Raw genomic sequence first — 55849 nt, forward strand, 5'->3', positions numbered from 1 at the left:
AGCGTGACCCAGCTTTGCCAGTCGCTGAACCTCGAAACCATCGCCGAAATGATCGAGACAGAAGCAGTCGCCGCCCGGTTGAAGGCCCTGGGCGTCACCTACGGCCAGGGCTGGCTGTTCGGCCGCGCCGAAGCCGAACCCCGCACCAGCCTGACCACCGTGTCAGCCGCCCGCCGTCGCGGCGCCGTCGAGGCCTGGGGCTGACCTACAGCGCCACCACGCGTTCTATTCCTATGGCGTCGATGAAGTCCGGGTCGTGGCTGACCACGATCAACGCCCCGTCATAGGCCGCCAGAGCCGCCTCAACCGCCGCCACCGAATCCAGGTCGAGGTGATTGGTCGGTTCGTCCAAAATCAGCAGTTGCGCGGGGGTCCGCCCTGTCATCACGCAGGCCAGCGCCGCGCGCAGCCGTTCTCCGCCTGACAGTTCGCCGACCTTGCGATGCGCCGCCGTGTTGCGGAACAGGAACCGCGCCAGCGCCGCATGAGCGTCATTGGCCGTACCCTCAGGGTTCAGCCGCCGCCACGCCTCGATCAAGGTCTCATCCGGTTTCAGGGTCGCCGCCTCCTGATCCAGCAGCACAGCCGTCACTGGCCGCTCAACCGACCCAACGGTCGGCGACAGATCACCCGCGATCAGATGCAGCAGCGTTGACTTGCCTGCCCCGTTCGGGCCGGTCACCGCGACCCGTTCCGGCCCCACGATCTTGAGACTGATCGGCCCGATGATCCGTCGGCCCTGGGGCGTCGACCACTCAAGATCACGCGCGTCCAACACTGTGCGCCCTGCGGACAGACCAGTCGGCGGCATGGGGATCGACAGCGCCCGCACACGCTCGATGCGCGCCTGCGCCGCTTCCAGCGTCGTCTGAGCCTGTTCAGCCTGACGCGAGGCCAACAGCCGGTCGCGACCGCCGGTGTTCTCGGCCCGCTCGGCCCGCGCGCCCAACAGGATTTTCGGCATGTCCCCCTTGCCCGCCTTGCGCCGTCCGGCGGCGTCGCGTCGCGCCTTGGCCTCGGCGCGGCGTTGGGCGTCGCTGGCGGATCGCGCCGCTCCCTTTTCCGCGTCGGCCAGTTCCCGTTCCGCCGCCTGCCGCGCCTCGGCCTTGCGTTCGGCATAGAGGTCGTAACCGCCGCCGAAGACCTCGACGCCCAGGCTTGAGATTTCGATGATCCGGTCCATGCGGCGCAGCAGTTCGCGGTCATGGCTGACCACCACCACCCCGCTCTGCCACCGCTCCAGCACCTGCGCGACCAGACGACGGGCGTCGGCGTCCAGATGGTTGGTCGGCTCATCTAGCAGCAACAGATCAGGTTGGCTCAGCAACAGCCCCGCCAGTCTCAAGCGCGTCTGTTCGCCGCCGCTGAGCCCGTCCGCCTGCCGTTCCAGCGACAAACCCGCCAGCCCGACCTGATCCAGCACATCGCCAATGCGCGCCTCCAGCGTCCAGTCCGCGACGACCAGATCGTCTTCGCCGCCTTCGCCCGCCAGGATGCGGTCGATAACCGCCAGATCATCCGCCACGCCGAGCAGAGCGGCAGTCGTCTCTCCCGGCGCCGGATCATGCCTCTGGGTCAGGACGCCGATGCTCCCGACACGCGCAACTGCGCCTTCAGCGGGCGCCAGGTCGCCGGACAGCAGGCGCAATAAAGTGCTCTTGCCCGCGCCATTGCGACCGACGACGCCGGTGCGCTCAGGCCCGAACGTCAGGCTCAGATTGTCGAAAAGTATGGAGCCGTCGGGCGTCCTAGCGGCGACCTTGTCGAGTGTCGCGAACGCGGATGGGGACGGGCTTTGGCTTTGGCTTATTGGCATGGAGAATCGCGAGCAGCAGGGCGGAAAGGGCGAAACCGGTTCCCAGGATGCTGATCATGATTGTCGTGCCTCTTACTCAAAAAGCCGTCAGAACAGAGAGGATGGGTGCGAATGCTGCGATGCGCAACCCCGGCTGCGAACACGCCCGCGTGAAGACTGGTTAACAGCGTGGTCCCTCGACCCCGCAGGCGCCGCGCGATAAACGGCGGCCATGCAAGTTCCCTTTCGCATCGAAGACGCCGCGGGCGCCGCCGCCCGTCGCGAAGCCGCCGTGCAGCAACTGCGTGACGAAACCGGCATTGACGAGGCGATGATCGACGCCCTGGTCGAGGGTTTCTACGCCCGCGTCCGAGAAGACGGCCTGATCGGACCGATCTTCGCCGCCCGCATCGCCGACTGGGCGCCGCATCTGGCCCAGATGAAGCTGTTCTGGTCGTCCGTCGCCCTGTCCACCGGCGTCTATCAGGGGCGGCCCATGCCCAAACACCTGCCCCTGCCCATCGACGCCCGCCATTTCGACCGCTGGCTGGAGATCTTCGTCGTCACCGCCAACGAACTGTGCCCGCCTGTCGCCGCCAAACACTTCATCGAACGCGCCCGCCGCATCGCCGAAAGCCTGGAGCTTGGCGTCGCCAACGCCAACAAGGTCCTGCTGGCCAAGGGCGAACGCTATGTCCGGCCCTTCGAAGGCTGGACGCCGGAATAGTCAGTGATCCTCGCGCGTGTGGAAGATGCGGCTTACGATGACAGTCGACCGCTCGATCCGATATCGAATGACATAGCCCGCCTGTCCGAACGGAACGATGAAATCGCGTCCGCCACGACGGTTCGTCGGCGTGCGTTCGGGAAAGTGTCCCAGCGACTGCAGCGCCTGGTCGAGCACGTCCGCCGCGCGCAAAGCCGTATTCGGCGCCACATCCGCCAAAAAGTTCGAAACACGGATCAGATCGTTCCGCGCCGACGGCAGCAGCAGGACGCGGAACCTCACGCCTTTTCGGCCAACCGCTTGGCGAGGTGGGCATGAAAATCGCGCAAGGCGTCCTCAAGCGGCACGGTCTCGCCGGTGCGCTCGTATTCGACCCAGCGTTCCTCGTCTTCCTGAACCCAGTGCGCCGGATACTCTTGCAGGCCGATGGAGCCGCCGGCTTCGATGGCCTCTTCCAACACCTGCACCGCATAAGCCGCCGGATCGACCCCCGCAGCTTCAGCCACGAGCTTCAGCCGTTGCGCCTGTTCCTCGTTGAGGTGAATGTCAAAACCATCGGCCATGGGCCGAACATAACCTCACATGTTCAGCGCCGCAATGTTCCCACATTGTTCTTGCTGAATCACGCAAATTGATCCCCATATAGCGTTGTCGCGTCGGCCCCGTCCGACCCTCCCCCGCGTTCTCGGACTCCATGACTGAAAAGCACAACTTCATCCGCGTTCGCGGCGCCCGTGAGCATAATCTCAAGGGCGTGGACCTGGATATTCCGCGCGAGCAGCTGGTGGTGATGACCGGGCTTTCGGGCTCGGGCAAATCCTCACTGGCGTTCGACACCATCTACGCCGAGGGGCAGCGTCGCTATGTCGAGAGCCTGTCGGCCTATGCGCGTCAGTTCCTGGAGCTGATGGGCAAGCCCGACGTGGACCTGATCGAGGGCTTGTCCCCGGCCATCTCCATCGAACAGAAGACGACGTCCAAGAACCCGCGATCGACCGTCGGCACGGTGACCGAGATTCACGACTACATGCGTCTGCTGTGGGCGCGTGTGGGTGTCCCCTATTCGCCCGCGACGGGCCTGCCGATCGAAAGCCAGACCATCAGCCAGATGGTCGACAAGCTGACCGCCCTGCCTGACGGAGAGCGCATCCTGCTGCTGGCTCCCGTCGTCCGGGGCCGCAAGGGGGAGTACAAGAAAGAGATCGCCGAGTGGCAGCGGCAGGGCTTCCAGCGCCTGAAGATCGACGGCCAGTTCTACCCCATCGACGAAGCCCCGACGCTGGACAAGAAGTTCAAGCACGACATCGATATCGTCGTGGATCGGATCGTCACCAAGCCCGATCAGGAAGGCCGCTACGCCGACAGTCTGCAGACGGCGCTGAGCCTGGCCGACGGCGTCGCCAACGCCGAATGGGCCTCGACGAACGAGGGGGAAACCGCGCCCCGGACCATCCTGTTTTCTGAACGGTTCGCCTGTCCGGTGTCCGGCTTCACGATCTCCGAGATCGAGCCCCGCCTGTTCTCGTTCAACAATCCGTTCGGCGCCTGTCCGGTGTGCGACGGCCTGGGCGTCAAACTGGCCTTTGACGCCGATCTGGTGATCCCGGATCGTGACAAGACCCTGCACAAGGGTGCCGTCTCACCGTGGGCGCGCGGCCCCTCGCCCCTCTATACCCAGACGCTGCAGTCTCTGAGCCAGCACTACGGCTTCTCGATGGATGTGGCGTGGCGCGACCTTCCGGCCCAGGCGCATAAGGCGATCCTGTACGGAACCGGCGCCGAGAAAATCAAATTCACCTACGACGACAACGCTCGCAAATACGAGGTGTCCAAGCCGTTCGAAGGCGTCCTGCCGAACCTTGAACGCCGCTGGCGCGAGACGGACAGCGCCTGGGTGCGTGAAGAACTGGGTCGCTATCAGTCCGAAACCCCGTGCGACGCCTGCCACGGCAAACGCCTGAAGCCCGAGGCCCTGGCGGTCAAGGTCGGCGGCGAGGACATCGCGGACATCTCCATGCTGTCGATCTCCAAGGCCTATCTGTGGTTCTCGACCATCGAAGAAAGTCTGACGGAGAAACAGGCCGAAATCGCCCGCCGCATCCTGAAGGAGATCTGCGACCGGCTGCGGTTCCTGAACAATGTCGGCCTGGACTACCTGAACATGTCCCGCTCCTCCGGCACCCTGTCGGGCGGCGAGAGCCAGCGCATTCGTCTGGCGTCACAGATCGGCTCGGGCCTGACCGGCGTGCTCTACGTGCTGGACGAACCGTCCATAGGCCTGCACCAGCGCGACAACACCCGCCTGCTGGAAAGCCTGAAGGGCCTGCGCGACCTGGGCAACTCCGTCCTGGTGGTCGAACACGACGAAGAAGCCATCCTGACCGCCGACTATGTGATCGACATGGGGCCGGCCGCTGGCGTTCACGGCGGACAGGTCTGCGCCGAGGGCACGCCCGAACAGGTCATGGCCAATCCCAACTCCCTGACCGGCAAATATCTGACCGGCGAACGGGAAATCGAAATCCCGGCTGACGGGCGCCGCCCCATCGACCGCAAGCGGATGCTGAAGATCAGCGGCGCGACCGGCAACAATCTGAAGAATGTCACCGGCGAAATCCCGGTCGGCGTCTTCACCTGCATCACCGGCGTGTCGGGCGGGGGCAAGTCCACCTTCACCATCGAGACCCTGTACAAGGCCGCCGCGCGCCGGCTGAACAATGCGTCCGAGGCCCCCGCCCCCTTCGACCGGATCGAGGGGCTGGAGCAGTTCGACAAGGTCATCGACATCGACCAGTCGCCCATCGGCCGTACGCCGCGTTCCAACCCCGCCACCTACACCGGCGCCTTTGGCCCCATTCGCGACTGGTATGCGGGTCTGCCGGAGTCCAAGGCGCGCGGCTATGGGCCGGGCCGGTTCAGCTTCAACGTCAAGGGCGGCCGCTGCGAGGCCTGTCAGGGCGACGGCGTCATCAAGATCGAGATGCACTTCCTGCCTGACGTCTATGTCACCTGCGACGTCTGCAAGGGCAAACGCTACAACCGCGAGACGCTCGAGATCGTGTTCAAGGGCAAGTCCATCTCGGACGTGCTGGACATGACAGTCGAAGAGGCCGCGACCTTCTTCAAGGCCGTGCCGCCGATCCGCGACAAGATGCTGACGCTGGAGCGCGTGGGCCTGGGCTACGTCAAGGTCGGCCAGCCCGCCACAACCCTGTCAGGCGGCGAGGCCCAGCGGGTCAAACTGTCCAAGGAACTGTCGAAACGCGCCACGGGCCGCACCCTGTACATCCTCGACGAGCCGACCACCGGCCTGCATTTCGAGGATACCCGCAAGCTGCTGGAGGTGCTGCAGGAACTGGTCGAGGCGGGCAACACCATTGTGGTGATCGAGCACAATCTCGATGTCATCAAGGTCGCTGACTACCTGCTGGACTTCGGCCCCGAAGGCGGCGACGGCGGCGGCGAGATCGTGGCGGTCGGCACGCCCGAACAGGTGGCGGACAACAAGGCCAGTTGGACCGGCAAATACCTCAAAGAGGTGCTGGATCGGCACGAGGCGCGCCGCGAGGCCCGCGTCGCGGCTCTGGGTGTTTCGGACGCCAAACCCGCCCGCAAGAAGGCGAAGGCGTCGGCTTAGGCCCAATCGACTTTCAGTACACCGCGCTCTTAATTCGTCATTCCGGGGCTGATCGGAGCGAAGAACCCGGAACCCAGAGAGATAATCTCGTCCCTGAGGGCGTTCGTCGCTGGATGTCCATTTCCTGGCTTCCGGGTTCGTCCTTCGGACGCCCCGGAATGACGGTTCGAGTCTTAACCTAAACCGGCGCCTTCTCTTCAGCGACCACCACGGGCGCCTCACCCACAACGCCGTAATCTTTGCTGCGCCAGCGCAACGCCAAGACGACACAGGCGAGCAGCAGCACAGCCGTCGTGACCACGCTGCCTTCCGGCCCAAAGGCGGCGCCGGTCAGCCACCAGGGCGCGCCTGTGCGGTCGGCAAGATCGATGATCAGCGGCGGCGTCTGGATCACCTGCCCCGACACCTCTAGCCCAAAGCCCAGGCCCAGCAGCCAGTTCCAGGCCGCGTGCCAGCCGCACACGCCCCACAGCGATCCCTCGCGCGCGGCGTAGAAGCCGATCATCACCCCGAACAACACCACATTGGCCACGCCGACCACCAGTTCCGGGGACGGCTTGATATTGCCTGCATGCAGCAACCCGAACAGGGCCGAACTCAACCCGATGCCCCAACCCAGACCGTGGCGTGACGCGATGACCTGCATCAGCCAGCCGCGCGTGACGATCTCTTCCGTCGAGCCCTGAATGATGAAGCCGATCAGCAGCACGACAATGGGAAACAGCGCGCCCAGCACGTTTGGCGTGGTGAAGGCCCCGCCCGCTTCTATGCGATAGCCGCCCAGTGCCGCGATGAGGCCGACAACGGTCAGCAGGAAGGCCAGGCCGATGCCGTATCCGCGCAGGAAACGCTTCAGCCCCTGATCATTGAAGCCGATGGCGCGGATGCTGCGCCGCTCAAACAGGATCACCCAGCCGATGGTGATCAGGGCGATGACCGCGAACCCGGCCAAGGTATAGGCCATGGCGCCCCAACCCTGGCTCTGGCCCTGCATGTCCACCCAGCCCAGCAGGATCGCCGGGATCATGGACAAGGTCTGCCCCAGGATGATGAACACCACCGCCAGGATCAGCGCCACAGCCGTCCACGTTCGGCGATGACGCGGCTCACGCGGTGCGTAGAGTTCAATACCCGCCATGGCCTGTTCTTCCCCGAGAAGACTGTTTCTTGGACTCAGCGGCCGCGAATGCCCAGCCACGCCGCCGAGAAGGGTGCATAGACCACAGCGATCTGCAATGCCGACAAGAAGGCGTTGACCACGGACCAGAGCAGGATGGGCAGCCAGGCCTGGGCCAGAATCTCCACCGATGACTGACCGCTGAACCGGGCCAGGCCTTCGATGCCGCCGCCCGCCAGATTGACAGCCGCACTGATGATGCCGCCCAGAATGCTGACGACCATGCTCATTACGAAGGCCAGGATCGCCATGCCCAGCAGGGGCCAGAAGCGTCCCTTGGTCGCCTTGAAGGATTCCATGACGGCGATCTTGCCCGTGTCCACCGTGATCGGCACAGCAAGGCTGAGGCGCACGGCCAGCCAGATCACGCCGCCGATTGCAGCCAGTCCGGCCAGCAGCCCCGCCAGGGCCAGGATCGGCTGTCCCGACGCGGCCAGGGCGGTGACCAGGGTCAGAGCGACGCCGCTGGCCAAACCAAGGCCAAGGCTGACGATCAGGGTGACGATCAGCACGCGAACCTCATCCATGCCCAGACGCAGATAGCCCCAGCGGGTCTGGTCAGGCCGCAGCACGGAGCGCGCTACAGCGGCGCTGAGAACGGCGCTCAGGATCAAACCCACCGGAATGATCCACGCGATCCCGCCGAACATGGCCGCATAGGCCTCGCCTATGGCTTCCAGTTGCGCCTGAGGCGACCCGGAGCCGCTCTGCAGGCTCTCGGCCGACGCCATGAAGGTCGCCCAGTGTCCGGCCCCAAGGCCGAACATCGCCAGGAACATCGCCAGATAGGCCACACCCCAGAACAGCGCGGCGGCGGGGTGGCGACGAACGACGCGAAAGCCTTCGAAGGCCGCTTCAGTAGCGGAAAAACTCATGTCGCACTCCAGCTCAGATTCGAAATGATCTTAGACCAATGCGGGGACGGCGTCCTCTGGCGCGCCATCCAGCAATTGTCGGGCCGCGGACACAAAGGGCGCCGACAACAGCGTCATCACCGAACCATAGAGGAAGGCGCCCGGCCCCACGGTCAGCAAGGCGACACTCCACATCACGGGCGCCGAAGGGAACAAGTCGCCGAATGTCACCGCGTCTCCGATTGCGGCCATATGGGCGAAGGCTCCGGTGGCGAACAGGATGATGATCACCACAAAGGCGATGATAAAATAGACCACAAGATAGACCAGCCAGGTGCAGACCAGCAGACCCAGCAGCGGCAGGGCTCGCTTCTTGCCCAGGTTCCAGCCTTCCACGAAGGCCAAACGCCCCAGGATCATTGTTGCAGGAGCAATCAGCGACAGTCGCGCCGTCGCCACGGCGACGAAGGCGACCAGCGCCAGAAACAGCACGATGCCGAGGACAAGCGCCACCGCCTGACTAACATGCCACACGATGGCGGTGACCAGCGCACCGATCACCACCATGATCAGCACGGCGAGATAGGCTCCAATGAACAGGGCGATCCCCACCACACCGACACGCAACTCATCCATGCCGACGCGTAGGAAGAACCATTTGTCAGGTCGCCCAATTCGCAGCGTCGCCCGCATGGTCGCCGCCCAGACCGCCACGGTCAGCACAAGCTGAGCGATATTCATCAGCATGGAAATGCCCTGCATCGCCATGATCTGACCCAGGAATTCAGGCGGAGGCTCCGCACCGTCACCCAGCGGAATATTCGCCAATGTCCCGAAGATCATCAGCGCCGCCAACACGGTGAACACAGCGACCACAAACCCCCAGACGAAAACGGCCGCCGGATGACGGCGGATCACGCGCAACGGCGTGGCCATGGCCTCGCTGATGGAAAAGCTCTCAGTCACGTGCGCCTCCTTGCGGCGTGTGGGATTCGACCTGGCGATAGACCGCCCCCAGGTAGGCAAGCGCCAGCGGGCCCTGAACCACATTCAATATGACAGCCCAGACCACCCACCCGACGGCGCCCGTCAGCAGGCCCATCGACCACAGGCCGATCAGCAGAAACTTCGGGACGGCGACGAGGATCAATCCCGCGAACAGGGGCCAGAAGACATCGCGCGTAAGGGCCATGCTGTTCAGCGACACCATATGTCCGCGCCCCACGGTCGCCGCTGCGAACAGCGACAGCCGCACGATCAGGGCCGCCACGGCGAACAGGACTCCAACCGTCAGCACGGCCAGCAAGACCAACTTCCATGCCGGTCCGACCGCCGCCCATTCACGCGCCTGAATGGCGCTGGCGTCCAGTCCCGCCATGCCGAACACCGCCAGCAGCACCAGGGCCACCACGGACACGATCATGGCCATGAAGACGGCGCACAGGGCCGCCGCCCCCGCCAGCCTCAACTCCGGCATCCTGAACTGCAGACCGACCGGACCCAGTCCCAGGCGTCTGGCGTCCGCCTGATCCGCTGAAATTGAAACCCGCGTCAAAGCGCCCGTCAGCATCAACGTCGCCGCCACGGCGGCCAGAGTCCATGCCCAGACCAAGCCATCGGCGACGAACGGCCGCACGCCCCAGACGACAGCCCCAACGACCACCGCGCCCCACGCAGTCCTCCAGCCCCGGATCATCCCCGGAACCGTCGCTGACAAAGCATCGCCCAGTCGCAACTGTCTGTTTTTGCGCGTCATGCCGCCCCCTCTGAACGCGCGATATAGCAGGGGATCGTGACGCGCGGCCAGACGACGGCTATTAGGCCGCCATGACTGCTTCCACCACCTCTCCTTCACCCGTCCACGTCATCGGTGGCGGCCTCGCCGGATCCGAAGCCGCCTGGCAGATCGCCCAGGCCGGCGTGCCCGTCATTCTGCACGAAATGCGCGGCGTTCCGGGCATCAAGACCGACGCCCACCAGACGGACGGGCTGGCCGAACTGGTCTGCTCCAACTCGTTCCGGTCGGATGACTGGCAGTTCAATGCGGTCGGCCTGCTGCACGCGGAAATGCGCGCGTTGGATTCGGTGATCATGGCCTGCGGCGACATCAATCAGGTGCCCGCAGGCGGCGCCCTGGCCGTTGACCGCGACGCCTTCTCCCAGGCTGTCACCGCCAAGCTGGAAGCCCACCCGCTGGTGACCATCGTGCGCGAGGAGATCGCGGGCCTGCCGCCCGAAGAATGGGACAATGTCATCGTCGCCACCGGCCCGCTGACCTCCCCGGCGCTGGCCGAGGCCGTGCTGAAGGCGACCGATCAGGAAAGCCTGTCCTTCTTCGACGCAATCGCGCCGATCATCCACGCCGACAGCATCGACTTCGACATCGCCTGGCGCCAGTCGCGCTATGACAAGGAAGGTCCGGGAGGCGACGCCGCCGCCTACGTCAACTGCCCCATGAACAAGGAGCAGTACGAGGCCTTCATCGACGCCCTGCTGAACGGGCCCAAGGCCGAGTTCAAGGAGTGGGAGAACGTCCCCTATTTCGACGGCTGCCTGCCCATCGAGGTCATGGCCGAGCGCGGTCGCGAAACCCTGCGCCACGGCCCGATGAAGCCCGTCGGCCTGACCAATCCGCGCGATCCGTTGGTCAAGTCCTACGCCATCGTCCAACTGCGTCAGGACAATGCGCTGGGCACCCTGTTCAACATGGTCGGCTTCCAGACCAAGCTGAAGCACGGCGTGCAGGCCGAGACCTTCCGCATGATCCCCGGGCTGCAGAACGCCCAGTTCGCTCGTCTGGGCGGCCTGCACCGTAACACCTATCTGAACAGCCCGGAACTTCTGGACAAGCAACTGCGGTTGAAGGCCATCCCCCGCCTGCGCTTCGCCGGTCAGGTCACCGGCGTCGAGGGTTATGTCGAAAGCGCCGCCATGGGCCTGTTGACCGGGCGTCTGGCGGCGGCTCAGGCCCTGGGTCGCGACCTGTCGGCCCCGCCGCCCGAAACGGCGATGGGCGCCCTGGTCGAACATATCACCGGCGGCCATCTGGCCGGCTCGAAGTTCCAGCCGATGAACATCAACTACGGCCTGCTGCCCCCGCTGGAAGCGCCCAAGGTCGATGAAGAGGGCAAGAAGATCCCCCTCAAGGAACGCGGCCGCGCCAAGAAACGCCTGATGAGCATCCGCGCACTCGACAGCCTGAAGGCCTGGCGCGACGCGGGCTGAACCCCATCGGCCGGGTCGTCTCAATGCAGTTTGGGAAGACCCGGCCGGAAGCCTAGGGTGACCACGGCCAGGATCAGAATCCCGACGCCCATGGCGACCCACGCCTGGGTCAGATCGGCGACATGATCTCGCAGCAGACCGGCGGCCAGGGGTGACAGGCTGGCGATGATGTAACCGCCGCCCTGAACGAAGGCGAGCAGATCGCCTGAACGCGCCGGATCATCAATCTGGTCCATCGACAGGATCAGCGTCAGGGGGAAGATGGCGCCGATCCCCAGGCCCATGACCAGCACGACCGGAACCGCCAGGCTGACGGGCGCGACGACCAGCCCCGCCAGACCGACCAGCGCCAGAACCAGGGCGGTCAGGATCGGTCCGCGACGATCCGGGAAACGCCCGATCAAAACCGACACCAGCAGCCCCGCCGCCACCTCTGCACCCGTCATGGCGCTGAGTAGATAGCCCGCCGTCGCGCGCGGCTGCCCGAGGTCGACGTAGAAGGGCGGCAACCAGGCCAGAACCAACGTATAGGCTGACGTCCCCAGCCCCAGAACCAGGATCAGGCTCCACGCCCGTCCCTGTCTCCAGAAGGGGATTTCCGGGTGCGTCGCTTCGACGACCGCCAGTCGGTTGGGTTCTTCCGCCGCCGGATCACGCGCCGCGCACAGCCACACGACCGCCGCAACAAAGGCCGGCACGCTCCACAAGGCCAAGGCTCCCGCCCAGCCGATAGCCTCGGCCAGACCCGCCGCAGTCGCCGCCGCTATGGCCGCGCCGCCCATGATGCCCGTGGTGTAAAGCGCCATCACTGTGCCGAAACGCGCCGGAAAGGCCCGTTTGATGACGACAGGCGCCAGGGCCTGAATCAGAGCGACGCCGACGCCGACGACCACCGCGCTGGCGATCAGGCTGGCCGTTTCCTGGAACACAACCCGCACCAGACAGGCGACGCCGATCAGCAATGCGCCCAGCAGTATGCCCCGCCGCTCGCCCAAACGCCTTCGCAGCGGGCGGATGGACAAGGCCCCCACGCCGATCATCAACACCGGCAGAGTCGTCAACAGGCTGGCGGCGGTGGAATCCATCCCCGTCGCCGTTTCGATCAGATCCAGCAGAGGCCCAACCGCCGCCATGGCGGGGCGCAGATTCAGCGCCAGAGCCACGATAGCCGCCAACAGCAGCATGGGCGCGCCGCGCGTCAATTCGCCGTTGGACCGTACTGTCATGGCAGAGGACTCCACTCAAAAACTGGGCTAGTATCTCGCCATTAAGTATCTCGATGTCAAGATAACCAATGACCGACAGAGCCTCACGCGCCGCTGCTGAATGGGCCGTCCAACGCCCCGACCTGGACATGCTGCCCATGGAGGTGCTGGGTCGCCTGAACGAGGCATCCCAGTTGATCGTGCGCGAGCGACAGGCGCCGATCTTCTCCGGCTACGGGCTTCAGCCTGGCGAGTTTGATGTTCTGGCGACCCTGCGTCGGGCGGCGCCGCAGACGGGTTTGACGCCCACCGCTCTGTTCGAGGCGACCATGATGTCGTCTGGCGGCATGACCGCACGCATCGATCGGCTGGAGAAAGCCGGTCTGGTCGAGCGAGGTCCCCATCCGAGCGACCGCCGCGCCACACTGGTCAAGCTGACGGTCAAGGGGTTCGATCTGATCGACGGCATGATGTCGATTCATGAACGAACGGCGCAGGAAATCCTGTCGCCCTTGTCACGAGAGGAGCAGACGCTGCTCAATGGCCTGTTGGCCCGACTGGTCAGCGGGTTGAACGCCTAGGTTCAGATGCGCCCGCGCAGAGCGGCCCAGATCAGGCGCAGGCGCTTGAGCGGTTCGGGCGTGTCCTGCCCCGCCAGGGCCGCATGGGCCAAGCCTGGGAAGGCGGCGGGCGGCAGGGATTTCAAGGCGCGATTGGCGGCGGGGCGCAACGCCCTCGCCTCATCCGCCCGCCCGGTCTGCGAAAGCCCCCAGACCCGCCCGGCGTCAGCGACAGCAGACGCATGACCCGGTCCGGCCAGCACATGCACCGCCGTCTGCATCGGACCGACGTAGAAGGCGTCCAGGTCATGCGGTTCACCATGGACGCGACCGATATGCGCCTCGATCAGGGCGTCGAACGGTCCGCGCTCCAGTCCGTGGCGCGTCGCCATGTCGGACAGGGCCTCCAGCACCGGATGCCCCTTGCGCGGCACGCCGGTGAAGACGCCGTCCATCTGCTCGGCCCACCAGGTGTAGCGCATCTCGGCCAGCAGCGGCTGGGTGACGCGTGTGGGTATGGCCAGCAGTTCCGCCTCGAAGGCGTAGAGGGCGATCAGGTCCGCGCGCGCACGGCCGTCCGAAACCAACCGACTGGAAAGCCAGCGGTCGAGGTCGGCGGCGCGGACCTGGGCGTCCAGTTGTTCGGCGGGATCAGCCAAACAGGGTCTGGTACATGGCCATGGCCGTCAGCATCGGCAGCGACAGCAGCAGGTTGGTGCGGCTGCCCAGCATGGCGATGCGAGCGGCGCGGGCCTTCTTGTCGTCGTCGACGGCGACGATGCCCAGTGCACGCTTCTGGTTCGGCCAGATCACGCCCCAGACGTTCAGGAACATGATGATCGCCAGCCAGACGCCCAGCCCCATCAACGCAAACTGCTGGTCACCCTGATGCAGGCCGCCTGCGAAGCCGAAACTCAGCACCTCGGCGGCATAGGCATGGCCGCGCAGGCCCATCACCGCCAGGCCAGCCAACACCGTCACCAGCGCAGACCAGCGGAACCAGAACAGGGCCTCGGGCGCGATGTATTTCGACACGGCGGGTTTCAGATCGCCAGGGATTTCCGGCATTTTTCGGATCTGGACGAAGTTGAAATAGTACAGCAGCCCGATCCACAGAATGCCCGCCACGACGTGCACCCAGCGCAGCGCGGCCTGCCAGAAGATCAGGTCGAATCCGCCCGGCGCGATACGGCCGAAGGCGAAGATCATCACCGCCGCCAGCACGGCGCTGAGCAGGATGGTGTTGCGGAAATTGGCGAGCAGTCCGGACATGGCTTCAGCCCCTCCCCCGAGGCGTATTCGTTGAGATCACAGCTTGACTATAGGCGCAGTTCAGGCGGCGCGCGACACAGCGAAATCGGCCAGGTCTTCCAGCGCTCTGCGCCAGTCGCTGTCGGGCAGGATCGACAGCGCGGACTTGGCCTGATCGGCATAGTCGCCGGCCAGATCCAGCGTCGCATTGATGGCGCCGGAGCCGACCACCAGTTCGCGCGCGCGGGCGAAGTCGTCCGGCGTGCGTTCGCCCTTGGTCACGGTGCGGTCCCAGAAGGCGTCCTCGCGCCCCTTGGTGCGGGCCACCGCCAGCAGCAGCGGCAGGGTGGCCTTGCCTTCGTTGAAGTCGTCGCCGGCGTTCTTGCCCAGCGCCTCGGCGGTCGCGCCGTAATCCAGCGCGTCGTCGGCCAGCTGGAAGGCGATGCCCAGCGCCATGCCGTAGTCGCGCAACGCCTTTACGGCGGCGGCGTCCGCACCCGCGCCGACGGCGCCGGCCTCGGCGGCGGCGGCGAACAGTTCGGCGGTCTTTGCGGCGATGATCTGAAGATAGGTGGCCTGATCCAGGTTCAGGTCGTGGGCGCGCGTCAACTGCAGCACCTCCCCTTCCGAGATCACCCGCGACGCCGAGGCCAGAATGCCCAGCGCCTGCATCGAATCCGTTTCGACCATCAGCTCGAAGGCGCGGGCGAACAGGAAGTCGCCGACCAGCACGCTGGTGGGCGCGCCCCAGATCAGGTGGGCCGCAACCTTGCCGCGACGCAGTTCTGACGCATCAACGATGTCGTCATGCAGCAGGGTGGCCGTGTGGATGAACTCGACCGCAGCCGCCAGCTTCTTGGGCGACAGGATGTCTCCTTGCGCCCCGGCCGCGCGGGCGGCGGCGACCGTCAGCAACGGGCGCAGGCGTTTTCCGCCCGCCGACACCAGATGTTCAGCCAGCAGCGGGATGATCGGCACGTCAGACTGCATCCGATCAATGATCAGGGCGTCGACAGCGGCCATATCGACCTCGGCCAGCCGGACGAGGGCGTTCACGTCCCCCTTCGGGCGGGTAGCGGCGGCGATGGCAACGTCCAAGAGAAACTCTTTCACAGGGGCGCGGCGGACCGCGTCGAAGGATTTTGCAACCAGGCTGACTTGCCCCGGCGCGATGCGGCGCACAATGGTGTTCGCCCCTTTGGGGGTCAAGGAGATTGAGGGTTGGAAACCGCTGAAACAGCACGTCCTGAGGTGGTCGAGAATGGCCTGCTGAACGAACGAGTGCGCCTGCGGCAACCGGCGCGAGGCTATCGTGCAGGCATGGACGCCGCGCTTCTGGCGGCTGCGGCGCCCGTGGCGGCTGGCGAACGGCTGTTCGAGGCCGGATGCGGCGCGGGCGCCGTGCTGATGCAGATCGCGGCTCGACGAACGGAAACATTCTTGACGGGCCTGGAGCGTGACGCGTCCATGGCGACGCTGGCGACGGAAAACGCCGCCCTGAACGGCGTTCAGGACCGCGTGATGATTCGCCAGGGCGATGTGGCGGCAGGCTTTCGTGCGTTGGACCTGCCCCCCTTCGACTGGGCCGTCTCCAACCCGCCTTTCTTCGATGACGCAGGGGCGTTGCGCGCCCCCGCCGAGGGCAAGCGCGGCGCCTGGATGGCCGACGACGGTCTGGCCGCCTGGACCGGTTTCCTGCTGAAGTCAGTCCGCGAGGGCGGGCGCATCGTGGTCATCCACCGCGCCGACCGCCTGGCCGATCTGCTGGCCCTGCTGGGTCAAAAGGCGGGGTCTTTCGCCATCCGGCCCATTCATCCCTTCGCGGATGAACCGGCCAAGCGCGTACTGGTCCACGCCATCAAGACCGGCAGGGCGCCCTTGCGCCTGCTGCCGCCGCTGGTGTTGCACGACCGCACCGGCGGCAAACACACCCCCGAAGCCGAGGCGATCCTGCGGGGAGAGGCCGCGCTGGATTGGTGATCCCCACCTGATCCTTCTCCCATTGGGAGAAGGTGGCCCATAGGGCCGGATGAGGGTCGGACGGCTCACCCTCACCCTTTCGCGCAGAATGATCGCCGACGCTCTCGTGCGCTCAAGCCCTCTGCCGCCGGGAGAGGGAAATGGCTTCACGCCCAGTTCGGCTTGCGCTTGTCCAGGAAGGCGCGGACGCCCTCCTGCCCTTCCGCCGACACCCGTGCGCGCGCGATGCGTTTGGCGGTGTCGTCCAGCAGGCTGTTGTCCAGCTTGTGATGGGCGATGTCGTTCACCAGACGCTTGGCGTCGCCCATCGCGCCGGGCGCATTGCCTGACAGGCTGTCGGTCAACATGGAGATGAACTCGTCCACCGAACCTTCCGGCAGGACCAGATCGATCAGGCCCGCATGGGCGGCATAGTCGGCGTCGAAGCTGTTGCCGGTCAGGAACAGTTGGCGGGCGCGGCGGGCGCCGACGGCCTCTATGACATAAGGGGCGATGGTCGCCGGAATCAGGCCCAGCTTGACCTCGGAGAAGGCGAAGCGCGCGCCGTCGACCGCCACGGCCATGTCGCAGGCGGCGACGATACCCGCGCCGCCCCCCATGGCGTTGCCTTCGACCACAGCCACCGTCAGAGCCGGCACGTCATGCAGCGCCTTCAGCATCCGCGCCAGACCCAGTGCGTCGTCGCGGTTGTCGCTCTCGGACCAGTCGGCGGCGTCGCGCATCCAGTTCAGGTCCGCGCCCGCGCTGAAGTTGCCGCCAGCGCCGCGGATGAAGACCGCCCGCACCCGGTCGGCGCCATGCAGGGTTTCGAACGCCTCATGCAGGGCTGCGATGACGGCGGCGTCAAAGGCGTTCTTCTTGTGCGGGCGGTTGATGGTGACGAAGACCACCCCGTCGACGGTCGAGTCGATCTGCACCAGATCATCGTTCGCATCCGGCGCGGGATCGGCCACCAGCGGGTGCGAGATGCGATTGATCTCCGCCGCCTCGGCGTCGGTGACGTCCAGAGCGTTCAGATCGGCTTCGTTGGGCGTTTCGGCCATGGTCTTATCCTTGCGGGCAGCGAATGACGACCTGGGGTTCGTCGCCATAGTTGAAACTGAGCGTCTGTCGGTCGTTCGACAGCGTCAGGGTGCGTTCCAGACGACGAACATCCCCGTCATTGTCATGATCGACCGTAAGCCTAACGCGCTCAGGTCCGATTTCGTTGACCGAGATCACAGCGTCAGATGTTTCGGAATAGGTGATGTCCCTGGCGTCGATGGCCAGGCTCATCTTTCCGGTGCTCTCCTCGGCCGCGCATTCCGCCAGATCCGTCGCCCATGCGCCGCGAAATGCCTGCGGGATCAAGGCGACGGCGGCGTCGGGCTTGGGCGGCGCGACCACCTCTGCAGGCTCCGACGCAACGGCTTGGGGCGCAGGCTCGCGCCCCTCGCAGGCGGCCAGCGCCAGCACGGACAGGACCGCTGCACCCACGCGGATCGACCTCACCCGGATCAGACCTTGTCGCAACGGTGGGCCAGAACGGTCTCGCCCTTCTGTTCAATCCGCAGGTTGATGCCCGCCACCGGCGACAAGCGCAGCGTCTGGGTCAAGGTCACGTCGCCGTCTGACGACTGATTGTCCAGGACGACGCGGATGGTCAGGTCATCCAGGGCTTCCAGCGCGGTCAGGGTCGAGGTGTCCTCGTAACCCTTGATCTGGTTTTCAGTGATGGCGAACCGCGTGCCGCTTTCATCCTTGGCGCAGCCGTCGTCGCTGTAGTCCCAGTTGCCGCGGAACCCGACCGGGAAGACCGCTCGCGCCGACCGGCCAGCCATGGCGGCCTCTTCCTCCGCCGCCGAAACCGGCGCAGACGCGGGCTGCTGGGCCGCCTGTTCCGCGACCGGCGCGGTGTCCGCAGGCGCAGCAGGCTTGTCCGCAGCGGGCGAATTGCAGGCCGCCAGAGCCAACGAAAAAACCGAAGTCAGGGCGATTGCGGTGACAGTCGTCTTCATGATTCAGGCCTTCCAGCGTTCGATCTTCAGGATCAGAGAGGCCACAGTCTCAGGCCCGGCGTTTCTCTTCAAGCAGATTTTGAACAGTGCATATTTCAACCCGCTCGATTACATCCGGAAAACGCCGAAGGTGGTGTCGGGCACGGGCGCATTCAGGCTGGCGCTGATGGCCAGACCCAGCACGTCGCGCGTCTGGGCCGGGTCGATCACCCCGTCATCCCAAAGGCGGGCGGTGGCGTAATAGGGGTTGCCCTCGTCCTCATATTTCTGGCGGATCGGCGCCTTGAAGGCCTCGGCCTCATCCGGCGTCCAGGTGTCCGCATCGCGGTGAACGGTGGCCAGGACCGACGCCGCCTGCTCGCCGCCCATCACCGAAATCCGGCTGTTCGGCCAAGTGAACAGGAAGCGCGGCGAATAGGCCCGGCCGCACATGCCATAGTTCCCGGCGCCGAAGCTGCCGCCGATCAGGACGGTGAATTTGGGCACCTCTGCGCTGGCCACCGCCGTCACCAGTTTGGCGCCGTCCTTGGCGATGCCGCCCGCTTCATATTTGCCGCCGACCATGAAGCCGGAGATGTTCTGCAGGAAGACCAGCGGGATCTTGCGCTTGCAGGCCAGTTCGATGAAGTGCGCCCCCTTCTGGGCGCTCTCGGAGAACAGCACGCCGTTGTTGGCCAGGATGGCGACCGGATAGCCCCAGATGCGCGCGAAGCCGCAGACCAGGGTGGTTCCGTACAGGGCCTTGAACTCATCAAACTCTGACCCGTCCACCACGCGGGCGATGACCTCACGCACATCATAGGGGGCGCGCACGTCGTCGGGGATCAGGCCGTACAGTTCATCGGCGTCGAACGCGGGCGCCCTGGGCTCGCGCACGTCCAGCGGCATCGGCTTGGTCGTGTTCAGATTGGCGACGATGGAGCGCACGATCTCAAGCGCGTGCTCGTCGTTCTCGGCCACATGGTCGACCACGCCGGACCTGCGTCCGTGGGTTTCGGCCCCGCCCAGCTCCTCGGCCGAGATCACCTCGCCCGTGGCGGCCTTCACCAGCGGCGGCCCGGCCAGGAAGATGGTGCCCTGATTGCGCACGATCACCGTCTCGTCTGACATGGCCGGGACATAGGCGCCGCCCGCCGTGCAGCTTCCCATCACACAGGCGATCTGGGCGATGCCACGCGCGCTCATCCGCGCCTGATTGAAGAAGATGCGGCCGAAGTGGTCACGGTCGGGAAACACCTCGGCCTGATGCGGCAGGTTGGCCCCGCCGGAATCGACCAGATAGACGCAGGGCAGATTGTTCTGCTCGGCGATCTCCTGCGCGCGCAGATGCTTCTTCACCGTCATAGGGAAATAGGCGCCGCCCTTCACCGTCGGGTCGTTGGCGACGACCATGACCTCGCGGCCCGAGACACGGCCAACGCCCGCGATGACGCCCGCACCCGGCGCCTCGTCGCCGTACATGCCGCCCGCCGCCAGCTGCCCGAGCTCAAGGAAGGGCGAGCCGGGATCCAGCAGCCGTTCGACCCGATCACGCGGCAACAGCTTGCCACGCGCCACATGGCGCTCTCGCGACTTGTCGGAACCGCCCCGCGCCGCCTTGGCCACATGGTCGCGCAGTTCTGCGACCAGGGCGCTGTTATGCGCGTGCAGGGACTTGTATTGCGGGCTTTGCGGATCGACCGCGGATGTCAGCTTCGGCATGGACGTAAGGTGTAAGCAGGTCTGGCCGCCGGGAAAAGCCCTTCCTCATCCGCATCCCAAATAGCAGGATGACCGCAGCAGACGGCCACGCGCCGTCCATATATTGCAGCAAAGCTCTTGAACGCGCATTTTCGAGCCGGATCGCATGATTATGTGCGAGGAACCGCCGCCAGACCGGCGCAACCTTGCCTCCCCGCCCCTTTTCGCCTATAGGCCCCGCCTTTCCAGGGCTTCGGTCCTGTCGCGGAACGCCAAAGGGTTGGACAATCGGTCCCGCCGCCGCGCCAGGAGCCATCGTGGGATCGACTTACCCGGTCGTTGCCGCGCCGATGCCCACAAGGGAGACTACCGCATGGCTCTTTACGAGCACACGGTCATGACGCGCCAGGACATCTCGGCGCAACAGGCCGAAGCGCTGAATGACACCATCAAGGATCTGATCGTCGCCGGTGGCGGCTCGGTCGCCAAGATCGAATACTGGGGTCTGCGCAACCTGACGTACCGCGTGAAGAAGAACCGCAAGGCTCACTATTCGCTGCTGGCCGTCGACGCCCCTCCGGCCGCCATGGCCGAAGTCGAGCGTCAGCTGGGCATCAACGAAGACGTGCTGCGTTGGCTGACCGTCCGCGTCGAGGAACTCGACCTGGAACTGTCGCCCCTGCTGGCCCGCCGCGAGCGTGAACGCGAGCGTGAGCGCGAGCGCACGCCGCGCGAAGACGCCGCCGCCGACGCCGAATAAGGAACCCGGAACATGACCGATACAACCGCCCCGACCCCGGGCGCTCCGGCCGGCTCCGGCTCGGCCGGCCGCCGCCCCTTCTATCGTCGCCGCAAGGTCTGCCCGTTCTCGGGCGCCAATGCGCCGAAGATCGACTACAAGGACGTGAAGCTGCTGCAGCGTTACGTTTCCGAACGCGGCAAGATCGTGCCTTCGCGCATCACCGCCGTCTCCCAGAAGAAGCAGCGTGAACTGGCCAAGGCCATCAAACGCGCCCGCTATCTGGCCCTCCTGCCGTACGTGGTGAAGTAAGATGAAGGTCGTTCTGCTGGAACGCGTCGATAACCTCGGCGCCATCGGCGACGTCGTCACTGTCAAGGACGGCTTCGCCCGCAACTTCCTTCTGCCGCGCGACAAGGCCCGCCGGGCCACCGCCGCCAACCTGAAGGCGTTCGAACTCGACCGCGCCGCCATCGAGCAGCGCAACGAGAAGAACAAGTCCGACGCACAGAAGGTCGCCGACAAGATCGACGGCCAGACCTACGTCATGATCCGTCAGGCTGGTGAAACCGGCCAACTGTACGGATCGGTCGCCGGCCGCGACGTCGCCGAAGCCATCCAGGCTGAAGGCGGCAAGGTCGAGCGTTCGCAAGTCGTCCTGAACACGGCGATCAAGACCCTGGGCGTTCACGAAGTGCCGGTTCGCCTGCACGCCGAAGTCCGCGCTGTGGTCAAGATCAACATCGCCCGTTCGGCCGATGAAGCTGAGCGTCAAGCCAAGGGCGAAGACGTGATCCGCAGCCAGTTCGACAATGAGCGCCAGGCCGCCGAGCAATCGGCCCAGGAACTCATCGAAGGCGGCGCCGGTCAACAAGAAGGCTTCGGCGACGAAGCCTGATCCCACCGGATCAGCAAGACATGAGGGGCGCGTTCCGCAAGGGACGCGCCCTTTTTGCTGCGTCACATCCGGGATCCATTAGATTTCCTAAATCCGCCTATAGCAGAAGTCGCCGCCCGCCTGATTGACCCCGCCATGATCGCGCCCTTGATATGGCGATGACCGCGAGCCCCCTCCCCCCTTTCTCGCGGACGGAGACCCCCATGCTAAACGGCCCGCCGAACAAGGCGTGGTCGGCAGTCGGCAGGCGATGTCGCGGCTGAGCCGTCAATCGCACCGTCAAACTGCCGCCTTCAAAACGCCGGACGCCAAAGGCGACGGCGTGCGCCCAACGCGCCAATAACAAAACATCAGGAAATCTCTCCAATGCGCATCCCCCCTGTCCGGAACGCCTCCCCCGTTCTGTTCGCCACCGCCTCAGCCATCGCCCTGCTGACCGCAGCGCCCGCCTTCGCCCAATCCACCGAACAATCCGCCGAGACCGTCAGCGACATCGTCGTCACCGGCACCCGGGCGCCGAACCGTTCGCGCCTCGACACCCTGGCGCCCGTCGACGTGGTGACGGCCCAGAACCTGCAGAAGACCGGCACGACCGAGTTCGCGACGGCTCTGGCCCAGGCCATCCCGTCCCTGACCTTCCAGCGCCCGTCCGCCAATGACGGTACGGACTCGGTTCGCCCCATCACCCTGCGCGGCCTGTCGCCGGATCAGACTCTGGTTCTGGTCAACGGCACGCGGCGTCACGCCTCCGCCCTGGTCAATGTCAACGGCACGGTCGGGCGGGGCTCGGCTGCGGTCGATCTGAACACCATCCCGACAGGCGCTCTGGACCGGGTCGAAGTGCTGCGTGACGGCGCCTCGGCTCAATATGGTTCGGACGCCATCGCCGGGGTCGTGAACCTGCGCCTGAAGGAAGCCTCCAGCGGCGGCGGCGCCAGCGTCACCTACGGCCAGTATCTGACCACCGTGAAGACCGCGCGCGGCGAGCGCGACGAACACGACGGCGCCACCGTGACCGCATCCGCCTGGCAGGGCTTTGCGCTGGGCGACGACGGCTTCCTGACTCTGTCAGCCGAGTATCTGAACCGCGACAGCACCAACCGCGCGGACTATGACCCCCGCCCCGCCGCCAATGGCGGGATCACCGCCCGGTTCGGCGACCCGGATGTCGAGCAATGGACGGTCTTCGCCAATGCGGGCAAGGGTCTGGGCAATGGCTGGAAGGCCTATGGCTGGGCGGGTTATCAAGACCGCGACAGCACCGGCGCCGCCTTCCCGCGCCTGTCCGACAACATCAACAACGTCGCTTCCATCTATCCCAACGGCTTCCTGCCCAAGGTGGCGATCAACTCCAAGGACGCCTCGGTCGCCGGCGGCCTGCGCGGTGAGCTGGCCGGGTGGAACGCCGACATCAGCCTGACCTATGGCCGCAACGCCCTGGACTTCCGCACCAAGGATTCGCTGAACTCGACCTATGGCGCCAACTCGCCGACCGACTTTGATTCCGGCAGCCTGATCTATGACCAACTGGTGCTGGGCGCCGACTTCAGCCGCGCCTTCGATGTGGGCTTGTCCGCCGGTCCGTTGAACTTCGCCTGGGGTCTGGAGCAACGCTGGGAGAGCTATCAGATCAAGGCGGGCCAGCCTGAAAGCTACAACCGCGGCCCTCTGGGCGCGGACACCCGGTTTGCTGGCGGCGCCCAGGGCTTCGTGGGCTTCCAGCCCTCGAATGAAGTCGATGTCGATCGCAACAACTTCGCCGCCTACGCCGACGTGGAAATCCCGCTGACCGACAAGCTGACGGTCGATGGAGCCGTGCGTTTCGAGGACTATTCCGACTTCGGCACGACCCAGACAGGCAAGCTCTCGGCCCGCTATGACTTCAACCATAGCTTCGCCCTGCGCGGCTCGATCTCGACAGGCTTCCGCGCGCCGTCGCTGCAGCAGTCGTATTTCACCTCGACCCAGTCGGTGATCCAGAACGGCGCCGTGGTTGAAACCGGCACCTTCCCGGCGACCAGCGCGGTGGCGTCGGCCCTGGGCGCGCGCCCGCTGAAGGCCGAAACCTCGACCAACTATTCGTTGGGCGGCGTGCTGCGTCTGGGCCGCTTCGACCTGACGGTCGACGCCTACAAGATCGACATCGACAACCAGATCGTTTTGTCGGAACTGATCAACCGCAGCTTCTCACCCCAGGTCGCAGGGCTGCTTGACCCGCTGGGCATCCAGGCTGCGCGCTTCTTCCTGAACGGCGTCTCGACCTCGACCGAAGGCGTGGACATCGTGGGCCGCTATCGCCTGCCGACCGAACGCCTGGGTGATTTCGACTTCACGGTCGCCGCCAACTTCAATGATGTGAAGGTCAACAAGCTGCCGAACTCATCGTCGGTGCTGAACCCGGTCCCGACCCTGTTCGCCCGTCAGCGCATCCTGACCATCGAAGACGGGACGCCCGACACCAAGGTCTCGGCCGCCGCCGACTGGGGCCTGAACAAGTTCGGCGCCACGGTTCGCGCCACCTACTATGGCGACGTGCTGCAGGCAGGTTCGACTCCCGGCGGCGATTATTCGACCGGCGCCAAGACGGTCATTGATCTGGAAGGCCGTTATCAACTGACCGACCGGATCGGCGTCACCGTCGGCGTGGACAATCTGTTCGACGAATATCCGGACTATGTGCCGATCAGCAACGCGGCGTCCGCCCCTGGCACTGACCTGACGTCCAACGGGGTTCTGGGCTTCCCCTACTACTCGCCGTTCGGCTTCAACGGCCGTTACGCCTACGCTCGCCTGAGCGTGAAATGGTGAGCTGACACACAGATCAGGACGACGAAGGGCGCTCTGCGGAGCGCCCTTTTTCTCTGGTGAAGAACGGGTCTGCCCCGCCTGATCTTCATTGAGAAAATTCGGTTCGCCCACAGGGGGGACGATCTGTCCACGGTCTAGTCCGCGTCCCCATCTGACGCAGACGCGCGTCAGGGGTAAAGCGTTAAGACAATGAACGCCTTCGCCCCCATGCCCTATTCGTCCGCCCCGTCGGATTCCGTCAGCGTCAGCTCGATGCCCCACAACCTGGAGGCCGAGCAGGCCCTGCTGGGTTCGCTGATGTTCGACAACGGGGTGTTCGAGCGCCTCAGCGACCGCCTGCGCGGCAGCCATTTCTACGAACCTTTCCACCAGCGCCTGTTCGAAGCGATCGAGGACCACATCCGCCAGGGCATGCTGGCCGAGCCGACCATCCTTATGGAGCGCTTCAAGCAGGACCCGGCGTTTCATGAGTTCGGCGGCCTGCGTTACCTCGCCGACCTGGTGGACCGTGCGCCGCCCGCGGCCAACGCCCCCGACTATGCCCGCGTGGTCTATGACCTGGCGCTGCGCCGCGATCTGATCCGCATTGGCGGCGACATCATCAAGGAGGCGCCCAACCCCGAGACGCCCGCCGACGAACAGATCGAACAGGCCGAACAGACCCTGTATTCGCTGGCCGAAACGGGCAAGCCGTCATCCGGCTTCGTCAGTTTCTCGCACGCCCTGTCCGGCGCCGTGCAGATGGCGGCGGAAGCCTATCAGCGTGAAGGCAAGCTGGCGGGTCTGGCCACGGGCCTGAACGACCTGGACCGCAAGCTGGGGGGCCTGCACCCCTCTGACCTTCTGATCCTGGCGGGACGTCCGTCGATGGGTAAGACCGCACTGGCCACCAACATGGCCTTCAACGTGGCCCGCGCCTATCAGTGGGAGCCGACGCCCGAGGGCCGCAAGACCGTCAACGGCGGGGTCGTGGCCTTCTACTCGCTGGAAATGAGCGCCGAACAGTTGGCCATGCGTATTCTGGCCGATGCGTCGGGCGTGTCATCAGACAAGCTGCGTAAGGGCGAGATCGACGCCTCGGACTTCGGCAAGCTGCGCGATGCGGCGGTCGAGATCGGCGAAAGCCCCCTCTACATCGACGCCACCGGCGGCATCTCCATCTCCAAGCTGTCGGCCCGCGCACGGCGCCTGAAGCGGATGGAGCATGGGCTTGACCTGATCATCGTCGACTACCTTCAGCTGGTGACGACAGGCGAAGGCGGCGGCCAGAAGAACCGCGTGCAGGAAGTGTCCGAAATCACCGGCGGTCTGAAGGCCCTGGCCAAGGAGTTGTCGGTGCCGATCATCGCCCTGTCGCAGCTGTCGCGTCAGGTCGAACAGCGCGACGACAAGCGCCCGCAACTGTCCGACCTGCGGGAATCCGGCTCTATCGAGCAGGACGCCGACTGCGTGATGTTCGTCTATCGCGAAAGCTATTACCTGGGCCGGGCCGAACCGCGCGAAGGCACCGAGGAGCACCTGCAATGGCAGCAGGACATGGACCGCCTGCAGGGCCAGGCCGAGGTCGTCATCGGCAAGCAGCGCCACGGCCCCATCGGCATCGTCAAACTGGCCTTCGACGCCGACACCGTCCGCTTCGGCAACCTGGCGCACGGCTATGAGGAAGTCAGCTACGAATAGGGCGGCGCACGCCGCCCTGTCCGTTCGTCAGGCCGCAGTGACGGTGATCTGAACGTCAATATTGCCGCGCACAGCCTTGGAATAGGGGCAGGTGCGATGGGCCTCTTCGACGATGGATTCGGCGGTCTGTTGGTCGACGCCGGTGATGGTGACCGCCAGCGCCACCGACAAGGCCACGCCGCCGTCATCCTGCTGGTTCAGACCGACCGAGGCGGCGATCGCGACCTGATCGTCTGCAACCTTGTGCTTGCGCCCCGCTACATGGATCACCGCGCTGCCGAAACATCCGGCATAGCCCGCCGCGAACAGTTGTTCCGGGTTGGTCGCATTACCGCGTCCGCCAATGGCCGCCGGTTGCGCCAGTTTCAGATCCAGAAAGCCGTCATCGCTGAGCGCCGCGCCATTACGGCCGCCGACGACGTTCACTGTGGTTGAATAGAGGGTCTTCATCCGCGTCATCTCCCTGCGGAACAAATAGGATGCGCCGAACCGTCCGCCTTTGAACGGTCCGGCGCGGTCTGGGCATCAGGCGGTTATGCCGCCATCGACAGTGATCTCCGCCGCCGTGGTGTAGCTGGCTTCGTCCGAGGCCAGATAGACGATCATATTGGAGACCTCCTGCGGGTCCGCCAGACGCTTGACCGGAATGCGGCTGTTGATTTCGGCGACGCGCTCAGGATCGGGCTCGTCCACCATGGGGGTCTGGATGATGCCGGGCAGGACGGTGTTGACGCGGATATTCTCTTCCGCGAACTCCAGAGCGGCGACGCGGCTGAGGCCGTGAATGGCGATCTTGGCGGCGGTGTAGGCCGAGTTGCCCTTCACCCCGCGATAAACCGCCGCCGACGAGACGTTGACGATGGAGCCGACGCCCGCACGGCGCATCGACGGCAGCACCGTCTTCATGCCCAGAAAGACGCTGTTCTGGTTCACGGCGATGACCTTCGAATATTCCTCGAACGTCAGGTCCGCGATTTCCTTCAGCAGGACGATGCCGGCGTTGTTGACCAGAACACTGACCGGACCGAACGCCGCCTCTGTCTCGGCGACCACGCGCTCCCAGTCCTGGGGGTTCGACACATCGTGCTGGATGAACAGGGCGTTCTCGCCCAGTTCGGCGGCCAGCTCCTGGCCCAGTTCGACCCGAACATCGGTGAAGGCCACCTTGGCGCCTTCCTTGATGAAGGCGCGAACGTGCGAGGCGCCCTGCCCGCGCGACCCGCCCGTCACGATCGCCACCTTGCCTTGAAGTCTTCCGGTCATGGTCTTCTCCTGCCCCTGCGGCCGCGCCGCATCGAGGCCTCTGAAATCAGGTTCACAATCGTCCTTCTGGCGGCGGTGGGGAGCCCGAGCGTCATGTGGACAACGTCAACATGAGAAGCGAAGTTGACGTTGTCAACATGGTCCGGCAGGGTGCGGTCTATGGCTTCATCACGGTTTGACGATCTGTTGGCGGCGGCCGCCGTTCTGCTGGATGGCGCAGGATCGACCGCGGTGACGCTACGCGACGTGGCCGCCGCCGTCGGCGTGTCGCACAACGCGCCATACCGCCATTTCTCCAGCAAGCAGGATATCCTGGAGGCCCTGATCGCGCGCGAGATCGTGGCCATGTGCCAGACTGCCGAACGCGCCGAAACGCCCCTCAGCGTACAGGCCCTGACGCTTGTATTCGCCAACTGGGCGCTAACACACACCGAACGGTTTCGGCTTCTGATCCAGCAATGGCCGCATGGAGAGCGCGAAGACTTGCTTCAGGCGATGGAGCGCTGGGACGTCATCTACACCCGCGCCACGCAGGCCGATCAACAGATCGGCGCCCTGCCCCCTGGCGACCCGCAGCGCCTCAGCTATCTGATCCGCTCAACTACCCTGGGATCAATTCAGCATTATCTGGCGGCAGGACGCACGGACGTGCCTGAACCGGCTCAGATCATCGACGACCTGTTTCATCACCTTGGCCGAAGCGCGCAGGCATAAACCGCTTCCATCATGGGAAACTTGGCGCATAACGGGCGGATGCTGACCCCCGCTGTCCTCTCCGTCGATCTGAACGCTCTGGCGCGCAACTATCATACGCTGGAGGCCCTCACCGGCGTGCCAGTGCATCCGGTGGTCAAGGCGGACGGGTACGGGCTGGGCGCCGCACCCTGTGCAAAACGGTTGATGGCCGAAGGGGCCCGGACCTTCTTTGTGGCGCGCGCCGCCGAGGGGCTGGCGCTCAGGACGTCACTGGGCTCAGAGCCGACCATCTATGTGCTGGACGGCTGCCACGGGGAAATCGCGGGCGCGCTGAAGGCGGCGAACGTGCGCCCCGTCCTGAACCAGCCCGCACAGATGGCGGCCTGGGCGGCGGCGGGCGGCGGCGCCTGCGGATTGCAGATCGACACCGGCATGAACCGCATCGGCTTCCGGCCCGAAGATGCGCCCGAGATGTTCGCGGGGCTGGAGCTGGTTCTGACCCACCTGGCCTGCGCCGACGAACCGGCCAATCCGATGAACCGCCAGCAGCGCGACCTGTTTGCGGTTTCTGTCCAGCGCTATCCGGGTGTGACCCGCTCGTTCGCCAACTCCAGCGGCTGTTTCCTGGGCCGTGACTTCCAGTTCGACACCGCCCGCCCCGGCGTCGCCCTGTTCGGCGGCGGGCCCGAGGGCAAGCCCGACACACGCATCGCCCCGGTGGCGACCCTGCTGGCGGATGTTCTGCAGGTGCGGGACGTGCCTGCGGGCGAAAGCGTCGGCTACGGACGCGGCTTCATCGCCGATCGCCCTGTGCGGGTGGCGACGGTGGCGACAGGTTATGCCGATGGCGTGATGCGGTCCTACAGCCCGCGCGGCGAGGTCTGGATCGCAAACGAGACCCGACCGCTGCTGGGCCGGGTCTCGATGGACGTCTGTGCTGTCGATGTGACCGGACTGGATGTCTCGGTCGGCGACAAGGCCGAGCTATTCGGCCCGAACAGGCCGGTGGATGCGGCAGCGGCGGCGGCCGGGACCATCAGCTATGAGCTTCTGACCTCGATCACCACGCGCGTGCCGCGGGCCTATACTCAGTAACCGCCGGTGCTGAGCGCCGCGACGCTGGCCGTCGAGAGCACGAAGATTGCAGCAACAGCGCCGACGATGGCGCCCAGGATCACGCCCAGCACAATGCCGGCCAGCAGGATCACGACGTAATAGACGACCTTCTTGTCCTCCGGCACCTTCATCAGGATCGGCAGGCCAAAGAACAGCAGGACCAGGCTATAGATCGCGCCGACCAAGGCGATCAAACCGCCAGCAACCGGAATCAGGTTGGCGATGCCCGCGACCCAGGCCGCCGTATAGGCATAGACAGCCAGTTTCTGAGCCTGGACCGGATTGGGCGTGGCGCCGAAGCTGGAGGCCAGAGCGTTGATGATGACGCCCAGAATGAAGACGCCGGCCAGACCCAGCACATAGGACAGGATCGCCAGGATCAGGGCGCCGACGATGCCTTGATGCAGGAAGACCAGGCTGGCGATCAGGGTGGCGATCGGTGCGATCGCCGCCAGGATCATGGCATAGCCCGTATAGAGGCTCTTGGTCGTGGCGAACTCACGATCAATGACCTGCCACTCCAGCTTGGGCTGAAGCAGGATGCCCTTTACGCGGGCGACGAGCGCCGGATTTACGGCGGGTTGCGACGAGTCGGACATAGGTGTGGCAGGCCTTTATGGGGATGCGATGTTGAATATTGACGTTACGTCACATCAAGAAGCAAGCGCTTGTGCGACAAAGTCTCAATACCCACCCAAGGCAAAGGTTGCGTGTACGTCCGAGAGTGGCGTGGATAAACCGCAAACGCCGTCAGACAGGCGGTCCAATCGCCCGGTCTGCTAAGGAAGCTCATGGCTCGCGATTCTGTTCTTTACGTCTGTCAGTCCTGCGGCACGGTTCACGGCAAATGGTCGGGACAATGTTCGTCCTGCGGCCAGTGGAACACCCTGAGCGAAGAGAGCAAATCCGCCCCGCCCGGCGCGATCAAGCCCTCGGCGTCGGCGGCGGCGCGCGGTCGCGGCATCCAGTTCGAGACCCTTCAGTCCGACACGCCGGAACCCCCGCGCATAACAACCGGCGTCGCCGAATTCGATCGCGTCTGCGGCGGCGGCGTGGTGCCGGGATCGGCCATACTGCTCAGCGGCGATCCCGGCGTGGGCAAGTCCACCCTGTTGCTGGAAGTGGCGGCCAAGGCGGCGCTGCGCGGCGCGCGCGTGGCCTATATCTCAGGCGAAGAGGCGGTTGAGCAGATCCGCGCGCGGGCCAAGCGGATGGGTTTGGCGGATGCGCCGGTCAATCTGGCGGCGGCGACGGCCCTGCGCGACATTCTCGGCACCCTGAAACGCGACAAGTTCGACATCGTCATCATCGATTCCGTCCAGACCCTGTGGTCGGACGTCCATGACAGCGGCCCGGGCTCCATCACCCAGGTGCGCGCCTGCGCCAGCGAACTGGTGCGTCTGGCCAAGAATGACGGCCCCGCCATCGTCCTGGTCGGCCACGTCACCAAGGACGGGCAAGTCGCAGGCCCTCGCGTGGTCGAACACCTGGTCGACGCCGTCATGACCTTCGAGGGCGAGCGCGGCTATCCGTTCCGCATCCTGCGCGCGGGCAAGAACCGTTTCGGCGCCACGGACGAGATCGGCGTGTTCGAAATGGGCGACAGCGGTCTGCGCGAAGTGGCCAATCCGTCCGCCCTGTTCCTGGGCGAGGGCAAGGAGCGCGCACCGGGCGCCGCCGTTTTCGCCGGGATCGAGGGCTCCCGCCCCGTGCTGGTCGAAATGCAGGCGCTGGTGTCCAAGTCGGCCTATGGCACGCCGCGCCGGGCGGTCATCGGCTGGGAGACAGGGCGTCTGGCCATGGTGCTGGCCGTGCTGGAGGCGCGCTGCGGCTTCGGCTTCGGCGATCAGGACGTTTATCTGAACGTTGCGGGCGGCTTGCGCATCAATGAACCCGCGGCGGATTTGGCGGCCGCGGCGGCCCTGATCAGTTCGGCGACCGGCGTCTCCCTGCCGCAGGGCTGTGTGGTCTTCGGCGAGATTGGCCTGTCGGGCGAAGTCCGCAGCGTGGGTCGCGCCGAGGCGCGGCTGCGAGAGGCGCAGAAGCTGGGCTTTGATCAGGTGCTCGGCCCCACGCTTCAGGCCAAGACCAAGGGGGTCAAGGTCACGTCCGTAACCCGCCTGAATGATGTGGTCGAACGAATCTCCCAGAACCGCTACTAGCTGTCCTGCAACAACCGCCCAGGCCAACGTGACCGGCTACGACGTCTTCATCATCATCGTCCTGCTGTTCTCGGCCGCCGCCGGGTGGCTGCGCGGGGGCGTGCGCGAAGTCATCACCCTGCTCAGCGCGGCGCTGGCGGCGCTGGTCGCCCTGATCACCCTGCCGTGGACGGCGATTCCGGGGCGGGCGCTGGTCAATCCGGACTGGGCTGGGACCATACTTGCGGCGGTCGTCACCTTCTTCGTCATCTATTTCGGCCTGCGTCTGATCGGGTCGATGATCTCCAAGAGCGCCCAGAACAATCCAGCCCTAGGGTTCGCCGACCGCCTGTTCGGCCTTCTGGTCGGCAGCGGCCGCGCCGTCCTGCTGATCGGTGCGGTTCACCTGGTGATCGTTGCGGCCCTGCCGGGCGAACAGACCCCGCGCTGGCTGTCGCAGGCGACCTTCTACAAGGTCAGCGCCGTGGGGGCCCGCGCCATCCAGATCATCCTGCCCGGAATCGGCAAAGGCGCCGATGCGATCACGCCCGTGGTCGATTCCTCGGTACGCAGAGGGTTTTCCGACGACGAAGCCTTGCCCCCGACGCATTCCAAGACTAACTCGCGCCGCGAAGCCGCCCATTAAGTTTCCCCCGGTCATCGGAGCCCTACGATGCGCCATCATATCGCCGATCCCGTCGTCCACCGCGAACACTGGCGTGAGCCGGAGGATGACCAGCTCCGACTTGAGTGCGGCGTCTGCGGCGTCTGGGGCGCGGACGAGGACGAAGGCTCGGCCATCGTCGCCCTGGGCCTGCACGCTCTGCAGCATCGCGGCCAGGAAGCCTGCGGCATCGCCAGCATCAAGGACGAACGCTTCTACACCGAGCGTCATCAGGGTCTGGTGGGCGAGGCCTTCGGCGGCGGCGACCTGACCAAACGGATGCCGGGCCGCGCGGCTGTGGGTCACACCCGTTATTCGACCGCAGGCGGCAGCTTCCTGCGCAACATCCAGCCCATGTTCGCCGATCTGGATCAGGGCGGCATCGCCCTGGCCCACAACGGCAACCTGACCAACTTCAAATTCCTTCACAGCCAACTGGTCAGCGAAGGCGCCATCTTCCAGTCCACCTCGGATTCGGAAGTCATCCTTCACCTGATCGCCCGCAGCCGTAAGGCCAAGATCGTCGACCGCTTCATCGACGCCCTGGCGCGCATCGAGGGCGGCTACGCCCTGGTCGCCCAGACCCGCTACAAGATGATCGGCGCGCGCGACCCCCTGGGCATCCGCCCGCTGGTTCTGGGGCAGATCGGCGAGGCCTGGGTGCTGGCGTCCGAAACCTGCGCCCTGGACATGATGGGCGCCACCTTCGTGCGCGATGTCGAACACGGCGAAGTCGTGGTCATCGACAAGAACGGCCTGCGCTCGATGAAGCCCTTCCCGGCCCGCGCGGCCCGCCCCTGCCTGTTCGAATACGTCTATTTCTCACGTCCGGATTCGGTCGTGAACGGCCGCTCGGTCTATGAGGTCCGCAAGGAGATGGGCCGGGGTCTGGCCCGCGAACTGGGCGTCGAGGCCGACATCGTCGTGCCGGTGCCCGACTCGGGCGTTCCGGCGGCCCTGGGCTATGCTCAGGAAAGCGGCATTCCCTACGAAATGGGCATCATCCGCAGCCACTATCTGGGCCGCACCTTCATCCAGCCCAGTCAGGGCGCCCGTCAGAAGGGCGTGCGCATGAAGCACAGCCCCAACAAGGCGGCGCTGGAGGGCAAGCGCGTCGTCCTGATCGACGACTCCATCGTGCGCGGCACAACCTCGGTCAAGCTGGTCCGCGCCGTGCGCGCGGCGGGCGCCAAGGAGGTTCACCTGCGTTCGGCCAGCCCCCAGATCCTGTTCCCCGACTTCTACGGCATCGACATGCCCGAACGGGCGCAACTGCTCGCCGCCAACAAGACGTTGGAGGAAATGCGCGAGATGCTGGAGGTCGATTCGCTGGGCTTCCTGTCGATCGACGGCCTGTACCGAGCCATGGGCGAAACGGGCCGCAACAACGCACATCCCCAGTTCACCGACCACTATTTCACCGGCGACTACCCCACCCGCCTGCTGGATCGCGAGATCGAGGAAGGCGGTCGGGAGTTCGGCGCCAAGCAGCTTTCCCTGCTGGTCAGCGCATAAAGCGAACCTGACGCGCGCGCGGCGCTTGGCCTTACGGTCAAGGCCGCGCTATCAGGCCCCATGTCCGATCTTCCTCTGAACGACCGTATCGCCCTTGTCGTCGGCGCCTCGCGCGGCATCGGCTATGAAAGCGCGCTAGCGCTGGCCAAGGCTGGCGCCCATGTCGTCGCCACCGCCCGCACCCAAGGCGGCCTGGAGGAACTGGACGACGCGATCTTCGCCGCCACGGGCAAGCACGCGACCCTGGTGCCGTTCGATCTGGTGGACGGCGGCGCCATCGACCGTCTGGGCGGCGCCATCTTCGAACGCTTCAAGAAGCTGGACATCTGGGTCCACGCCGCCGCGACCATGGGACCGTCAGGCCTGACGCCGGTGTCCCACGCCGACCCACGTGAGTTCGCAAAGATCGAGAAGACCAACTTCACGGCCGTCTATCGCCTGATCCGCTCGCTGGAGCCGCTGCTGCGCGCCTCTGACGCCGGCCGGGCCGTTCACTTCACCACCAGCGTGGCGGCCAATCCCCGCGCCTTCTGGGGCATGTACGCCGCGACCAAGGCCGGGGCTGAGGCGCTGGTGAAGGCCTGGGCCGACGAGATCGAAAGCACCCCCGTTCGCGTCAGCATCGTCGATCCGGGCCGGATGCGCACGGCCATGCGCGCCCAGGCCTATCCGGGTGAAGACCCGTCGGTTCTGCCCCATCCATCAGAAATCGGCCCTATGGTCGTCGACCTGGTCCGCACAGACGCCACGCCGCCCCTGACCATCAAGTTTCAGGAGTGGAAATCCGGCCCCTCGATCGAAGCCCTGATCTGAGGCGCCGAAACGGGAGATCAGCCGCACCTATCGCGATGCGGTGCTGGGAATGCGGGGCCGGACGGCGCCTTAAGGCAGATAGGCCAGGACCTTCAGCCAGCCCTGCGCCTGGGCCGCGTCGATCAGTTCGAACAGCGGGATCGCCAACAGGAAGACCAGACCATCGCGGATGGTGGTCAGGAAGAAGGACGGACGCACAGAAAGCTCCGTCTCATCTCGCCACAGCGAGAAACGCGGCATGAAACGCGGCGTGCGGGCCTTGTAGGCTTCATAGTCGGGGCCGAAGGTTGCGCCCAGCCAGGCCTCCTCGCGGCGCACCGTCAGGAAGAAGACGCCGTAGGACGCCAGCATGAACAGGGCGGCTATGGTCAGGCTGCCGCTCTGCGCGCCTACGCCGAACGCGCCAAAGAAGCTGAAGACATACAGCGGGTTGCGCGTAATCGAATAAGGTCCGCGCGAAACGATCTCGGCCTTCTTTCGCCCGCCGATATAGAGCGAACACCAGGCGCGCCCGACGATGGCGAAAACGATGGCGGCCAGCCCGACAGCCTCAACCCCCTCATGCAGTCGGCTTTCCAAGCCCGTCGCCGATTGCGACACCAGCGTCAGCCCGGTCAAGCCGATCAGCGCCGCCAGCACTGCCGCCTTGCGCACCTTCTGAACCGCCTGAAGGTCAAAGCTCTGGATCGTCGTCATGAGGATGGCTTCCTGACAGAATGTCGCAGGGACAGGCCACTAAGGCGTAAAAAGCGCCGCTTGTCATCCCCCCGCTTTCAGCCATTTTCGGACCAGAATGCGATTGAAAATCAGTGCGCTAGGGAAGGCAGGCTCTCAACGATTTCCGCCAGATCATCGGGCCAGATGGTTTCAGCTGACGCACGAATATCGGCCACGCTCCACCAACGGTGCTCGGCCAGAACGCCGCGCTCTTCCTCAGTCCATCCCTGCGACGACAGATCGAAATCGTCGCTGCGCAACAGGAAGAAGCGTTGATCGACCCGCGCCATGCGTCCGTCCGGCAGGCGGAAGCACTCGATCCGCTGCGCCACCTCGGGTCCGGGATCGGTGACGACCAGACCGGTTTCCTCGAACAGTTCGCGACGCGCAGCATCGGCATAGGTCTCGCCCGGGTCGCAGCCCCCGCCGGGCGTGGCCCAGAAGCCGGTCCCCGCCAGAGGTCCGTCCGCATAGTCAAAACGGAACAACAGCACCCGCCCCTGCCCGTCCACGATCAGCCAACGCGAGGTTGGCCGATCAGGCAGGTCGGCGGGGGCGGCGTGGTTCATGGCGTCAGCGCTTTGCGCCGCCCTTTTGTCCGGTGCGGATGCGTCCCGAACGTGAGACCTGGCGTGCGCCCCCGCGGGCGCCCTTCTGGACGGCGACGGACGAGCCCGCCTTCTTCGATGCGCTGGACTTCAGGCCGCCCAGGACCTTGGGCTGCGCCTTGCGCGTCTTCTTCTGCTCCAGCGCCTTGCCGGGCAGTTTGGACAGAGCCTCTTCCTTCTCGGCCTTCTTGACGCGGCGCGGCGCGGTCTTGGCGTCGCCCTTGTAGCGTTCCGGACCCGACTTGGCGCCGCCCTCGGCATAGGGGTTTGCGCCGCTGGACTTGACGTTCAGACGGATCGGCGTGCCAGGCAGGTCGAAGCTCTCGCGGATCGAGTTGATCAGATAGCGCTTGTAATGCTCCGGCATCGACTCGGCGCGATTGGCCATCAGCACGAAGGTAGGCGGACGGGCCTTGGTCTGGGCGATGTATTTCGGCTTGATGCGCTTGCCGTCCACGGCGGGGGGCGGATGCCGCTGCGTGGCCATGGACAGCCAGGTGTTCAGGTCCTTGGTCTTCACCTTGACCGACCAGGTGTCATAGGCCTGCAGCACAGCCGGCATCAGGCGCTCGACGCCCCTGCCCGAGTGGGACGACAGGGCCACGAAAGGCGAACCCTTCAGCTGCGGCAGCTTGTCTTCAGCCATGGCCTTCAGCTTGGCCATGCGGGACTGGGGTTCGTCCTCCAGGTCCCACTTGGACGCGACATAGATCAGGGCGCGGCCTTCGCGCTCGACCAGATCGGCCAGTTGCAGGTCCTGGGTGTCGAAGGCGTCGTCCTTGTCCATCACCAGGATCACCACCTCGGCGAAGGTGATGGCGCGGATGGTGTCGGCGACCGACAGCTTCTCCAGCTTCTCCTGCACGCGCGCCTTGCGGCGCATGCCGGCGGTGTCGACCAGACGGATGTTCTTGTCTTCGTAAACCCAGTCCACCGAGATGGAGTCGCGGGTGATGCCCGCTTCCGGTCCGGTCAGCAGCCGGTCGTCGCCGATCAGACGGTTGATCAGTGTGGACTTGCCCGCGTTCGGGCGGCCGATGACGGCGATGCGGATCGGCTTGTCCGGCTCGTCGATCTCCTCGACGAAGATGTCGGCCGAGGCGGCGATCAGGGCGGCGTACAGATCGGCCATGCCCTCGCCGTGCTCGGCGGAGATGGCGACAGGTTCGCCAAAGCCCAGGGCATGGGCCTCGCCCACCCCGCCGCCGCTTTCGCGGCTTTCGGACTTGTTGGCCAGCAGGATGATCGGCTTGTGCACCCGGCGCAGGTGTTCGGCGAAGATGCGGTCCAGCGAGGTCACGCCCTCGCGCGCATCCATCATGAACATGATGACTTCGGCGTCTTCGATGGCGGCCTCGGTCTGCTCGCGCATACGGGCTTCGAGGCTGTCGTCGGTGACGTCCTCATAGCCCGCCGTGTCGATCAGGGTCAGATCGAAGTCGCCGATATTGCCGTCGGCATAGCGCCGGTCGCGGGTCACGCCGGGGCGGTCATCGACAAGCGCGAGGCGCTTGCCGACGAGGCGGTTGAACAGGGTCGACTTGCCCACATTGGGGCGGCCGACGATGGCGACCTTTAGAGCCATGTCGGCTTTCTAGCTTAATTCGGGCTGAAAATCAGCGGATGCAGATCAACTGACCATTGTCGGTCAGCACATAGAGCGCGCCGTTATAGGCGGCGGGAGCGATATAGGCTGGCGCGCCAAGCTTCAAGGTCGTCTGGGCCACACCCGTCTTCGGATCGAAGGCGACCGCCTCTCCGAACGAGTTGACCATCACCAGACGGTTCGAAGCCAGCAGAGGACCGGACCACTGCGGCGTGATCGTGCGACGTCCGATGGTCAGGAAGCCGCCTTCCTTTCGCGCGCGACCTTCGTTCAACTGACGCGTCCAATAGACTTGGCCCGTGTCGCGGTTGACGGTGATCAGTTCGCCGGACTTGGACACGACATAGACCACGTCGCCGACCGGCAGGGGCGCGTTCACGCCCACGACCGGCAGCTGCCACTTGGGCTGGCCCGAGCGCAGGTCAGTGGCGGACAGAACGCCGGAGTGGCTGACGCCGTACACCATGGCGCGGCTGATGACCGGACGGCCTGCGATGTCGCGAACTTCGGACAGCGCGCTGGTGCGGCTGGTGCGCGACAGGGTTTCTTCCCAGACGGCCTGACCGTTCAATGCGCTGAGCGCGACCAGCTGGCCCGAAGCGAAGGGTGCAACCACCGTGTTGCCGCTGACGGCGGGGCTGGAGGCGCGCATGACGTGCGCAGGCTCGCCGATGCCGCGATAGGTCCAGTCCTGAGCGCCGGTCGTGGCGTCAAAGGCGAACAGCTGGCTGTCAACGTCGACGACATAGACGCGGTTGCCCGCGACGGTCGGGGCGCCATGGATCGGGGCGTCGACGTTCTGGGTCCAGACCTTGGCGCCTGTGTTGGCGTCCAAAGCCGACATGGAGCGATAGCCGGACGAGACATAGACCTTGCCGTTGCCGACCGCGACGCCGCCGCCGAAGCCGCCGTTGCGGTCACGCTCGCTGTCCTTGACGTTGGTCTTCCACAGCACTTCGCCCGTGTCAGCAGACACGGCGGAGACGGTGGATTCGCCATCCAGGACGAAGATCTTGCCGTCGGCGGCCACGATCGGGGCCATGACATTGCCGACATGGGCCGAACCGGAGCCGATGCTGCGCTTCCAGGCGATCTGGAAGTTCGGCGCGGCGATGACGTGTTCGACCAAGTTTTCAGTCGTGCCGCCGGGTTGGGTCCAGGCGGTGACGGCCTGCGGGCCCGGCAGGAAGAAGTCACGTCCCGACAGGGCCGCCGACGGCGCCAGCTGCTGTTCGAACTCCAGCACCGAAATACGCTGGCCTTCACTGGCGGTGGAGCCCGCATCCTTCTTGCCGCCCAGGCCGAAGGGCAGATTGCGGCTGACGGTGCCGCACGACGCCATGGTGGCCGCGACGCCGCAGATCAGTGCGACTTTCAGAACTCGGTTCATCTGGGGCGTCCTGTAAACGGTCGTCACTGTTGGGCGGGGCCGACCAGAGCCGGGCTCTGCGTCGGGGCGGCGACGGGGGCGACAGGTGCCTTGTCCGCCGCTGCGATGATATCCTTCAGATTGCCTGCGGTGCCAGCATCAATCGCTTCGATGGCGGCGCTGGCGCGCTGGCGCACGTCGTCAGACACGTTCTGACCCAGTTGCAGCAGGACGAAAGCCTCACGGGCCTCCTTGACCTTGCCGTGCTGCAGACGGGCCAGAGCCAGGGCTTCCTGAGCGAAGGCGTGCAGAGGGCGCTTGTCGTCCGTCAGCGGCGTCAGGCGCTTTTCAATCTCTTCCAGCGGCGCGGTGTCCATCAGCAGGAAGGCGGCCTTCAGCGCGGGCGGGTCCGACAGGATCGGGTCCTTGGAGGCCTTCGCCGCCTCGTCGAACAGACGGACCGCATCGGGGAATTTGTTGGCGCTGACGGCCAGACCGGCCTGCTGCTGCAGGGCCAGCGACTTATAGGCGCCGTTGCCGACGTTCACGGCCTCTTCGAAAGCTGCGCGCGCGTCCATCGGCTTTTCAGCGCGCAGGGCCTCCATGCCGCGGTCATAGGCTTCCGCGCCCTTGGCTGCGCGGTTGGTGTTGTAGCTGTCCCAGCCCCACCAACCCAGCGCGCCGATCAGCGCAACGACCAAAACAACCGCCGCAACGGGCAGCCATGTGCGGGCCAGGCGCTTGTAACGGTCGGAGCGGAGCTCCTCCTCGACCTGCTCGAAGACATCAACCACGGATATGCAGCCCCAAAATTCTCTAAAGCAAACCGGGGCGGACCCTAGAGGGTCGTCTCTCCGCCCGCAACGAACCCATTACGACGAAGCCGGTTTTTTCGAGAAGTAGGTCTCGACTTCGGCAGGAAAACGGCGGGCGCGGACGTCAGAGGCGAATGAAGCCGCCGCGCGGTCAATTTCCGTGCGCAGATCGGCGTATTTGCGCACAAACTTCGGCGCCCAGTCGAAAACGCCCAAAACGTCCGTAATCACCAGAACCTGGCCGTCACAGGCCGCCGATGCCCCGATGCCGATGGTCGGGGTGTCGATTATGTCGGTGATTTCGCGCGCCAGTGATTCGGCGACGCCTTCGATGACGATGCAGAAGGCGCCCGCCTCGCTTATGGCGACGGCTTCGGCCATGACCCGTTCGCGCTCGGCGTCGGTGCGGCCCTTGGCCTTGAACCCGCCCTCAGCCAGGACCGCCTGCGGGCGCAGGCCGATGTGGCCCATGACCGGAATGCCGCGCTTGACCAGGAAGGCGACCGTCTCGGCCATCTCCACGCCCGTCTCCAGCTTGACCGCCTGGGCGCCGGTCTCCTGCATCACGCGCACGCTGGCGGCGTAGGCGGCCTCCTTGCTGGCTTCATAGGAGCCGAACGGCAGATCGACCACCACCATGGCCCGACGCGACCCGCGCATGACCGCTTGGCCATGCAGGATCATCATGTCCAGCGTCACGCCGACGGTGTTGGGCAGGCCATGCACCACCATGCCCAGACTGTCACCGACCAGCAGCACGTCGCAGTGCGGGTCCAGCAGCCCGGCCGTCGGCGCATCATAGGCGGTCAGGCAGACGATCGGCTCGCCACGCTTGCGGGCGGCGATCTCCGGCACCGTAATGCGTTTGACGGTCTCTTGGGTTTGCGCGGACATCCGACGGGCCTCCTGACTGAACTGCGGTCAGATAGGCGCACCCGCCGGTGGAGTCACGCTCAGACGTCCTGGGACAGCTTGACCGCGCCCGCCGCCAGAAGCGCGAACAGCGCCCCTGCCACGATCCAGAACGCCATCATGCCCGAGCCGCTCATCAGATCGAATGAACCGATGCCCAGCCCGTCCAGGCCGCTCTGGGTCGCGCCCTGCGCCGTCGCGGCGACGGCCCGCACGCTGTCGGACAGGCTGGCCGCCTGATGGGCGCTGCTCTTGAAGTTGAACTGCACGACCTCGCGCACGGCGACGCCGCCGCCCACAACGCCCGCCGCCGTCAGGGCCAAGGTCCGCCAGCGCGACCGCTTCTCCATCCGCACCGCCAGTTCGGCGGCGAACAGGGCCTCATCCGGCAGAGGCGTCGTCTTGGCGAACAGTCGTTCGATCATCGGATCGTACTCATCAACCGACATAGGTCGACCTCCCGCCAGATGTCTGCGCCGGTGATAGCCGGGCGCGGAGTTTATCCAGACCACGTTTGACATGGGATTTCACCGTTCCGAGCGGCAGATTCATGGCCGCCGCGATTTCCGGATGCGCCATCCCCGCGCCGTGGCAGAGGGTGACGCAGACCCGTTCGGTTTCGTTCAAGGTCTTCAAGGCTTCATCCAGATCCATCAGGCCAGCGGTGTCGACGCTGATCTGAGCGTCATCCGTCTCGACCTCTTCAACATAGCGGGCCTCTCGTGCGACGCGTTTCAGATACAGGCGCGCCGCGATCTTCTTGATCCATCCCGCAAAGGTCCCCTGCCCCCGGAACTCAGCGCAGCGCTGGAACCCCTGCAGAAAAGCGTCCTGCGCCACGTCGTCCGCCAGGGACGGCGCGGCGCCCATGCGGCGCAGAAGGCCCCGGACCGCCGAGCCATGCCGACGGACCAGCTCCCCATACTCCCGCCGACCACCGGCCGCCGCCTGGGCGGCCAGTTCGACGTCGTGCATCTCTCGAAGAGATTGCTTCATGACGGTTGCCCCTGCCGGTTCCCGTCAGTCCTTGTGCGGGTTGAAGAAGCTCAGGACGATGAAGGCCAGGCCAATCGTCGCGGGGATGCAGGCGATGCCCAGCAGACCGTTGTCGAAGTTGCCGTTCCAGCGGGCGCCGCCAATCTCGCTGACGACGCTGAATGCGGCGATGCCGATGCCGACCGCCAGCCAGATGATGCCGCGACGAATGTCCTTCAGGCGTGACGGCAGCGCCCGCTGCACATCCTTGGTCAAGGCGTCGATCAGTTCGGCCGGCAAGGGCTGACCCTTGTCCACCCCGTGGCGGATCGTCTCCTGCATGTCGCGCTTTTCGCGATACTTCAGGAAAATCGGACCGAAGACGATGGCCGTGATCGTGCCGAAAACGGCGAAGATGGCGAAGATCGGAATGAAGTCTTCCATGGTGCGTACCCTCGTTAGCCCTTGCGGCCAGCCTGCTGCGGCGGCCTTCTGATCACAAGAGGCTGCGACCCGACCCTATAGATGCGAAATCCTAGGTGAAATCTTCGTAAGGTCCGAACGACGGCAACCTATGCCGCATCTCATGTGTTTCTGGCGCATCCAGGCGGGGCGACCCGTTCACCCATCAGGAGCGACCCAATGGCCCACATCACCTATCGCGTTGTCGAACATGACGGTGGCTGGGCCTATACCCTCGACGGCACCTATTCAGAGACCTTTCCCAGCCATGAGGCCGCCCGGGGTGCGGCTGTGCGCGCCGCCCGCGAACAGAAGGTGCCCGACCAGAACGCCGTCATCGAATATGAAACGTCCGGCGGCAAATGGGTGACCGAAAGCGCCGACGGCCATGACCGTCCCGAGACCGAAGTTCAGGGCTGATCTCCAGCCTTCCGTCTATGCAAAGGCGGCGGCGTAAACATCCGGCTTGAAACCAACCAGACGACGCTCGCCCAGGTCCAGCACAGGGCGTTTGATCATCGACGGCTGGGCGACCATCAGGGCGATGGCCTTGGCCTTGTCGATATTGGCCTTGTCGGCGTCCGGCAGTTTCTTGAACGTGGTCCCGGCGCGGTTCAGCACCGTCTCCCAGCCGTGCTCGTCGATCCACTGACCCAGCAGTCCCGCATCCGCGCCCGCCTTCTTGTAGTCATGGAAGACGTAGTCGACGCCGTGCTGGTCCAGCCAGACACGCGCCTTCTTGACCGTGTCGCAGTTGGGGATGCCGTACATGGTGATCATGCACGGCTCCCTAGCGTGTCAGAACCGCTTCGTCAGCCCCAGGCTGAACACACGCCCGCGCGGGTCGGCGACGACGGGGTCATAGCCGAGGGCGAACTGGGCCAGCGGCGGGTCTTCGTCGGTGACGTTGACCACGCCCAGCGCCAGATCGAGGTCGGAACCGATGGTGCGGGTGTAGAGCAGATCCGCCGTCGTCTGGCTGGCGATGTTCGGGTCAGTGATGCCGCTGCGGTCGTTCTGGTATCCGGCGGTGTAGTGGACCAGCGCCGTGACCGCATTGGCGCCATTGCTCCAGGCCAGGGCGAACTCACCTCGATTGCGCGGCAGTGACCGACCGATGTTGTTCAGGTTGGTCGAACCCACACCCGAGACCGAGGCCGAACCCGCGTTCAGTCGGATGTCGTAGCTGTCGACATAGGTCCAGGTCGCCAAGGCCGTCGCCCGCCCGCCCCATAGGTCATGGCTATAACGGGCGGACAGATCCACGCCTTGCGTCTCGATGGACGAAGCATTGGCGAAATATAGTTGCACGAAGGTCAGGGCGCCGTTGGGCGCGCGGGTCACGCGCTTCTGGGCGTCCGTTCCGGTCAGGCCCGCGGCCGTGTCGGCCGCCGCCTGATCGATGACGGCCTGTGCGGACTGTTTGACCACCAGATCGGTGTAGTCGAAACGCCAGGCGTCCAGACCCAGTTCCAGCCCCTGAACAGGTCGCCACAGGACGCCGAGGCTGAGGCTTTCAGACTTCTCGGGCTTCAGGTTCGCATCGCCCGAGGTCAGGGTGTTGACGAAGACGAAGGCCCCCCGGTCAAACACCGACGGCTGCGACGCCTGTGCGCCCGACAGGGCATAGACGGACGGCGCCCGGAACCCCTGCCCCCATGAGGCGCGCAGGGCCAAGGCGTCGGTCACGTCCCAGCGGATCGCCGCCTTGGGGCTGAAACGGCCCTGATCGCCATCATAGGATTCATAGCGTCCAGCCAGTTGCGCCTCGATCCGGTCGCCCAGATGGATGCGCGCCTCGGCGAAGGCGGCCAGAGCCTCCTGATCGCCGGCAAAGTCCGGCGAATAGCCCGAGGTCAACAGGTCGCCCGCGTTGGCCAGATCGCTCCAGTCATGACGGAAGGTGCTGCGGCGATACTGAGCGCCGACAACGACATCGACCGACCCGCCGTTCCACGCAAACGCCTGCCCGCTGGTCGAGGCGTCCAGGGTGATCAGGCCAGAGGCGCCGCGCAGACCTACATTTCCGGTCAGGCTGTCGATCAGGGCGGCGCTATTGGCCGTGCCCGTGCCCAGATAGGCGCTGCCGAACGGATTGAAATACTGACAGCCGCCGGCGCCTGGAGCGCCCGTCGCCGGATTGCAGCCTGCCCCACCCAAGCCTTTCAGTGCGTTCTGAAGCGCGCTGCCGATCACGTCCGGCTTGTCATAGGCGACGTGCTGGCGACTGGCGGTTGCGGCGACATTCCAGGTCCAGCCGTTGGCGAAGGCGCCGTCCAGACCGGCGGTCAGGCGCCAGGTCTGATACTCAAATTGCGACCGCATGGCCCCGGCCTCGGCGCCCAGCAGACGCCCCCGGAAAAGCACGTCCTCGCCAAAGGGATTGTCCGGGTGCGATCCCGGCACCGTCAGGGCCTGCGCCAGGATCGGCAATGACGGCGTCAGCCGCGCCTCCGTCTCGGTCGAAGAATAGGCCGCCTGGAGCGACAGGTTCACATCGCCCACCGGACGGCGATAATCGGCGAACACCTGGGTCCGCGTCTCTTCCGGGATCAGGTCGAAGAAGTCGGAATAATCCAGCCGACAGAAGGTGTCGGACGCCGAGTTCTTGTACGCCTTGCCAAAGGCCGGATTGCCGCAATCCGGGTCGGGCGCATAGGCGTTCTTGCTGGGTCGGAAATAAGAGCCAGGCTGGCCATAGCTGGTCACGGCGGTCCATCCGGCGCGGCCGTAACGCTCTGCCTGGGTGAAGCCGCGCTCGTCCGAGCCCAGGGCCGAACGGTGGAAGTGCGAGGCCGCAAGCGTCAGGTCGCCGCCCAGCAGCTTGAACCCGCCTATAGCCTCGATGACGCTTTCCTCAGACCCGTCCGCGACCGCGTATTTGGCGCTGATTTCCGGGCGAGCCACGTCGTGACGCGTGATGAAGTTCACCACGCCCGCGACGGCGTCAGAGCCATAGACGGCGGACGCCCCGTCCTTGACGATCTCGACCCGCTGCAGCGCGATCATCGGAACCAGCGAGTTGATATCGACAAAGGCAGAGCCGTCGGTGGCGACCACCGCGCTGCTGGTCCAGCGCTGGCCGTCAACCAGAACCAGGGTCGAACCCAGGCCCAGATTGCGCAGATTGAACTGGGCCGTGCCCGAGCTCTGCGGCTGGTTCAGTTGATCGACCCGCGCCTCTGATCCCGAGTTGGCGGTGATCAAGCGCAGGATTTCGGAGGTGTCGGATACGCCCGCCGCCGCCAGGGCCTCGCGTCCCACCGTCTCGACCGGGGCAATGCGATCGCCGCCTGCGATGCGCGATCCGGTGACGACGATGTCATCGACGCGGGATGTCGCATCCTGCGCCTGCACAGTGGCCGCCCCGGCCATCCATGCCAAGGCTGCTGTACCCATCAAGGCTATGCGCCGCGCCATATTCACTACTCCCCGCGATTGGTGGGCGGCTTCTAGCCACGCTCGCCATTTTGCGAAAGTGTAATTTTGCAGTTTTGCAAATTCGGCCGATGCCGGCGTTATGAGGGCACGGAGCAGGCCATCGGTTCACACGGAAAGCAGGGAACGGATTTCCCAGAGACTGACAGATCTCGCCCAGCATCCTCGCGTGTGATCGCCCCCCGATCGCGTCGAGCGGATCGGGTTATGCAGGCCACGCTGAAATGAGGGGATCGTCGTCGCTGTCTTCGCGCTGCGGCGGGCTGATGCCTCACACCGCAATTAAGAAACCCATCCCGCCAACGGCGGGATGGGTCAAACGTCTTAGAGTTCGGCGTCCGGGGTCGGCTCTGAAGCCGGAGGGGGCGGACGACGGGCGGCCTCTGCGGCCTCAGCCAGTTCGATCAATTGATCGTAGCGCGCGCGTGCCTTTTCTTCATCATAGATGATTTCGGTCTGACGAGGCGGCGCGACGACATAGAACATCGTGATCGGCGCGAAAGTCATGCGCTGGCGCCGCCACAGGGCAAAGCCCTCGCGGCCTTCCAGTCGGGCCCATGAGCCGTCGTCATTAGGATGATCAGGAATCGCAGCCATGTAAGCTCCTCTACTGTAGCGAGTGCGCCTAGAGCTTAGAGACGGCGATTTTACGTCACACAACCGCCTTTGTAGGGAGCACCGCTATTCGAGCCATGCGGGCGCGACCGGCAAGGTGGCCACATCCTCAGTCGAATGCTGGACAATGATCCGCGCATTCTCGTGCGCCGCCACCCCGTCAAAACGTCCGAACGAGGCCAGGGTGTCTGCGCGACTGACGTTCACCGACGGGACCCGGTGATAGGCCCTGTTCTCCCGCGTATGATACAGGTCGCCGGTCAGAAGAATGGGGCCAGCGGCCTTCAACCGGATCAGCAGCGACTTGTGCCCCGGCGTATGGCCCGGCGTCTTCAGGATCAGCACGCTGCCGTCACCGAACACATCGGCGTCACCGTCAAATCGACGGATCGTAGCGTGATCCAGCACCGTCAGAAGACTGGGGATGACCCCCAGCGGCGCCGGGTCGGCATGCAGGCCGACGAGTTCCACCGGGTCCATGATCCAGGTTGCGTTCGGGAAAAGATTGGCATTGCCCGAGTGGTCGGCATGAGTATGCGACAGGGCGACATAGGTGATGTCAGACGGCTTCAGGCCCAGCCCATCCAATTGTGAAACCAACGTCCGACCGACGGTCCACTGGCCGCCGAACTGACTGATGCCGCCGGGGACCGCGGCCAGTCGATCACCAAGACCTGTGTCCCACAACAGCCATTCCGATCCGTGGCGGATCAGGAAGCATGGAACCGCCATCACGCCACGCTCGCCAGCGTGTTCCCCCGTATCGGAAAACGGGGCCATGTCGTCGAGGGCCAGGGTCCCGCAGTCGAGCGTATAGAGGCGCAACGGGGCAGACGCGGGCGCCGACTGCGCTTGCGCAACTGACGTGAAACAAAGGACAGCCGCCAGGGCGGCGGCGAAAACGGCAAGCCGGGACATCAGAAGTCGCTCCTATCAATGAGCCCTCGATTTGGCGGCTTCGACTCTGTGTGAAAACTCGGACAATCCGCACACGATCTGTGCGAATATGATCGGATGTTCGATTGGGACGACCTGCGGATTTTTGAGGTCCTGGCGCGCACAGGGTCATTGTCTGCGGCGGCGCGACTGCTGAAGGTCAATCACGCCACCATCGGGCGCAGGGTCGCGGCGCTGGAGGCGGAACTCGGCACAACCCTGGTCACCCGCCTGCCCCGCAACACTGTGCTGACGCCGCAGGGCGATGCTATCGCTGCATTGGCGCGCGAGATGGAGCAGACCGCCCAAGCCGTCACGCGTCGCGCCCGCGCCTTCGACAACAACCTGACAGGCAATGTCCGCATCAGCCTGCCCCCCGCCCTGGCGAGTGATTTTCTGGCGGAAAGGCTGACGGGGTTCAGCGCCCTCTATCCCGGCCTGACGGTGACGCTGAAAGCCACGCCGTTCGTCAGTTCGCTTGAGAGGGGCGAAACCGACCTGGCCATCCGCCTGGTTCAGCCCGATGGGCCGACCCAGGTCGCGCGTCGACTGGGCGTCATGCAGTTGGGGTTGTTTGCGGCGCCGTCGGTGGCAATCACGGCCCCGAAGCACTGGAGCTTTGTTCTTTCGGATGAAGACCTGGCGCATCTGCCGCATCAGGTCTGGCTGGCCAACTATGCCGATGGACGGCCGATCTCGGTTCGGTCCAGCGACATCCACACCCAGATCAGCGCCGTTCGCGCGGGACTGGGCGTCGCCGCCCTGCCCGTCTTCATGACCGAGAACACCGATCTGGTCCGCGTGGACGTGGGCATCGCGGCGCCCGCACGCGGCATATGGCTGGTGGTGCACGAAGAGGTGCGAAAGGCCCCCGCGGTCCAGGCGACGATGAGCTGGCTGGCGGAGACCTTTGCGGCGTCGGAATTCCGCGCGCCTATCGATTTTGACTGGTCGACGGCGCGCTAGAAATCACTTGGCCGGGACGACCGCGCCCTCATAGGTGCGGTTGATATAGTCCTTGATCTGCTGGCTGGTCAGGGCGGCGGCCAGGGCCTTGATGCGCGGATCGTCGCGGTTGTCCGGGCGCGTCACCAGATAGTTCACATAGGGGCTGTCGCCGTCCTCCAGCGCCAGGGCGTCGTTGCGCGGGCTAAGCTGGGCGTCCAGAGCGTAGTTGGTGTTGATCACGGCCAGAGCCACCTGATCCAGCACGCGCGGCAGGGTGGCGGCTTCCAGCTCGCGGAACTTCAGACCCTTGGGGTTGCCCGAAATGTCGGCGACGGTCTGCAGCGGATCCTGGCCCTTGCGCAGGGTGATCAGACCGGCCTTCTGCAGCAGCAGAAGCGAGCGCCCGGTGTTGGAGGCATCGTTCGGCAGGGCGACGTCGCTGCCCGCCGGCAGTTCGGCCAGCGACTTGTAACGGCGTGAATAGGCGCCCAGCGGCTCGACATGCACGCCCGCCACGGTCACCAGACTGGCCCCGCGCGCCTTGTTGAACTCATCCAGATAGGGCTTGGTCTGGAAATAGTTAGCGTCCAGCCGCCCTTCGGCCAGTTGCGTGTTCGGCTGAACATAGTCGTTGAAGACCACGATCTGCAGGTCGATGCCCTCATCCGCCAGGATCGGCTTCACCTGCTCCAGAATCTCGGCGTGCGGAACGGCGGTGGCGCCGACCTTCAGCGGACCTTCGCCCGCAGGCTTGGACTGACCGCAGGCGGCCAGGGTCAGGGCGAGGGCGGACAGGAGAACAGCGCGACGCAGCATGGCGGAACCTTCGACTTAGCGGTGCGAAACCCTAGCGACCCAACGGTCGCCGAGCACCTGCAGAATTTGTACGATTATCAGAAGCAGAACTACGGTCACCACCATGACGTCGGTCTGGAAGCGCTGATAGCCAAAGCGAATGGCCAGGTCGCCCAAGCCCCCTGCCCCGACCACGCCCGCCATGGCCGTATAGCCGACCAGAGCAATGGCGGTGACCGTGGCCCCGGCCAGAATGCCCGGCAGGGCTTCGGGCAACAGGACGCGGGTGACGATCTGCCACGTCGTGCCGCCCATCGCCTGCGTCGCCTCGATCATGCCGCGCTCGACCTCGCGCAGGGCCGTCTCGACCAGCCGCGCATAGAAGGGCGCTGCGCCGACGACCAGCGGGGGAATGGCCCCCGCCACGCCAAGCGATGTCCCCACCAGCAACACCGTCACCGGCAGCATGACGATCAACAGGATGATGAAAGGCACCGACCGCAGCACATTGACGATGAAGGACAGCACCAGATTGACGACGCGGTTCTCCAGCAGCCGCCCCTTGCCCGTGGCGTAAAGCGCCACCCCCAGCGGCAGGCCCAGAATGACGGTGATGGCCAGCGACGCGAACAGCATCAGCAGGGTGTCGCTCGTCGCCTCAGCTATCGTGGTCCAGTCGACATTGGCGAACATCAGGGCAGGACCTCTACTTCGACACCCTCGGCCCGCAGGCGGCTGATGGCCATGTCGGTATGCTCGCCCTGGAAGGCGATTTCGAGCTGGCCATAGGGTTGATCGCGGAACCGACCGATGCGCCCCGCCAGGATGGCGTGATCCACGCCCGTCTCGCGCGAGATGCGGCTGAGCACAGGGTCAAACGTCCCCTGCCCCCGGAACACCAGACGGGCCACCGTGCCGCTGGTCGGACGCGGGGCGGCGGTGTGGGATTCGCCCTCGGCCAGCAGGCTGCGCGTCGCGGCGGTTTGGGGGTTCAGGAAGACGTCGGCGGTCGCGCCGGTCTCCACGATCCGCCCGTCCTGCATCACCGCCACCCGATCGCAGACGCGGCGCACCACCTCCATCTCATGAGTGATCAGCACAAGCGTCAGGCCCAGTTCGCGGTTCAGCGAATCTAGCAGGGCCAGAATATCCTCTGTCGTTTCGGGATCGAGGGCGCTGGTGGCCTCGTCGCACAGCAGGATCGACGGTTCACTGGTCAGGGCGCGGGCGATGCCGACGCGCTGTTTCTGGCCGCCCGAAAGCTGCGCCGGATATTTGCGCGCGTGTTCCGTCAGGCCCAGCCGCTCCATCAGTTCATCGACCCGCCGCGCAATCTCGGCCCGCGACCGTCCCTCAAGCACCAGAGGCAGGGCAATGTTGTCGCGGATGGTGCGGCTGTGCAGCAGGTTGAAATGCTGGAAGATCATGCCGATGCGACGGCGGGCGGCGCGAAGCGCGGCGGGTTTCAGGCCTGTCAGTTCCTGCTCCGCGACAAACACGCGCCCGGCATCGGGCCGTTCCAACAGGTTGATGGTCCGCACCAGCGTCGACTTGCCCGCGCCGGATCGCCCGACCACGCCGAACACCTCGCCCGGCGCGACGGTCAGGTCGACATTGTCCAGCGCCGTGCGCGCGCCTGCGGCGCTGCGGAATTGGCGGGTGACACCCTCAAGACGGATCATGGCAGACGGATCATGGCTGGTCCTGAACAAGAACGGCGGCGCCGGTCGCGCGGTCTAGTGTGATGACGGCTTGCGACGCAAGTGCGGCCTATAGTTCGTCCTTCACGACCGCATCCGCCGCCGCCTCGGCCCGCAGCCAGGCGACAAAGGCCTGAGCCTCCGGCCGCAGGGCGCCGCGCCGGGTGATCAGACGATAGGCGTTGTCCGTCGCCAGATATCCGTCGGCGAACGGCGCGGCCAGACGACCGGACGCCAGATCGGCGGCGACGAAGGCGCGCGGCGCCAGCGCCACGCCACGACCATGGACAGCGTCCTCGATGGCGAAGGCGGTCTGGTCAAAGCGTGGACCCAGGGTGGCGTCGATCTGATCCAGCTTGCGTGATCCCAGCCATGCCGCCCAGTCCGGGCGCGGCTCCTCCAGCGTCGAACGGCCGACGTGAATCAGGGTGTGGTTGATCAGGTCGGCGGGCGTCGCCAAGGGCTTGGGGCCATGCAGCAGACTGGGACTGCAGATCGGGATCACGCCTGCCTCGACCAGAACCTCGGTCCGCACGCCGGGATAATCGCCCTGACCATAGCGCACCGCCACATCGGCGCGCCCGCCCGCGATGTCGGCCAACTGCATGTCGGCGGAAATCCAGATTTCGATCTCGGGATGCTGGGCCGAGAACCGCGCCATGCGCGGCACCAGCCAGCGCACGGCGAAGGACGGCGGCACGCTGACCGACAGGGACTGACGCCGCGACGGCCCATAGATGATGTCGGCGGCGCGCTTCATATGCTCGAAGGCGTCGCGCAGCACCGGCTGCAGCCGGGCGCCCAGTTCGGTCAGGACCAGCCCGCCCGCCTCGCGCCGCACCAGCGGACCGCCAGCATGGTCTTCCAGCAGGCGCACCTGCTGGCTGACGGCGCCGGGCGTGACGCTCAACTCCTTAGCGGCCAGCGACACGCTGGACAGACGGGCCGCGGCCTCGAACGCCTTCAGCGCGTTCAGGGGCGGCAGCTTACGGGGATCGGAGTCCTGGCTCATGCGCCCTCCAGCCATGACGGAACCGCAATGCCGCGCGTGCGCAGGAAGGCGGGATTATAGATTTTTCCGGCGTACCTCTGACCGGGGTCGCACAGGACGGTGACGATGGTCTTGCCCGGCCCCAGCGCCCGCCCCAGACGGATCGCGCCTGCGATGTTCACGCCACTGGACGGACCAAGGCTGAGGCCCTCGTCGCGGACCAGATCGAACAACAGCGCCAGCGCCTCTTCGTCCTCGATCCGCCAGGCATGATCGACCGTCAGACCTTCCAGATTGCCGGTGATGCGGTTGACGCCGATGCCCTCGGTCACAGAGGAGCCGTGACTTTCCAGCACCCCGCGCGTGAACCAGCTGTGCAAGGCCGCGCCCGGCGGGTCCGCCAGGGCGATGGCGATGTCCGCCTTCTGTTCGCGCAGATAGGCCGACACCCCCGCCAACGTCCCGCCGGTCCCGGCGGCGCAGACAAAGCCGTCGATCCGCCCTTCCGTCTGCTCCCAGATTTCTCGGCCGGTCGTGGCGTAGTGGGTGCGGCGGTTGGCCAGATTGTCGAACTGGTCGGCATAGATGGCGCCGTTGGGTTCGCTTTCGTTCAGTTGGGCGGCCAGACGACGCGAGAAATGGACGAAGTGGTTGGGGCTCGCAAAGGGCGCGGGATCGACCTCGACCAGACGCGCGCCGTGCATCCGCACCGCCTGCTTCTTTTCCTCGGTCTGGCTGCGCGGCATGACGATGACGACCGGGTGCCCCAGAGCAGCGCCGACGATGGCCAGACCGATGCCGGTGTTGCCCGCCGTTCCTTCGACGATGGTGCCGCCTGGTTTCAGTTCTCCTGATGCCCGGGCCGCCTGAATCAGACCCAGCGCCGTGCGATCCTTGATCGACTGACCAGCGTTCAGGAACTCGGCCTTGCCATAGATGTCACAGCCCGTCGCCGCCGAGGCGGCGTTCAGGCGGATCAGCGGCGTATCGCCGATGAGGGACAGAATATCTGCGGCGGCGCGCATGGAAGGTCCGATTCGAAAGACAGCTTCGCCTTGTAGAAATTCTCATCCAAAATGAGAAGACCTTCTTTGCTGACAGCCGTTGATAGAGTTTGTGTACAGACGATCTATCAGCAAAGCCGCCCCCGCGCACACCGCGCCCCATCATCGGCCGCAAAAACAAGAAGGCCGCGCCCGGGGATAGCAGACGCGGCCTTAAGTGCGGGAAAGAGCGCGGGGAGGCGCGCCACATCTCTGTAGCCAGCGTCGTGCCCGGACACACGCCAGAAGGAATGAGCGCGGGTGCAGTTTTTCTGAACTAGATCAAAGCCCGACGCGCCCGCCCCAGACGTTCCGCAGCCTGGTCCAGAACCGCATCCGACTTGGCGAAACACAGGCGCGCCACGGTGCGCGTGATCGGCGTCGCCTCGAAGGCCGACAACGGAATGGCGGCGACGCCGAACTCGGTGACGATACGCCGACAGAAATCCTCATCCGGCAAGGCGAGGCCCGACGCCGCCAGATCGACGCACAGAAAATAAGTTCCCTCGCTGGGCGTGACGGCATAGCCCTCGGCTTTCAGCGCGGTGCCCAGTCGGTCACGCGACCGTCCCAGATCGTCGCCCTGAGCCCTGAACCAGTCCGCCCCCCAGCCCAGCCCCGCCGCCACCGCCGTCTGCAGATTGGGCGCTGTGGTGAAGGTCAGGAACTGATGCGCCTTGGCGACGGGGGTGATCAGTTCGGGCGCCCCGCAGGCGAAACCGACCTTCCACCCTGTCAGACCGAACATCTTGCCCGCCGACCCGATCTTGATGGTCCGCTCCGCCATGCCCGACGCCGACAGCAGGCTGCGATGGGGCCGCCCGTCAAAGACGATATGCTCCCACACCTCATCGCTGACGGCGATCAGGTCATGACGGACGCAGACCCTGGCCAGTGCGGCGATCTCCCCGGTGTCGAACATCCGCGCCGCCGGGTTCAGCGGATTGTTGAACAGCACCATCCGCGTCGCAGGCGTCACCGCCGCCTCAATCGCCTCTTCCGTCAGCCGCCATGTCGGCGCGGTCAGGGCCACCGCCCGCACCACCCCGCCCGCGCGCTGGATCAGCGGGCGATAAGCGTCATAGGCGGGCTCGAAGATCAGCACCTCGTCGCCCGGACTGACATGGGCGAACAGGGCGGCGGCGATGGCCTCGGTCGCGCCGGATGTGACCACCACCCCGTCCACCGACAGATTGACCTGCTGCAGACGGCGATAATGCTCGACCACAGCCTCGCGAAGGGCGGGCACGCCGCGCGACGGCGGATACTGGTTCGGCCCGTTCAGCACAGCCTCCGCCGCCAGACGACGCAGCGCCTCTGGCCCCGGCGCATCGGGGAACCCCTGCCCCAGGTTGATGGCGTCGTGCTGGCGGGCGAGACCGGACATGACCTCGAACACGGTGGTCGGCATGTCGGTGAAGACGGGATGGCTCATGCCGACATCCGAACCGGCTTCGCAGCCCCTTGGCAAGTCGACGCAAAAAGAAGGGCCGCACCAGAGGCGCGGCCCAGATCAAAGGGAGGATCGCATGACACAACCGTACATGGCACAGGATCGTCGGATGGCCCTTTCAGAAATAGGCGTGGCCCCGGCGGTTTTTCTAAGCTGACCGCCGCGCCGCCGCCGTCGCTTTAGATCGTCATGACTACGCGACCCTCGATCTGGCCCTTGTGCATGCGCTGGAAGATGTCGTTGACGTTCTCCAGCGGCTCGACCGACACCGTCGCCTTGACCTTTTCGTCGGCGGCGAACTGAAGCGCCTCCTGCAGGTCCAGACGCGAGCCGACGATAGAGCCGCGCACCGTCGTTCCGTTCAGCACCATGTCGAAGATCGACAGGGGGAAGTCGCCGGGCGGCAGGCCGTTCAGCGCGATGGTCGCCCCGCGCGAGGTCATGTTGACCGCCTGCTCAAACGCCTTGGGCGAGACAGCGGTGACCAGCACGCCCTGCGCGCCGCCGTCCGTCTGGGCCTTGATCTCGGCGGCCGGGTCGTTGGAGGTCTTGGCGTTGACGGTCACCGTCGCCCCCAGACGCCGCGCCAGATCCAGCTTGGCGTCGTCGACGTCGACGGCGGCGACATTCATACCCATCGCCTTGGCGTACTGAACCGCGACATGGCCCAGACCGCCGATGCCCGAGATCACCACCCAGTCGCCGGGCCGTGTCTCCGTCATCTTCAGCCCCTTATAGACCGTGACCCCCGCGCACAGGATCGGCGCAATCTCGGTGAAAGAGATGTTGGCGGGCAGATGGCCCACGTAGTTCGGGTCGGCGATGGCGTATTCCGCGAACCCGCCGTTGACCGAATAGCCGGTGTTCTGCTGATCGTGGCACAGGGTCTCCCAGCCGCCGAGACAGTGCTTGCAGTGACCACAGGCTGAATACAGCCACGGCACGCCGACCCGGTCGCCTTCCTTCACCAGTGTCACGCCCGCGCCCACGGCAGAGACGAAGCCGACGCCTTCGTGGCCCGGAATAAAGGGCGGGTTCGGCTTGACTGGCCAGTCGCCCTCGGCGGCGTGCAGGTCAGTGTGGCAGACGCCGGAGGCCTCGATCTTGACCTGAATCTGGCCGGGACCGGGTTCGGGAATGGGCGCCTCTTCGATGGTCAGCGGCTTGCCGAATTCGCGCACGACGGCGGCCTTCATGGTCCTAGGCATGGATCAGTCCTTCTAGGTCGGATTGTGAAGGTGACGGGCGGGCCGATAGCAGGTCATCGACCCGCCCGTCGTGGGGGACGCTCTCCGAAACGGTTGACGGAGAGCGATACAAGGATGACCGGTCAGGGGGTGGTCATCCTTGATTCAGATCAGAAGAAGCCCAGTTTGTCGGGGCTGTAGCTGACCAGCAGGTTCTTGGTCTGCTGATAATGGTCCAGCATCATCCGGTGGTTCTCACGCCCGATGCCCGACTTCTTGTAACCGCCGAACGCCGCGTGCGCCGGATACTGGTGATAGCAGTTCGTCCACACCCGGCCCGCCTGAACGGCGCGGCCCGCGCGGTAGGCGGTGTTCATGTCGCGCGACCAGACACCGGCGCCGAGACCGTACTCGGTGTCATTGGCGATCTCGATGGCTTCTTCCAGCGTCTTGAAGGTGGTCACGGCCAGCACCGGACCGAAGATTTCCTCCTGGAACACCCGCATGTCGTTGGTGCCCTTGAAGATGGTCGGCTTCACGTAATAGCCGCCTGCCAGATCGTCCTTCAGCACGGCCTGATCGCCGCCAGTCAGAACCTCTGCCCCCTCATCCTTGCCGATCTTCAGATAGGACAGGATCTTCTTGAGCTGCTGGTCCGAGGCCTGGGCGCCGACCTGGGTGGTCGGGTCCAGCGGGTCGCCCTGTTTGATGGCTTCGACGCGGGCGATCGCCTTCTCGATGAAGGCCTCATAGATGTCTTCGTGGATCAGGGCGCGGCTGGGGCAGGTGCAGACCTCGCCCTGGTTCAGCGCGAACATGGCGAAGCCCTCCAGCGCCTTGTCCAGGAAGGCGTCGTCC

The 55849-nt window shown here is 65.5% G+C and carries 58 protein-coding genes (2 of these 58 cut by a window edge); 19 read left to right on the forward strand and 39 right to left on the reverse strand.

Annotated elements, in window-relative coordinates:
• Positions 1–204, forward strand: the 3' portion of a protein-coding gene (locus tag KWG56_RS07460) for an EAL domain-containing protein (RefSeq protein ID WP_219354298.1). The gene continues 1374 nt to the left of window position 1, outside the view; 204 of the gene's 1578 nt are visible here — the last part of the coding sequence; its start codon lies beyond the left edge, outside the window; it ends in the stop codon at positions 202–204.
• Position 205: 1 nt separating this feature from the next.
• Here the strand turns inward: KWG56_RS07460 and KWG56_RS07465 are convergent, their stop codons facing one another.
• Entirely contained in the window at positions 206–1816 is a 1611-nt protein-coding gene (locus tag KWG56_RS07465) for an ABC-F family ATP-binding cassette domain-containing protein (protein ID WP_219354299.1), read from the reverse strand.
• Positions 1817–2027: 211 nt separating this feature from the next.
• Here KWG56_RS07465 and KWG56_RS07470 point away from each other — a divergent pair, with 211 nt between their 5' ends.
• Positions 2028–2522 (forward strand): group III truncated hemoglobin, encoded by a 495-nt coding sequence (locus KWG56_RS07470; RefSeq protein WP_219354300.1) that lies wholly within the window; start codon positions 2028–2030, stop codon positions 2520–2522.
• Here KWG56_RS07470 and KWG56_RS07475 read toward each other — a convergent pair whose 3' ends face one another.
• Positions 2523–2804, reverse strand: a complete 282-nt coding sequence (locus KWG56_RS07475; RefSeq protein ID WP_244999689.1) for a type II toxin-antitoxin system RelE/ParE family toxin — start codon at positions 2802–2804, stop codon at positions 2523–2525.
• Positions 2801–3085, reverse strand: coding sequence for a hypothetical protein (locus tag KWG56_RS07480; protein ID WP_219354301.1), 285 nt, complete (start codon positions 3083–3085; stop codon positions 2801–2803). The genes KWG56_RS07475 and KWG56_RS07480 overlap by 4 nt, the downstream gene beginning before the upstream one ends.
• Positions 3086–3216: 131 nt before the next feature.
• Here KWG56_RS07480 and uvrA point away from each other — a divergent pair, with 131 nt between their 5' ends.
• A complete protein-coding gene (gene uvrA / locus KWG56_RS07485) occupies positions 3217–6159 on the forward strand; it encodes an excinuclease ABC subunit UvrA (protein WP_219354302.1) in 2943 nt (980 codons plus the stop codon).
• A 178-nt stretch (positions 6160–6337) separates the two neighbouring features.
• Here uvrA and KWG56_RS07490 read toward each other — a convergent pair whose 3' ends face one another.
• Genes KWG56_RS07490 through KWG56_RS07505 form a run of 4 tightly spaced genes read right to left on the reverse strand, consistent with a single transcriptional unit; the run spans position 6338 to position 9946 of the window.
• Positions 6338–7297, reverse strand: a complete 960-nt coding sequence (locus KWG56_RS07490; protein ID WP_219354303.1) for a CPBP family intramembrane glutamic endopeptidase — start codon at positions 7295–7297, stop codon at positions 6338–6340.
• A gap of 35 nt (positions 7298–7332) precedes the next feature.
• A complete protein-coding gene (locus KWG56_RS07495) occupies positions 7333–8211 on the reverse strand; it encodes a hypothetical protein (RefSeq protein WP_219354304.1) in 879 nt (292 codons plus the stop codon).
• 30 nt (positions 8212–8241) lie between these two features.
• Positions 8242–9114: a hypothetical protein gene (locus tag KWG56_RS07500; protein WP_219373683.1), complete on the reverse strand. Its 873-nt coding sequence runs from the start codon at positions 9112–9114 to the stop codon at positions 8242–8244.
• 34 nt (positions 9115–9148) lie between these two features.
• Positions 9149–9946, reverse strand: coding sequence for a hypothetical protein (locus KWG56_RS07505; RefSeq protein ID WP_219354306.1), 798 nt, complete (start codon positions 9944–9946; stop codon positions 9149–9151).
• A 71-nt stretch (positions 9947–10017) separates the two neighbouring features.
• Between KWG56_RS07505 and trmFO the strand changes: the two genes are divergently transcribed.
• Entirely contained in the window at positions 10018–11415 is a 1398-nt protein-coding gene (trmFO, locus tag KWG56_RS07510; RefSeq protein WP_219354307.1) for a methylenetetrahydrofolate--tRNA-(uracil(54)-C(5))-methyltransferase (FADH(2)-oxidizing) TrmFO, read from the forward strand.
• Between the two features lie 20 nt (positions 11416–11435).
• Here trmFO and KWG56_RS07515 read toward each other — a convergent pair whose 3' ends face one another.
• Positions 11436–12641, reverse strand: coding sequence for an MFS transporter (locus KWG56_RS07515; protein ID WP_219354308.1), 1206 nt, complete (start codon positions 12639–12641; stop codon positions 11436–11438).
• A gap of 68 nt (positions 12642–12709) precedes the next feature.
• Here KWG56_RS07515 and KWG56_RS07520 point away from each other — a divergent pair, with 68 nt between their 5' ends.
• Positions 12710–13201 (forward strand): MarR family winged helix-turn-helix transcriptional regulator, encoded by a 492-nt coding sequence (locus KWG56_RS07520; protein WP_219354309.1) that lies wholly within the window; start codon positions 12710–12712, stop codon positions 13199–13201.
• Between the two features lie 2 nt (positions 13202–13203).
• Here the strand turns inward: KWG56_RS07520 and KWG56_RS07525 are convergent, their stop codons facing one another.
• From KWG56_RS07525 to KWG56_RS07535, 3 genes are read right to left on the reverse strand one after another with little or no spacing between them, the layout of a single operon-like run.
• The gene (locus KWG56_RS07525; RefSeq protein WP_219354310.1) at positions 13204–13839 is read right to left on the reverse strand and encodes a squalene/phytoene synthase family protein; all 636 of its coding nucleotides are present in this window, start codon (positions 13837–13839) and stop codon (positions 13204–13206) included.
• Positions 13832–14452: a hypothetical protein gene (locus tag KWG56_RS07530; protein ID WP_201100306.1), complete on the reverse strand. Its 621-nt coding sequence runs from the start codon at positions 14450–14452 to the stop codon at positions 13832–13834. Before KWG56_RS07530 ends, KWG56_RS07525 begins: the two co-directional genes overlap by 8 nt.
• Before the next feature lie 60 nt (positions 14453–14512).
• Positions 14513–15487 (reverse strand): polyprenyl synthetase family protein, encoded by a 975-nt coding sequence (locus KWG56_RS07535; RefSeq protein ID WP_219354311.1) that lies wholly within the window; start codon positions 15485–15487, stop codon positions 14513–14515.
• A 165-nt stretch (positions 15488–15652) separates the two neighbouring features.
• Here KWG56_RS07535 and KWG56_RS07540 point away from each other — a divergent pair, with 165 nt between their 5' ends.
• Positions 15653–16411: a tRNA1(Val) (adenine(37)-N6)-methyltransferase gene (locus KWG56_RS07540; RefSeq protein WP_219354312.1), complete on the forward strand. Its 759-nt coding sequence runs from the start codon at positions 15653–15655 to the stop codon at positions 16409–16411.
• 146 nt (positions 16412–16557) lie between these two features.
• On the opposite strand, the gene KWG56_RS07545 is transcribed toward KWG56_RS07540, so the two are convergent.
• The 4 genes from KWG56_RS07545 to KWG56_RS07560 form a co-directional block, all read right to left on the reverse strand.
• On the reverse strand, positions 16558–17454 hold the full coding sequence (locus KWG56_RS07545) for an enoyl-CoA hydratase-related protein (RefSeq protein ID WP_201100303.1): 897 nt from the start codon (positions 17452–17454) through the stop codon (positions 16558–16560).
• Positions 17455–17458: 4 nt separating this feature from the next.
• Positions 17459–17902, reverse strand: coding sequence for a hypothetical protein (locus tag KWG56_RS07550; protein ID WP_219354313.1), 444 nt, complete (start codon positions 17900–17902; stop codon positions 17459–17461).
• A gap of 5 nt (positions 17903–17907) precedes the next feature.
• Complete coding sequence (locus KWG56_RS07555; protein ID WP_219354314.1) at positions 17908–18408, reverse strand: hypothetical protein; 501 nt, start codon at positions 18406–18408, stop codon at positions 17908–17910.
• Between the two features lie 108 nt (positions 18409–18516).
• A complete protein-coding gene (locus KWG56_RS07560) occupies positions 18517–20109 on the reverse strand; it encodes a carboxyl transferase domain-containing protein (protein ID WP_219354315.1) in 1593 nt (530 codons plus the stop codon).
• Positions 20110–20461: 352 nt separating this feature from the next.
• On the opposite strand from KWG56_RS07560, the gene rpsF reads away from it, so the two are divergent.
• The 5 genes from rpsF to KWG56_RS07585 all read left to right on the forward strand — a co-directional run bounded on the left by rpsF (position 20462) and on the right by KWG56_RS07585 (position 26213).
• On the forward strand, positions 20462–20848 hold the full coding sequence (gene rpsF / locus KWG56_RS07565; protein ID WP_201100299.1) for a 30S ribosomal protein S6: 387 nt from the start codon (positions 20462–20464) through the stop codon (positions 20846–20848).
• A 12-nt stretch (positions 20849–20860) separates the two neighbouring features.
• The gene (gene rpsR, locus KWG56_RS07570; protein ID WP_054766014.1) at positions 20861–21139 is read left to right on the forward strand and encodes a 30S ribosomal protein S18; all 279 of its coding nucleotides are present in this window, start codon (positions 20861–20863) and stop codon (positions 21137–21139) included.
• Between the two features lies 1 nt (position 21140).
• Positions 21141–21725 carry a 50S ribosomal protein L9 gene (rplI, locus tag KWG56_RS07575; RefSeq protein ID WP_201100298.1) on the forward strand — a complete coding sequence of 195 codons (585 nt, stop codon included), beginning with the start codon at positions 21141–21143 and terminating at the stop codon, positions 21723–21725.
• A gap of 366 nt (positions 21726–22091) precedes the next feature.
• Entirely contained in the window at positions 22092–24533 is a 2442-nt protein-coding gene (locus KWG56_RS07580; protein ID WP_219354316.1) for a TonB-dependent receptor plug domain-containing protein, read from the forward strand.
• A 189-nt stretch (positions 24534–24722) separates the two neighbouring features.
• On the forward strand, positions 24723–26213 hold the full coding sequence (locus KWG56_RS07585) for a replicative DNA helicase (RefSeq protein ID WP_201100296.1): 1491 nt from the start codon (positions 24723–24725) through the stop codon (positions 26211–26213).
• A gap of 27 nt (positions 26214–26240) precedes the next feature.
• On the opposite strand, the gene KWG56_RS07590 is transcribed toward KWG56_RS07585, so the two are convergent.
• Both KWG56_RS07590 and KWG56_RS07595 read right to left on the reverse strand, forming a co-directional pair.
• A complete protein-coding gene (locus KWG56_RS07590) occupies positions 26241–26663 on the reverse strand; it encodes an organic hydroperoxide resistance protein (RefSeq protein WP_219354317.1) in 423 nt (140 codons plus the stop codon).
• A gap of 75 nt (positions 26664–26738) precedes the next feature.
• Complete coding sequence (locus KWG56_RS07595) at positions 26739–27476, reverse strand: SDR family NAD(P)-dependent oxidoreductase (RefSeq protein ID WP_201100294.1); 738 nt, start codon at positions 27474–27476, stop codon at positions 26739–26741.
• Between the two features lie 159 nt (positions 27477–27635).
• Between KWG56_RS07595 and KWG56_RS07600 the strand changes: the two genes are divergently transcribed.
• Positions 27636–28190, forward strand: coding sequence for a TetR/AcrR family transcriptional regulator (locus KWG56_RS07600; RefSeq protein WP_219354318.1), 555 nt, complete (start codon positions 27636–27638; stop codon positions 28188–28190).
• A gap of 39 nt (positions 28191–28229) precedes the next feature.
• The gene (gene alr / locus KWG56_RS07605) at positions 28230–29267 is read left to right on the forward strand and encodes an alanine racemase (RefSeq protein WP_219354319.1); all 1038 of its coding nucleotides are present in this window, start codon (positions 28230–28232) and stop codon (positions 29265–29267) included.
• Here the strand turns inward: alr and KWG56_RS07610 are convergent.
• Positions 29261–29887, reverse strand: a complete 627-nt coding sequence (locus tag KWG56_RS07610) for a Yip1 family protein (RefSeq protein ID WP_219354320.1) — start codon at positions 29885–29887, stop codon at positions 29261–29263. The two genes, alr and KWG56_RS07610, sit on opposite strands and share 7 nt — an antisense overlap.
• Before the next feature lie 192 nt (positions 29888–30079).
• Between KWG56_RS07610 and radA the strand changes: the two genes are divergently transcribed.
• Genes radA through KWG56_RS07630 form a run of 4 tightly spaced genes read left to right on the forward strand, consistent with a single transcriptional unit; the run spans position 30080 to position 34421 of the window.
• Positions 30080–31450, forward strand: coding sequence for a DNA repair protein RadA (radA, locus tag KWG56_RS07615; protein ID WP_219354321.1), 1371 nt, complete (start codon positions 30080–30082; stop codon positions 31448–31450).
• A 28-nt stretch (positions 31451–31478) separates the two neighbouring features.
• Positions 31479–32075: a CvpA family protein gene (locus KWG56_RS07620; RefSeq protein WP_219354322.1), complete on the forward strand. Its 597-nt coding sequence runs from the start codon at positions 31479–31481 to the stop codon at positions 32073–32075.
• A 27-nt stretch (positions 32076–32102) separates the two neighbouring features.
• Positions 32103–33608 carry an amidophosphoribosyltransferase gene (purF, locus tag KWG56_RS07625; protein ID WP_219354323.1) on the forward strand — a complete coding sequence of 502 codons (1506 nt, stop codon included), beginning with the start codon at positions 32103–32105 and terminating at the stop codon, positions 33606–33608.
• A 60-nt stretch (positions 33609–33668) separates the two neighbouring features.
• Positions 33669–34421 carry an SDR family NAD(P)-dependent oxidoreductase gene (locus KWG56_RS07630; protein WP_219354324.1) on the forward strand — a complete coding sequence of 251 codons (753 nt, stop codon included), beginning with the start codon at positions 33669–33671 and terminating at the stop codon, positions 34419–34421.
• A gap of 69 nt (positions 34422–34490) precedes the next feature.
• Here KWG56_RS07630 and KWG56_RS07635 read toward each other — a convergent pair whose 3' ends face one another.
• The 9 genes from KWG56_RS07635 to KWG56_RS07675 all read right to left on the reverse strand — a co-directional run bounded on the left by KWG56_RS07635 (position 34491) and on the right by KWG56_RS07675 (position 41867).
• Positions 34491–35117, reverse strand: coding sequence for a methyltransferase family protein (locus KWG56_RS07635; protein ID WP_219354325.1), 627 nt, complete (start codon positions 35115–35117; stop codon positions 34491–34493).
• Between the two features lie 110 nt (positions 35118–35227).
• Positions 35228–35707 (reverse strand): NUDIX hydrolase, encoded by a 480-nt coding sequence (locus KWG56_RS07640; protein WP_201100285.1) that lies wholly within the window; start codon positions 35705–35707, stop codon positions 35228–35230.
• A 4-nt stretch (positions 35708–35711) separates the two neighbouring features.
• On the reverse strand, positions 35712–37331 hold the full coding sequence (gene der / locus KWG56_RS07645) for a ribosome biogenesis GTPase Der (RefSeq protein WP_219354326.1): 1620 nt from the start codon (positions 37329–37331) through the stop codon (positions 35712–35714).
• Positions 37332–37362: 31 nt separating this feature from the next.
• Positions 37363–38742, reverse strand: a complete 1380-nt coding sequence (locus tag KWG56_RS07650; RefSeq protein ID WP_219354327.1) for a PQQ-binding-like beta-propeller repeat protein — start codon at positions 38740–38742, stop codon at positions 37363–37365.
• A gap of 23 nt (positions 38743–38765) precedes the next feature.
• A complete protein-coding gene (locus KWG56_RS07655; RefSeq protein ID WP_219354328.1) occupies positions 38766–39515 on the reverse strand; it encodes a tetratricopeptide repeat protein in 750 nt (249 codons plus the stop codon).
• 78 nt (positions 39516–39593) lie between these two features.
• Positions 39594–40430 carry a 3-methyl-2-oxobutanoate hydroxymethyltransferase gene (gene panB, locus KWG56_RS07660; protein WP_219354329.1) on the reverse strand — a complete coding sequence of 279 codons (837 nt, stop codon included), beginning with the start codon at positions 40428–40430 and terminating at the stop codon, positions 39594–39596.
• 59 nt (positions 40431–40489) lie between these two features.
• Positions 40490–40897: a hypothetical protein gene (locus KWG56_RS07665; RefSeq protein ID WP_219354330.1), complete on the reverse strand. Its 408-nt coding sequence runs from the start codon at positions 40895–40897 to the stop codon at positions 40490–40492.
• Complete coding sequence (locus tag KWG56_RS07670) at positions 40887–41444, reverse strand: RNA polymerase sigma factor (protein WP_201100279.1); 558 nt, start codon at positions 41442–41444, stop codon at positions 40887–40889. The genes KWG56_RS07665 and KWG56_RS07670 overlap by 11 nt, the downstream gene beginning before the upstream one ends.
• A 24-nt stretch (positions 41445–41468) precedes the next feature.
• On the reverse strand, positions 41469–41867 hold the full coding sequence (locus KWG56_RS07675; RefSeq protein WP_201100278.1) for a DUF6249 domain-containing protein: 399 nt from the start codon (positions 41865–41867) through the stop codon (positions 41469–41471).
• 198 nt (positions 41868–42065) lie between these two features.
• Here KWG56_RS07675 and KWG56_RS07680 point away from each other — a divergent pair, with 198 nt between their 5' ends.
• A complete protein-coding gene (locus KWG56_RS07680) occupies positions 42066–42305 on the forward strand; it encodes a DUF2188 domain-containing protein (protein WP_219354331.1) in 240 nt (79 codons plus the stop codon).
• Positions 42306–42320: 15 nt separating this feature from the next.
• Here KWG56_RS07680 and KWG56_RS07685 read toward each other — a convergent pair whose 3' ends face one another.
• From KWG56_RS07685 to KWG56_RS07700, 4 genes are all read right to left on the reverse strand, one after another.
• Entirely contained in the window at positions 42321–42665 is a 345-nt protein-coding gene (locus KWG56_RS07685) for an ArsC family reductase (RefSeq protein ID WP_219354332.1), read from the reverse strand.
• Between the two features lie 18 nt (positions 42666–42683).
• Positions 42684–45305, reverse strand: coding sequence for a TonB-dependent receptor (locus KWG56_RS07690; protein ID WP_219354333.1), 2622 nt, complete (start codon positions 45303–45305; stop codon positions 42684–42686).
• A gap of 342 nt (positions 45306–45647) precedes the next feature.
• Complete coding sequence (locus tag KWG56_RS07695) at positions 45648–45920, reverse strand: hypothetical protein (RefSeq protein WP_219354334.1); 273 nt, start codon at positions 45918–45920, stop codon at positions 45648–45650.
• Between the two features lie 84 nt (positions 45921–46004).
• Positions 46005–46856 (reverse strand): N-acyl homoserine lactonase family protein, encoded by an 852-nt coding sequence (locus KWG56_RS07700; RefSeq protein ID WP_219354335.1) that lies wholly within the window; start codon positions 46854–46856, stop codon positions 46005–46007.
• A gap of 96 nt (positions 46857–46952) precedes the next feature.
• Between KWG56_RS07700 and KWG56_RS07705 the strand changes: the two genes are divergently transcribed.
• On the forward strand, positions 46953–47840 hold the full coding sequence (locus KWG56_RS07705) for a LysR family transcriptional regulator (protein ID WP_219354336.1): 888 nt from the start codon (positions 46953–46955) through the stop codon (positions 47838–47840).
• A 3-nt stretch (positions 47841–47843) separates the two neighbouring features.
• Here KWG56_RS07705 and KWG56_RS07710 read toward each other — a convergent pair whose 3' ends face one another.
• From KWG56_RS07710 to exaC, 8 genes are all read right to left on the reverse strand, one after another.
• On the reverse strand, positions 47844–48638 hold the full coding sequence (locus KWG56_RS07710) for a MetQ/NlpA family ABC transporter substrate-binding protein (RefSeq protein ID WP_219354337.1): 795 nt from the start codon (positions 48636–48638) through the stop codon (positions 47844–47846).
• A gap of 15 nt (positions 48639–48653) precedes the next feature.
• Positions 48654–49310: a methionine ABC transporter permease gene (locus tag KWG56_RS07715; RefSeq protein WP_201100270.1), complete on the reverse strand. Its 657-nt coding sequence runs from the start codon at positions 49308–49310 to the stop codon at positions 48654–48656.
• Entirely contained in the window at positions 49310–50299 is a 990-nt protein-coding gene (locus KWG56_RS07720; protein ID WP_219354338.1) for a methionine ABC transporter ATP-binding protein, read from the reverse strand. Before KWG56_RS07720 ends, KWG56_RS07715 begins: the two co-directional genes overlap by 1 nt.
• Before the next feature lie 88 nt (positions 50300–50387).
• On the reverse strand, positions 50388–51329 hold the full coding sequence (gene gcvA / locus KWG56_RS07725) for a transcriptional regulator GcvA (RefSeq protein WP_201100268.1): 942 nt from the start codon (positions 51327–51329) through the stop codon (positions 50388–50390).
• Entirely contained in the window at positions 51326–52333 is a 1008-nt protein-coding gene (locus KWG56_RS07730; RefSeq protein WP_219354339.1) for a cysteine synthase A, read from the reverse strand. The genes gcvA and KWG56_RS07730 overlap by 4 nt, the downstream gene beginning before the upstream one ends.
• A gap of 295 nt (positions 52334–52628) precedes the next feature.
• Positions 52629–53786 (reverse strand): aminotransferase, encoded by a 1158-nt coding sequence (locus KWG56_RS07735; protein WP_219354340.1) that lies wholly within the window; start codon positions 53784–53786, stop codon positions 52629–52631.
• 197 nt (positions 53787–53983) lie between these two features.
• Complete coding sequence (gene adhP / locus KWG56_RS07740; protein WP_219354341.1) at positions 53984–55012, reverse strand: alcohol dehydrogenase AdhP; 1029 nt, start codon at positions 55010–55012, stop codon at positions 53984–53986.
• A gap of 149 nt (positions 55013–55161) precedes the next feature.
• Positions 55162–55849, reverse strand: partial view of an acetaldehyde dehydrogenase ExaC gene (gene exaC / locus KWG56_RS07745; RefSeq protein WP_219354342.1) — the end only. The gene runs 830 nt beyond the window's last position; the window shows 688 of its 1518 coding nt (coding positions 831–1518); the start codon falls outside the window, past its right edge; its stop codon occupies positions 55162–55164.

The sequence above is a fragment of the Brevundimonas nasdae genome, from assembly GCF_019395145.1.
GTDB lineage: Bacteria > Pseudomonadota > Alphaproteobacteria > Caulobacterales > Caulobacteraceae > Brevundimonas > Brevundimonas nasdae.

Bases quoted from the DNA above. Each gene is read 5' to 3' on its own strand.
- KWG56_RS07730 (WP_219354339.1), bottom strand. From the start codon at position 52,333: ATGCGCGCCGCCGCAGATATTCTGTCCCTCATCGGCGATACGCCGCTG.
- KWG56_RS07715 (WP_201100270.1), bottom strand. From the start codon at position 49,310: ATGTTCGCCAATGTCGACTGGACCACGATAGCTGAGGCGACGAGCGAC.
- KWG56_RS07735 (WP_219354340.1), bottom strand. From the start codon at position 53,786: ATGAGCCATCCCGTCTTCACCGACATGCCGACCACCGTGTTCGAGGTC.
- KWG56_RS07650 (WP_219354327.1), bottom strand. From the start codon at position 38,742: ATGAACCGAGTTCTGAAAGTCGCACTGATCTGCGGCGTCGCGGCCACC.
- KWG56_RS07640 (WP_201100285.1), bottom strand. From the start codon at position 35,707: ATGAACCACGCCGCCCCCGCCGACCTGCCTGATCGGCCAACCTCGCGT.
- KWG56_RS07595 (WP_201100294.1), bottom strand. From the start codon at position 27,476: ATGACCGGAAGACTTCAAGGCAAGGTGGCGATCGTGACGGGCGGGTCG.
- KWG56_RS07560 (WP_219354315.1), bottom strand. From the start codon at position 20,109: ATGCCGAAGCTGACATCCGCGGTCGATCCGCAAAGCCCGCAATACAAG.
- KWG56_RS07470 (WP_219354300.1), top strand. From the start codon at position 2,028: ATGCAAGTTCCCTTTCGCATCGAAGACGCCGCGGGCGCCGCCGCCCGT.
- KWG56_RS07580 (WP_219354316.1), top strand. From the start codon at position 22,092: ATGCGCATCCCCCCTGTCCGGAACGCCTCCCCCGTTCTGTTCGCCACC.
- KWG56_RS07480 (WP_219354301.1), bottom strand. From the start codon at position 3,085: ATGGCCGATGGTTTTGACATTCACCTCAACGAGGAACAGGCGCAACGG.
- KWG56_RS07680 (WP_219354331.1), top strand. From the start codon at position 42,066: ATGGCCCACATCACCTATCGCGTTGTCGAACATGACGGTGGCTGGGCC.
- KWG56_RS07720 (WP_219354338.1), bottom strand. From the start codon at position 50,299: ATGATCCGTCTTGAGGGTGTCACCCGCCAATTCCGCAGCGCCGCAGGC.
- radA (WP_219354321.1), top strand. From the start codon at position 30,080: ATGGCTCGCGATTCTGTTCTTTACGTCTGTCAGTCCTGCGGCACGGTT.
- KWG56_RS07695 (WP_219354334.1), bottom strand. From the start codon at position 45,920: ATGGCTGCGATTCCTGATCATCCTAATGACGACGGCTCATGGGCCCGA.
- KWG56_RS07590 (WP_219354317.1), bottom strand. From the start codon at position 26,663: ATGAAGACCCTCTATTCAACCACAGTGAACGTCGTCGGCGGCCGTAAT.
- KWG56_RS07545 (WP_201100303.1), bottom strand. From the start codon at position 17,454: ATGGCCGAAACGCCCAACGAAGCCGATCTGAACGCTCTGGACGTCACC.
- rpsF (WP_201100299.1), top strand. From the start codon at position 20,462: ATGGCTCTTTACGAGCACACGGTCATGACGCGCCAGGACATCTCGGCG.
- KWG56_RS07515 (WP_219354308.1), bottom strand. From the start codon at position 12,641: ATGACAGTACGGTCCAACGGCGAATTGACGCGCGGCGCGCCCATGCTG.
- gcvA (WP_201100268.1), bottom strand. From the start codon at position 51,329: ATGAGCCAGGACTCCGATCCCCGTAAGCTGCCGCCCCTGAACGCGCTG.
- uvrA (WP_219354302.1), top strand. From the start codon at position 3,217: ATGACTGAAAAGCACAACTTCATCCGCGTTCGCGGCGCCCGTGAGCAT.
- KWG56_RS07555 (WP_219354314.1), bottom strand. From the start codon at position 18,408: ATGAAGACGACTGTCACCGCAATCGCCCTGACTTCGGTTTTTTCGTTG.
- panB (WP_219354329.1), bottom strand. From the start codon at position 40,430: ATGTCCGCGCAAACCCAAGAGACCGTCAAACGCATTACGGTGCCGGAG.
- trmFO (WP_219354307.1), top strand. From the start codon at position 10,018: ATGACTGCTTCCACCACCTCTCCTTCACCCGTCCACGTCATCGGTGGC.
- rplI (WP_201100298.1), top strand. From the start codon at position 21,141: ATGAAGGTCGTTCTGCTGGAACGCGTCGATAACCTCGGCGCCATCGGC.
- purF (WP_219354323.1), top strand. From the start codon at position 32,103: ATGCGCCATCATATCGCCGATCCCGTCGTCCACCGCGAACACTGGCGT.
- KWG56_RS07495 (WP_219354304.1), bottom strand. From the start codon at position 8,211: ATGAGTTTTTCCGCTACTGAAGCGGCCTTCGAAGGCTTTCGCGTCGTT.
- KWG56_RS07685 (WP_219354332.1), bottom strand. From the start codon at position 42,665: ATGATCACCATGTACGGCATCCCCAACTGCGACACGGTCAAGAAGGCG.
- KWG56_RS07630 (WP_219354324.1), top strand. From the start codon at position 33,669: ATGTCCGATCTTCCTCTGAACGACCGTATCGCCCTTGTCGTCGGCGCC.
- KWG56_RS07700 (WP_219354335.1), bottom strand. From the start codon at position 46,856: ATGTCCCGGCTTGCCGTTTTCGCCGCCGCCCTGGCGGCTGTCCTTTGT.
- rpsR (WP_054766014.1), top strand. From the start codon at position 20,861: ATGACCGATACAACCGCCCCGACCCCGGGCGCTCCGGCCGGCTCCGGC.
- KWG56_RS07710 (WP_219354337.1), bottom strand. From the start codon at position 48,638: ATGCTGCGTCGCGCTGTTCTCCTGTCCGCCCTCGCCCTGACCCTGGCC.
- KWG56_RS07530 (WP_201100306.1), bottom strand. From the start codon at position 14,452: ATGTCCGGACTGCTCGCCAATTTCCGCAACACCATCCTGCTCAGCGCC.
- KWG56_RS07520 (WP_219354309.1), top strand. From the start codon at position 12,710: ATGACCGACAGAGCCTCACGCGCCGCTGCTGAATGGGCCGTCCAACGC.
- KWG56_RS07490 (WP_219354303.1), bottom strand. From the start codon at position 7,297: ATGGCGGGTATTGAACTCTACGCACCGCGTGAGCCGCGTCATCGCCGA.
- adhP (WP_219354341.1), bottom strand. From the start codon at position 55,012: ATGCCTAGGACCATGAAGGCCGCCGTCGTGCGCGAATTCGGCAAGCCG.
- KWG56_RS07705 (WP_219354336.1), top strand. From the start codon at position 46,953: ATGTTCGATTGGGACGACCTGCGGATTTTTGAGGTCCTGGCGCGCACA.
- der (WP_219354326.1), bottom strand. From the start codon at position 37,331: ATGGCTCTAAAGGTCGCCATCGTCGGCCGCCCCAATGTGGGCAAGTCG.
- alr (WP_219354319.1), top strand. From the start codon at position 28,230: ATGCTGACCCCCGCTGTCCTCTCCGTCGATCTGAACGCTCTGGCGCGC.
- KWG56_RS07600 (WP_219354318.1), top strand. From the start codon at position 27,636: ATGGCTTCATCACGGTTTGACGATCTGTTGGCGGCGGCCGCCGTTCTG.
- KWG56_RS07690 (WP_219354333.1), bottom strand. From the start codon at position 45,305: ATGGCGCGGCGCATAGCCTTGATGGGTACAGCAGCCTTGGCATGGATG.
- KWG56_RS07610 (WP_219354320.1), bottom strand. From the start codon at position 29,887: ATGTCCGACTCGTCGCAACCCGCCGTAAATCCGGCGCTCGTCGCCCGC.
- KWG56_RS07585 (WP_201100296.1), top strand. From the start codon at position 24,723: ATGAACGCCTTCGCCCCCATGCCCTATTCGTCCGCCCCGTCGGATTCC.
- KWG56_RS07505 (WP_219354306.1), bottom strand. From the start codon at position 9,946: ATGACGCGCAAAAACAGACAGTTGCGACTGGGCGATGCTTTGTCAGCG.
- KWG56_RS07675 (WP_201100278.1), bottom strand. From the start codon at position 41,867: ATGGAAGACTTCATTCCGATCTTCGCCATCTTCGCCGTTTTCGGCACG.
- KWG56_RS07665 (WP_219354330.1), bottom strand. From the start codon at position 40,897: ATGTCGGTTGATGAGTACGATCCGATGATCGAACGACTGTTCGCCAAG.
- KWG56_RS07670 (WP_201100279.1), bottom strand. From the start codon at position 41,444: ATGAAGCAATCTCTTCGAGAGATGCACGACGTCGAACTGGCCGCCCAG.
- KWG56_RS07465 (WP_219354299.1), bottom strand. From the start codon at position 1,816: ATGCCAATAAGCCAAAGCCAAAGCCCGTCCCCATCCGCGTTCGCGACA.
- KWG56_RS07635 (WP_219354325.1), bottom strand. From the start codon at position 35,117: ATGACGACGATCCAGAGCTTTGACCTTCAGGCGGTTCAGAAGGTGCGC.